General features: G+C 51.9%; 53 protein-coding genes, 3 pseudogenes and 1 other annotated feature (2 of these 57 running past the window's edge). Of the genes and pseudogenes, 38 read left to right on the top strand and 18 right to left on the bottom strand.

Annotated features, from left to right (window positions below; translation table 11 throughout):
- Nucleotides 1-537: the 5' portion of a tetratricopeptide repeat protein gene (locus tag KNP68_RS08010; RefSeq protein ID WP_251131479.1), read on the bottom strand. 348 nt of this gene lie to the left of the window's left edge; only the first 537 of its 885 coding nucleotides appear in the window; it begins with the start codon at nucleotides 535-537; its stop codon lies off the left edge, out of view.
- Between the two features lie 125 nt (nucleotides 538-662).
- Between KNP68_RS08010 and KNP68_RS08005 the strand changes: the two genes are divergently transcribed.
- Entirely contained in the window at nucleotides 663-890 is a 228-nt protein-coding gene (locus KNP68_RS08005) for a DUF3221 domain-containing protein (protein ID WP_214714170.1), read from the top strand.
- Nucleotides 891-909: 19 nt separating this feature from the next.
- Nucleotides 910-1,074, top strand: coding sequence for a hypothetical protein (locus KNP68_RS08000; protein WP_165569432.1), 165 nt, complete (start codon nucleotides 910-912; stop codon nucleotides 1,072-1,074).
- Nucleotides 1,075-1,087: 13 nt separating this feature from the next.
- On the opposite strand, the gene KNP68_RS07995 is transcribed toward KNP68_RS08000, so the two are convergent.
- Complete coding sequence (locus tag KNP68_RS07995) at nucleotides 1,088-2,329, bottom strand: hypothetical protein (protein WP_214799292.1); 1,242 nt, start codon at nucleotides 2,327-2,329, stop codon at nucleotides 1,088-1,090.
- Nucleotides 2,330-2,599: 270 nt separating this feature from the next.
- On the opposite strand from KNP68_RS07995, the gene KNP68_RS07990 reads away from it, so the two are divergent.
- The 7 genes and pseudogenes from KNP68_RS07990 to KNP68_RS07960 all read left to right on the top strand — a co-directional run bounded on the left by KNP68_RS07990 (nucleotide 2,600) and on the right by KNP68_RS07960 (nucleotide 7,413).
- Nucleotides 2,600-3,160: an AAA family ATPase gene (locus KNP68_RS07990; protein WP_131471779.1), complete on the top strand. Its 561-nt coding sequence runs from the start codon at nucleotides 2,600-2,602 to the stop codon at nucleotides 3,158-3,160.
- 1,404 nt (nucleotides 3,161-4,564) lie between these two features.
- Nucleotides 4,565-4,681 (top strand): annotated as a pseudogene (locus tag KNP68_RS07985) (UTRA domain-containing protein); the annotation flags it as partial.
- A 131-nt stretch (nucleotides 4,682-4,812) separates the two neighbouring features.
- Nucleotides 4,813-5,031, top strand: coding sequence for a DUF6440 family protein (locus KNP68_RS07980; RefSeq protein ID WP_214799290.1), 219 nt, complete (start codon nucleotides 4,813-4,815; stop codon nucleotides 5,029-5,031).
- Entirely contained in the window at nucleotides 5,031-5,564 is a 534-nt protein-coding gene (locus KNP68_RS07975; RefSeq protein ID WP_214799346.1) for a GNAT family N-acetyltransferase, read from the top strand. Before KNP68_RS07980 ends, KNP68_RS07975 begins: the two co-directional genes overlap by 1 nt.
- A 15-nt stretch (nucleotides 5,565-5,579) precedes the next feature.
- Nucleotides 5,580-6,284: an ABC transporter ATP-binding protein gene (locus KNP68_RS07970; RefSeq protein ID WP_214714166.1), complete on the top strand. Its 705-nt coding sequence runs from the start codon at nucleotides 5,580-5,582 to the stop codon at nucleotides 6,282-6,284.
- A complete protein-coding gene (locus KNP68_RS07965) occupies nucleotides 6,281-7,054 on the top strand; it encodes an ABC transporter permease (RefSeq protein WP_214799288.1) in 774 nt (257 codons plus the stop codon). The genes KNP68_RS07970 and KNP68_RS07965 overlap by 4 nt, the downstream gene beginning before the upstream one ends.
- The gene (locus KNP68_RS07960) at nucleotides 7,051-7,413 is read left to right on the top strand and encodes a VOC family protein (protein ID WP_214799286.1); all 363 of its coding nucleotides are present in this window, start codon (nucleotides 7,051-7,053) and stop codon (nucleotides 7,411-7,413) included. The genes KNP68_RS07965 and KNP68_RS07960 overlap by 4 nt, the downstream gene beginning before the upstream one ends.
- Nucleotides 7,414-7,449: 36 nt before the next feature.
- On the opposite strand, the gene KNP68_RS07955 is transcribed toward KNP68_RS07960, so the two are convergent.
- The 5 genes from KNP68_RS07955 to KNP68_RS07935 all read right to left on the bottom strand — a co-directional run bounded on the left by KNP68_RS07955 (nucleotide 7,450) and on the right by KNP68_RS07935 (nucleotide 9,622).
- Nucleotides 7,450-7,959: a hypothetical protein gene (locus KNP68_RS07955; RefSeq protein WP_214799284.1), complete on the bottom strand. Its 510-nt coding sequence runs from the start codon at nucleotides 7,957-7,959 to the stop codon at nucleotides 7,450-7,452.
- A gap of 135 nt (nucleotides 7,960-8,094) precedes the next feature.
- Nucleotides 8,095-8,442, bottom strand: a complete 348-nt coding sequence (locus tag KNP68_RS07950) for a nuclear transport factor 2 family protein (protein WP_131471793.1) — start codon at nucleotides 8,440-8,442, stop codon at nucleotides 8,095-8,097.
- Nucleotides 8,432-8,773, bottom strand: a complete 342-nt coding sequence (locus tag KNP68_RS07945; protein ID WP_131471796.1) for a DMT family transporter — start codon at nucleotides 8,771-8,773, stop codon at nucleotides 8,432-8,434. The genes KNP68_RS07950 and KNP68_RS07945 overlap by 11 nt, the downstream gene beginning before the upstream one ends.
- Before the next feature lie 11 nt (nucleotides 8,774-8,784).
- Nucleotides 8,785-9,093, bottom strand: coding sequence for a DMT family transporter (locus KNP68_RS07940; RefSeq protein ID WP_131471798.1), 309 nt, complete (start codon nucleotides 9,091-9,093; stop codon nucleotides 8,785-8,787).
- 1 nt (nucleotide 9,094) lies between these two features.
- Nucleotides 9,095-9,622, bottom strand: coding sequence for a TetR/AcrR family transcriptional regulator (locus KNP68_RS07935; protein ID WP_131471800.1), 528 nt, complete (start codon nucleotides 9,620-9,622; stop codon nucleotides 9,095-9,097).
- A 111-nt stretch (nucleotides 9,623-9,733) separates the two neighbouring features.
- Here KNP68_RS07935 and KNP68_RS07930 point away from each other — a divergent pair, with 111 nt between their 5' ends.
- The 8 genes from KNP68_RS07930 to KNP68_RS07895 all read left to right on the top strand — a co-directional run bounded on the left by KNP68_RS07930 (nucleotide 9,734) and on the right by KNP68_RS07895 (nucleotide 16,762).
- Nucleotides 9,734-10,306, top strand: coding sequence for a zinc dependent phospholipase C family protein (locus KNP68_RS07930; RefSeq protein ID WP_165569433.1), 573 nt, complete (start codon nucleotides 9,734-9,736; stop codon nucleotides 10,304-10,306).
- Entirely contained in the window at nucleotides 10,303-10,593 is a 291-nt protein-coding gene (locus tag KNP68_RS07925) for a hypothetical protein (protein WP_029594892.1), read from the top strand. Before KNP68_RS07930 ends, KNP68_RS07925 begins: the two co-directional genes overlap by 4 nt.
- 293 nt (nucleotides 10,594-10,886) lie before the next feature.
- Nucleotides 10,887-11,888 carry a siderophore ABC transporter substrate-binding protein gene (locus tag KNP68_RS07920; protein WP_207391693.1) on the top strand — a complete coding sequence of 334 codons (1,002 nt, stop codon included), beginning with the start codon at nucleotides 10,887-10,889 and terminating at the stop codon, nucleotides 11,886-11,888.
- A gap of 24 nt (nucleotides 11,889-11,912) precedes the next feature.
- Nucleotides 11,913-12,905 carry an ABC transporter permease gene (locus tag KNP68_RS07915; protein WP_251130824.1) on the top strand — a complete coding sequence of 331 codons (993 nt, stop codon included), beginning with the start codon at nucleotides 11,913-11,915 and terminating at the stop codon, nucleotides 12,903-12,905.
- The gene (locus KNP68_RS07910; RefSeq protein WP_214714164.1) at nucleotides 12,902-13,978 is read left to right on the top strand and encodes an iron chelate uptake ABC transporter family permease subunit; all 1,077 of its coding nucleotides are present in this window, start codon (nucleotides 12,902-12,904) and stop codon (nucleotides 13,976-13,978) included. Before KNP68_RS07915 ends, KNP68_RS07910 begins: the two co-directional genes overlap by 4 nt.
- Nucleotides 13,975-14,727 (top strand): iron ABC transporter ATP-binding protein, encoded by a 753-nt coding sequence (locus tag KNP68_RS07905; RefSeq protein WP_021066414.1) that lies wholly within the window; start codon nucleotides 13,975-13,977, stop codon nucleotides 14,725-14,727. The genes KNP68_RS07910 and KNP68_RS07905 overlap by 4 nt, the downstream gene beginning before the upstream one ends.
- A 17-nt stretch (nucleotides 14,728-14,744) precedes the next feature.
- The gene (locus KNP68_RS07900; protein ID WP_214714162.1) at nucleotides 14,745-15,443 is read left to right on the top strand and encodes a ferredoxin--NADP reductase; all 699 of its coding nucleotides are present in this window, start codon (nucleotides 14,745-14,747) and stop codon (nucleotides 15,441-15,443) included.
- Between the two features lie 101 nt (nucleotides 15,444-15,544).
- Nucleotides 15,545-16,762, top strand: a complete 1,218-nt coding sequence (locus KNP68_RS07895) for a hypothetical protein (protein WP_214714160.1) — start codon at nucleotides 15,545-15,547, stop codon at nucleotides 16,760-16,762.
- 8 nt (nucleotides 16,763-16,770) lie between these two features.
- Here the strand turns inward: KNP68_RS07895 and KNP68_RS07890 are convergent, their stop codons facing one another.
- The 3 genes from KNP68_RS07890 to KNP68_RS07880 form a co-directional block, all read right to left on the bottom strand.
- The gene (locus KNP68_RS07890; RefSeq protein WP_029594898.1) at nucleotides 16,771-17,349 is read right to left on the bottom strand and encodes an anthranilate synthase component II; all 579 of its coding nucleotides are present in this window, start codon (nucleotides 17,347-17,349) and stop codon (nucleotides 16,771-16,773) included.
- Nucleotides 17,346-18,677, bottom strand: a complete 1,332-nt coding sequence (gene trpE / locus KNP68_RS07885) for an anthranilate synthase component I (RefSeq protein WP_029594899.1) — start codon at nucleotides 18,675-18,677, stop codon at nucleotides 17,346-17,348. Before trpE ends, KNP68_RS07890 begins: the two co-directional genes overlap by 4 nt.
- Nucleotides 18,678-18,733: 56 nt before the next feature.
- Nucleotides 18,734-18,957: a binding site (T-box leader), on the bottom strand.
- A gap of 73 nt (nucleotides 18,958-19,030) precedes the next feature.
- Complete coding sequence (locus KNP68_RS07880) at nucleotides 19,031-19,312, bottom strand: hypothetical protein (RefSeq protein WP_051627691.1); 282 nt, start codon at nucleotides 19,310-19,312, stop codon at nucleotides 19,031-19,033.
- A 180-nt stretch (nucleotides 19,313-19,492) separates the two neighbouring features.
- On the opposite strand from KNP68_RS07880, the gene KNP68_RS07875 reads away from it, so the two are divergent.
- The 3 genes from KNP68_RS07875 (at nucleotide 19,493) to KNP68_RS07865 (ending at nucleotide 24,518) form a co-directional block, all read left to right on the top strand.
- Nucleotides 19,493-19,867, top strand: coding sequence for a nuclear transport factor 2 family protein (locus KNP68_RS07875; protein ID WP_029594901.1), 375 nt, complete (start codon nucleotides 19,493-19,495; stop codon nucleotides 19,865-19,867).
- 153 nt (nucleotides 19,868-20,020) lie between these two features.
- Nucleotides 20,021-21,343: an Ig-like domain-containing protein gene (locus KNP68_RS07870; protein ID WP_021066423.1), complete on the top strand. Its 1,323-nt coding sequence runs from the start codon at nucleotides 20,021-20,023 to the stop codon at nucleotides 21,341-21,343.
- 763 nt (nucleotides 21,344-22,106) lie between these two features.
- Complete coding sequence (locus KNP68_RS07865; protein WP_144060661.1) at nucleotides 22,107-24,518, top strand: Ig-like domain-containing domain; 2,412 nt, start codon at nucleotides 22,107-22,109, stop codon at nucleotides 24,516-24,518.
- Between the two features lie 275 nt (nucleotides 24,519-24,793).
- On the opposite strand, the gene KNP68_RS07860 is transcribed toward KNP68_RS07865, so the two are convergent.
- The gene (locus tag KNP68_RS07860; RefSeq protein ID WP_214714156.1) at nucleotides 24,794-26,620 is read right to left on the bottom strand and encodes a hypothetical protein; all 1,827 of its coding nucleotides are present in this window, start codon (nucleotides 26,618-26,620) and stop codon (nucleotides 24,794-24,796) included.
- Nucleotides 26,621-26,769: 149 nt separating this feature from the next.
- Nucleotides 26,770-26,888: pseudogene (locus KNP68_RS15360) on the bottom strand (transposase); the annotation flags it as partial.
- Between the two features lie 226 nt (nucleotides 26,889-27,114).
- Here KNP68_RS15360 and KNP68_RS07855 point away from each other — a divergent pair.
- The 15 genes and pseudogenes from KNP68_RS07855 to KNP68_RS07785 all read left to right on the top strand — a co-directional run bounded on the left by KNP68_RS07855 (nucleotide 27,115) and on the right by KNP68_RS07785 (nucleotide 48,599).
- Complete coding sequence (locus KNP68_RS07855; protein ID WP_214714154.1) at nucleotides 27,115-27,615, top strand: hypothetical protein; 501 nt, start codon at nucleotides 27,115-27,117, stop codon at nucleotides 27,613-27,615.
- 73 nt (nucleotides 27,616-27,688) lie between these two features.
- Nucleotides 27,689-29,641 carry an asparagine synthetase B family protein gene (locus KNP68_RS07850; RefSeq protein WP_214714152.1) on the top strand — a complete coding sequence of 651 codons (1,953 nt, stop codon included), beginning with the start codon at nucleotides 27,689-27,691 and terminating at the stop codon, nucleotides 29,639-29,641.
- Nucleotides 29,642-29,904: 263 nt separating this feature from the next.
- A complete protein-coding gene (locus KNP68_RS07845; RefSeq protein ID WP_214799281.1) occupies nucleotides 29,905-31,980 on the top strand; it encodes a bifunctional metallophosphatase/5'-nucleotidase in 2,076 nt (691 codons plus the stop codon).
- Nucleotides 31,981-32,179: 199 nt separating this feature from the next.
- Nucleotides 32,180-34,864, top strand: coding sequence for a glycosyltransferase (locus KNP68_RS07840; RefSeq protein WP_214799279.1), 2,685 nt, complete (start codon nucleotides 32,180-32,182; stop codon nucleotides 34,862-34,864).
- Between the two features lie 9 nt (nucleotides 34,865-34,873).
- Complete coding sequence (locus KNP68_RS07835) at nucleotides 34,874-35,200, top strand: hypothetical protein (protein WP_214799278.1); 327 nt, start codon at nucleotides 34,874-34,876, stop codon at nucleotides 35,198-35,200.
- A gap of 82 nt (nucleotides 35,201-35,282) precedes the next feature.
- On the top strand, nucleotides 35,283-38,354 hold the full coding sequence (locus tag KNP68_RS07830) for a CgeB family protein (protein WP_214799275.1): 3,072 nt from the start codon (nucleotides 35,283-35,285) through the stop codon (nucleotides 38,352-38,354).
- On the top strand, nucleotides 38,351-40,525 hold the full coding sequence (locus KNP68_RS07825; RefSeq protein ID WP_214799273.1) for a glycosyltransferase: 2,175 nt from the start codon (nucleotides 38,351-38,353) through the stop codon (nucleotides 40,523-40,525). Before KNP68_RS07830 ends, KNP68_RS07825 begins: the two co-directional genes overlap by 4 nt.
- A 141-nt stretch (nucleotides 40,526-40,666) precedes the next feature.
- The gene (locus tag KNP68_RS07820) at nucleotides 40,667-41,956 is read left to right on the top strand and encodes a nucleotide sugar dehydrogenase (RefSeq protein WP_021066432.1); all 1,290 of its coding nucleotides are present in this window, start codon (nucleotides 40,667-40,669) and stop codon (nucleotides 41,954-41,956) included.
- 16 nt (nucleotides 41,957-41,972) lie between these two features.
- Nucleotides 41,973-42,770 carry an ABC transporter permease gene (locus KNP68_RS07815; RefSeq protein WP_021066433.1) on the top strand — a complete coding sequence of 266 codons (798 nt, stop codon included), beginning with the start codon at nucleotides 41,973-41,975 and terminating at the stop codon, nucleotides 42,768-42,770.
- 7 nt (nucleotides 42,771-42,777) lie between these two features.
- Nucleotides 42,778-43,554: pseudogene (tagH, locus tag KNP68_RS07810) on the top strand (teichoic acids export ABC transporter ATP-binding subunit TagH); the annotation flags it as partial.
- Between the two features lie 80 nt (nucleotides 43,555-43,634).
- A complete protein-coding gene (gene wecB, locus KNP68_RS07805) occupies nucleotides 43,635-44,741 on the top strand; it encodes a non-hydrolyzing UDP-N-acetylglucosamine 2-epimerase (protein ID WP_021066435.1) in 1,107 nt (368 codons plus the stop codon).
- Between the two features lie 77 nt (nucleotides 44,742-44,818).
- On the top strand, nucleotides 44,819-45,298 hold the full coding sequence (locus KNP68_RS07800) for a hypothetical protein (RefSeq protein ID WP_021066436.1): 480 nt from the start codon (nucleotides 44,819-44,821) through the stop codon (nucleotides 45,296-45,298).
- 24 nt (nucleotides 45,299-45,322) lie between these two features.
- Nucleotides 45,323-46,756, top strand: coding sequence for an MBOAT family O-acyltransferase (locus KNP68_RS07795; protein WP_214756250.1), 1,434 nt, complete (start codon nucleotides 45,323-45,325; stop codon nucleotides 46,754-46,756).
- A gap of 18 nt (nucleotides 46,757-46,774) precedes the next feature.
- Nucleotides 46,775-48,016, top strand: a complete 1,242-nt coding sequence (locus KNP68_RS07790) for a DHHW family protein (protein ID WP_214799271.1) — start codon at nucleotides 46,775-46,777, stop codon at nucleotides 48,014-48,016.
- 79 nt (nucleotides 48,017-48,095) lie between these two features.
- A complete protein-coding gene (locus KNP68_RS07785; protein ID WP_214756252.1) occupies nucleotides 48,096-48,599 on the top strand; it encodes a YdcF family protein in 504 nt (167 codons plus the stop codon).
- Nucleotides 48,600-48,634: 35 nt separating this feature from the next.
- Here the strand turns inward: KNP68_RS07785 and chrA are convergent, their stop codons facing one another.
- Both chrA and KNP68_RS07775 read right to left on the bottom strand, forming a co-directional pair.
- Nucleotides 48,635-49,819 (bottom strand): chromate efflux transporter, encoded by a 1,185-nt coding sequence (gene chrA, locus KNP68_RS07780; protein WP_214756253.1) that lies wholly within the window; start codon nucleotides 49,817-49,819, stop codon nucleotides 48,635-48,637.
- Between the two features lie 5 nt (nucleotides 49,820-49,824).
- Nucleotides 49,825-50,133: a PadR family transcriptional regulator gene (locus KNP68_RS07775; RefSeq protein WP_021066441.1), complete on the bottom strand. Its 309-nt coding sequence runs from the start codon at nucleotides 50,131-50,133 to the stop codon at nucleotides 49,825-49,827.
- Between the two features lie 202 nt (nucleotides 50,134-50,335).
- Here KNP68_RS07775 and KNP68_RS07770 point away from each other — a divergent pair, with 202 nt between their 5' ends.
- Nucleotides 50,336-53,020 carry an HD domain-containing phosphohydrolase gene (locus KNP68_RS07770; protein WP_353048042.1) on the top strand — a complete coding sequence of 895 codons (2,685 nt, stop codon included), beginning with the start codon at nucleotides 50,336-50,338 and terminating at the stop codon, nucleotides 53,018-53,020.
- Between the two features lie 42 nt (nucleotides 53,021-53,062).
- Here the strand turns inward: KNP68_RS07770 and KNP68_RS07765 are convergent, their stop codons facing one another.
- From KNP68_RS07765 to KNP68_RS07755, 3 genes are read right to left on the bottom strand one after another with little or no spacing between them, the layout of a single operon-like run.
- Complete coding sequence (locus tag KNP68_RS07765) at nucleotides 53,063-54,163, bottom strand: ABC transporter permease (RefSeq protein WP_214799269.1); 1,101 nt, start codon at nucleotides 54,161-54,163, stop codon at nucleotides 53,063-53,065.
- A complete protein-coding gene (locus tag KNP68_RS07760; RefSeq protein ID WP_242678982.1) occupies nucleotides 54,150-55,289 on the bottom strand; it encodes an ABC transporter permease in 1,140 nt (379 codons plus the stop codon). Before KNP68_RS07760 ends, KNP68_RS07765 begins: the two co-directional genes overlap by 14 nt.
- A 5-nt stretch (nucleotides 55,290-55,294) precedes the next feature.
- Nucleotides 55,295-56,227 (bottom strand): ABC transporter ATP-binding protein, encoded by a 933-nt coding sequence (locus KNP68_RS07755; RefSeq protein WP_214799267.1) that lies wholly within the window; start codon nucleotides 56,225-56,227, stop codon nucleotides 55,295-55,297.
- Nucleotides 56,228-56,373: 146 nt separating this feature from the next.
- Here KNP68_RS07755 and KNP68_RS07750 point away from each other — a divergent pair, with 146 nt between their 5' ends.
- Nucleotides 56,374-56,772, top strand: a complete 399-nt coding sequence (locus KNP68_RS07750) for a hypothetical protein (protein ID WP_214799265.1) — start codon at nucleotides 56,374-56,376, stop codon at nucleotides 56,770-56,772.
- A 55-nt stretch (nucleotides 56,773-56,827) separates the two neighbouring features.
- Nucleotides 56,828-57,025 (top strand): CsbD family protein, encoded by a 198-nt coding sequence (locus tag KNP68_RS07745; RefSeq protein ID WP_021066447.1) that lies wholly within the window; start codon nucleotides 56,828-56,830, stop codon nucleotides 57,023-57,025.
- 41 nt (nucleotides 57,026-57,066) lie between these two features.
- Here the strand turns inward: KNP68_RS07745 and KNP68_RS07740 are convergent, their stop codons facing one another.
- Nucleotides 57,067-57,671: the 3' portion of a CAP domain-containing protein gene (locus KNP68_RS07740; RefSeq protein ID WP_214714126.1), read on the bottom strand. Its footprint extends 316 nt past the window's final position; only the last 605 of its 921 coding nucleotides appear in the window; its start codon lies off the right edge, out of view; its stop codon occupies nucleotides 57,067-57,069.

Raw genomic sequence — 57,671 nt, 5'->3', positions numbered from 1 at the left:
GATGGCCACCTTGAGGAGCTCATCGTTCATCTCGAGTGGAATCTCATCATATACTTGGAAGAATTCGAGCAACATCGGCACCGTCTCTTCGTTGAATCCGGCGAGTCGGACGTAATGCATCAAGTGGAGACCAGCCTCCCCATAAAACTTACGATTGAAGTAATGGACGGCGATGGTGCGTTGGACGATCGGCACGTTCGGATAGCGTTCGACGGCCCGAAGGAAATGCTGCTCGGCCTCGAACAAGAAATTCGTATCGTCGCTCAAGATGCCATGGAGACAGTGGATCATGTAATGGTCGCCTTTTGCGCTCGCGGCTTCGAGCACGTCACGGGCCCGGCCGAACTCGCCTTCACGGATGAGCGGATACGCCCGCATCGCCGGAAAAAACGGGTCGTCCGGAAAGTTCGTCTCGCCGCGGACGACGAGCGATTCGATCGCTTCGGCGTTATAGTCGTCAATCATTTCTTCAAGGAGCATCATCTCGAGGAAGGTGCGTTGAAAGTCTGGATGGTGTAAATCGATGGTGTGTTTCATGAGGGTCCCTCCCGGCGTAAATGAGTGTTGCTTCATTATACCGAGCAATCGAGCGAACGAGTAGAGTTATTTCAAAAAATGGGAAAAGAATAGGGAAGGATTTCCGAGGAAATGGAGGAATGGAGATGGTCACGTTCACAGGTTATATCGTCGAGCTCGAACCGACGCGGATGCGGGTCGCGCCGAATCTAGATGCCGAGCCGTTCGATGGCATCGTGTTTCACTGGGAAGAGCCGCTTCGAGAGGATGAGACACCGCTCGCCGTCGGGCAACAGGTGCGCGTCGAGCACGATGAGAAGATGACCCGCTCGCTGCCGCCACAGGCGATGGCGCATCGAATTGATGTGCTATGATGAGACCGAGGTGAAACAAATGGGACAGTCGAATTTTTTGTGGATGGGTGTCGTCATCGCCATCAGTGCGCTGATTGTCTGGTTGTTGCAGGACGTGATGCCATTTTGGATGTTGTCGATTATCCTGCTCCTATTCGGGGCCGCGGTCGGCAACTTGCAGCGACGCTCTCGAAATGACACGTAAAAAAAGCACGTCATCATTCCGATGGCGTGCTTTCTTCATCTTCAGTTTCAACTGCAGCCGGCTCGTCTGTGGCTTCTTCGGTCGCGTCATCGGCAATCGGTTTCTCCTTGACGACGGGCGGCGTCTCTTTCTTGTCAGGTTTAGCGGTGGCTTTCGGCTTGTCTTTTTTCTTGACCGGTGCCGCCTCCGCTTCTTTTTCTTGAACTGCCGGCTGTTCCGGCTCGACCGGTTCGGCCGGTTCGGTCACGGGGACGTCAGGCTCGGTCGGTTGCTCCGTGACGGGAGGAGCCTCCGATTCTTCAGCAGGTTGTTCCGGTTCGGCTGGAGGCTCTTCCTCGACCGGTGCCGGTTCTTCAACTGGAGGCTCGGTCGGTTCCGGTGTGTCTGGTGCTGCCTCGGCTTCCGGTGCTGGTGTCGGTTCGGGCGCGGGTTCCGGTTCAGGCGCCGGAGCTGGTTCGACCGGATCCTCACGTTTCGGTACCGGTGTAATCGGTGCGACCGGTGCGAGTTCAGCGGCCGGGGCACTGCGTTTTGTCGTCGGTGGCGGGGCCGGTGTATCCGACTCGATGAACGACAGTACGTCTTGTTCGAACAAGGCGACCGGGAGCGTCTTCGTCACCAAGTGAAGGCCGAGCACCCGTCCATTGGCAGTGACAATCGGGCTGCCGATGGCGCGGTTCGGTAAATCGAATTCGCGGCGATAGCTGTCTTCTTCGAACGTGAGCGTTCCTTCAATCTGTTCGTCCGGTGCGAGTGTCAATACCGATTCGTCTGGTCCGACAATCGCGTGACTGAACGAGAACGGGGTCACTTTTACTTTTTCGATGCGGATGACGGCGATGGCGTCAGTCCGGCCGATGACTGTTCCATTCACCGTCTTGTCACCATGTTTCATCGTGACGCGGGTGATGCCGGCGACGTTATGGGCCGCCGTCAATACATCTTGCGGGCTAATCAAAAACCCGGTACCCGTGCCGACAGTATAGAGGCTATCTTGCAACGTCTCGAGGTCGACGGTGGTGGCACCATCGGCTGAGACCGTGTCTTTCGTGATGTTCAAATCGACTTTGTCGGCGAGTGAATCACTCGAGCGCGGGCTGTCGGTAAGATAGGCGTTCGTTAAAAACGAGACGAATGCGATGAGTGCAATGACGATGGGGACAGCAATCCATTTCAAGCGACGTGGGCGATGGCCACACGCCGGACAAATAGTGGTTTTCGAGCGGGTCTTCGCTCCGCAGCGTGGACAAGTCACGGGATGACACCTTCCTTCATACACATAGATGATATGCCTATTCCTCAAATGAGGATGGGGTAAACAATAATTGACCAGGTTTAGAAAGAGAAATGGGGAATTGGATGATGGGTACTTTCTTGAGATGACTAGGATGACTCTAAATTTATGAATATGAGGTGAATTCCCTTGATTATGAGATGTAGCCATTGCGGATATGAACAAGTTCCTATTGGACGAGTCGAGCGATATGATATGGTATTGAAAATGACAGTAGGGGTGGGATTAGACATGAAGTTCGTCGTATTATTTGGTCCACAAGCCGTCGGCAAAATGACGGTCGGGCAAGAACTCGCCAGTATTACCGACTTAAAGCTGTTCCATAACCATATGACGATTGATCTCGTCAGTCCGTTCTTCAGTTACGGGACACCGGAAGGGCGTCGGCTCGTCCAGCTGTTCCGCCATGAGCTGTTCGGCGCGGTCGCGAAAAGTGATTTGGACGGGATGATCTTCACGTTCGTCTGGGCGTTCGATTTAGAAGAGGACTGGGCGTATATCAAACAAGTGACCGACTTGTTCGAGTCGAACGGGGCCGACATCTATTATGTCGAGCTCGAAGCGGACATCGAAGAGCGCCTCATTCGCAACCAAACGGAGAACCGGTTGACCCATAAGCCGACGAAGCGGGACATCGCCTGGTCGGAAGGTGAGTTGAAGCAGACGGCGACGCTATACCGATTGAACTCACAGGACGGGGAACTCGACGTCGACAACTACTTGCGCATCAACAACACATATCTTGATGCGGCGACGGTCGCTGAACGAATCAAACAACATTTCCAGCTATGACGAAAACGAGTCTATTAGGAAAGACGAGTGAGAATCATTGCCATGAATAGAATGATTTTCACTTTTCTTTCTTTTTTTCGGCTTAACCTCAAAAAATCTCTTTTTATCAAAAAACGGCGAAACTACGCCCGTTTCTAAGCGGTTTGGACGAGGACCCGGCGTAAGTGGGTAAGGAAGCGCCACGACCTTTTTTTGGGTATAAATACTTAGAAAGTGTAGATGTGGGTAGTTCAACGCAATTACCGAATTTAAGACTAGGTAGTTTGCTATTCTGATGGTAATAGGAATGGATTAAACACATATTCATGAATTAGGATTCGATTGTTATTTATAAAAAAGAGGAGGGTTCACGTTTACATATTTTGTTGTGGAATTTCCAACGATATCAGAAATATATAAAAATAATGTGTTAAATAACCGTTTCGAAATTGGGCGTAACATCTACAACAGCCTTGCCAATATAACCCTCAAGCGTTACAAGGAAATGATTAAAACCCAACGTTATCGACAGGCACTAGAGCTGCATAAGACTAATAAACGTGAAGCGAATGAAGCCTTTAAAGAATTGTGTGAGGAATATCGTCTTTCAGAATATGAGTTCCACAAAGATGTTAAGCCTATGCAACACCACTTTAAAAAAATATCGACTCCAACACTTCTCAGAAGATTGCTACTCGATTATGGAAAGCTTTTGATGAGTTATTGTATGGTAATGGGAAACAAATTCACTTCAAGAAATTCGGTGAATTTAATTCCTTAGAAGGAAAGACGAATAAAGCAGGCATCCGATACAAGGATGGGTATTTGTTATGGAATGGTTTATCACTTCAAGTCATTTATGATCAAAACAATTCTTACGAACTCGAGGCTTTTCAAAATGAAGAGAAATGTATCAGCCGTTTTGAAGAATTCCTTTCGAAACATCACATTGAGATTAAACGTTGTAAAAAAATGAATATTATCTAATAAGTAATAACAGGATGTTGACATGCGTCCTATGCCATCACAAAACCCTGCTCAGAGGTTTGATAGTGAAAGTCTAATGGAAAAGGGTTAGTCTCCTATACTTTAGAGTGTCGTTGGAAGCCATTGTACTTTAGACCCTTACCACCTAGTGGTTAGAGTGTCAGAATAAAGGAAGAAGGATTCCATAAATCTACGGCAGGATGTCGCAAGAGAGAATTTTAGATAGTAATTCCAAAAAAAGTATTGTCTAGAATCAGTAGCAAATATTATGCAGAGACGAGAAAATTTCTAAGAGTATGAGTTGTGAGAGTAATTTGGTGTCAGTCGGACGGCTTAACAAGTGCACTCAATCAGATGACGGCGAAGGGTACTCATCCCTCAGTGAGAACTTGGCGCGTTTGATATTTAGGGGAAAACCGACAGATATAATCGTATACGCCGTGTTTCTATATCGAGACGGTGACCGAGGACGCCTCTGGACGTACGATTGAATATTCACGGTCCTACTTTAGAGGGGATAAGACGAGCTTCGTCATCGAGCGGAGCTATTCATGAACACGCCACAATCGGGCGTGTTTTTTTGTATGAATTAAAGGGGTTTCACATCCGGCAGTTATGGATGCGTCTCATTCATTGAAACGAGAAGATCTATTGCGTACAGTTAGAAGTAGAAAGGTGGGGGTAGGATGTTATTCAAAAAGAAAATAGCAGAAGCAGCGGCAGGATCGAAACGGTTTCACGTCAAGTTGACGGAACAACTGCCGGAACTCGGTCAAATCACCATTCTCGTCGATACGGCCACTGGCGTGAACTATATCCAGACGTGGGTCGGGACAGGTGGCGGCATCACTCCGCTACTCGATGCGAATGGTGAGGTTGTGATCGAGGAAGGGTACCGATCGTGATGTCACTCAGCACCAATCGGCTGACGTTACGACGGGTTACAGCGGACAATGCGCCACACCTGTTGGCATATTTATCGAAACCTGAGGTCGTCCGCCATATGGGACTCGACCCGTTCACGTCGTTAGAGGATTCGTTAGAAGAGATTGCCTGGTACGATTCGATTCTCGAGGAAGGGACAGGTGTCCGCTGGGGAATCACGTTGACCGGGCAAGACGAGGTCATCGGCAGTTGCGGATTTTTGAACGTGTCAGCGAAGCACCAGCGAGCCGAAATTGGGTTTGAGCTCAGCTCGGATTATTGGGGAAGAGGCATTGCCGGTGAGGCGCTCCGTGCGGTCGTTCGTCATGGGTTCACACAACTCGGGTTCCATCGCATCGAGGCGCTCGTCGAGCCGGCGAATACCGCGTCACAACAGCTCCTCGAGCGGGTCGGATTTACGCGAGAAGGGTTGATGCGAGGGTATGAGTTCACACGTGGTAAGTACGACGATTTATATATGTATTCATTGCTTGAGACAGACAGCATGACATGATGGAGGACGACACCGATGCAGATTATCGAATTCAAAAACGTGAGTCATGGAGACATTTTACATAATGTGACGGGATATTTCCGGCAAGGACGCATCACGACGTTCGTCGGTCCGAGCGGTGCCGGCAAGACGACGTGCCTGAAGCACATCAACGGCCTGTTATCACCGGACGCCGGTGCGATTTATTTCAAAGGGGAGAATATCGATTCGATCGACGTCATCGAACTGCGCCAACGAATCGGCATGGCGTTCCAAAGCGCGCCGATGATTGACGGGACGGTGTACGACAACATGAACCTGCCCAAAGCCATCTTCGGCGAGACGCTCGAACGGGAACGGGCGGCGGACCTGTTGCAGAAAGTCGACTTGGGCGGGATCTCGCTCGACCAACCGATCAAGACGTTGTCGGGCGGGGAACGGAGTCGTGTCGCCATTGCCCGGACGCTCGTCAACAAGCCGGACGTGCTGTTATTGGACGAGATTACGGCGAGCCTCGACTATCGGACCGTGAAAGAGATTGAGCGGTTGATTGTGAGACTGCAAAAAGACTTCGGGGTCACCGTCGTCTGGATCACGCACGACTTGGATCAAGCCCGACGTGTCAGTGATGACATGTGGTTTTTGCGAAACGGGGAATTGATTGAATTCGGCGACGCGACGTTCATCGATGAGTCCGATAACCCGATGATCGGTCGTTTCGTGAGGGGGGAAGAGCTATGACGTTCATCGAACTGATGACTTCATTGATTTTTGTCGCCATCCCGCTCGGTTTGGCGTTGTTCTTGAAACTCGGGCTCGAACGCGACATCTTGATTGCGACGGTGCGGTCGATTGTTCAGTTGCTCATCATCGGCTACATTTTGACGTTCGTCTTCGAGAGCGACAGTCCGGTGTTCATGTTGCTCATGATTCTGTTGATGATTGGGGCGGCGACGCAGAACATTATCAAGAAGGGGGACGGCATCCCCGGCATCACATGGATGATTCTGCTCACGCTCGTCACGGTCGAGACGTTGACGATGGGCCTTATGCTCGGACTCGGCATCATCTCGTTCGAGCCGGAGAAAGTCATCCCGATCAGCGGCATGGTCATCGGGAACTGTATGGTGTTGTCGCTCCTGTTTTTGAACAAGTTCAAAGACGAGGTCGAGCGGAGCGATGAAGTGATTGAGCTCATCTTGTCGTTCGGCGGCACACCGAAAGCAGCGATCGAGCGCAGTTTGAAGAGCGCCATCCGCACAAGCATGATCCCGACCGTCGAGGCGCAAAAGACGATGGGACTCGTCCAACTCCCGGGTATGATGAGCGGACTCATCATCGGCGGGGCCGACCCGATGGAGGCCGTGCTCTATCAATTGCTCATCTTGTTCCTCATCTTGACGACCGCATCCATCTCGGCGGTCATGGTCGGCTATCTCGCGTATCCGCGCCTGTTCAACCAAAAACTTCAGTTCGTCGGGTTGACGTATCGAAAGGGGAAAACGACATGATTCAAGGCATCCATCACGTGCAAATCACGATCCCGAAAGGGGAGGAAGCCCGTGCCCGTGCGTTTTATTGCGGCGTGCTCGGTCTTCCAGAAATCGAGAAGCCGGTGTCACTTCAAGGACGGGGCGGGTTTTGGCTCGAGGTCGGCGACCGTAGCGTCCACGTCGGGACCGAGGACGGGGTTGACCGGCTGTCGACGAAAGGACACGTCGCCTACGCCGTGACCGATTTGGCGGAATGGGGACAGAAGCTCGAGGTGGAAGGGATTGAGCGGCTCACGGGTATCCCGATTCCTGGATTCGACCGGTTCGAGTTCCGCGACCCGTTCGGCAATCGAGTCGAGATGATTCAAGCCCTCTGAATGGAGAGTGCCCGCTGTGGGTGCTCTTTTTTTCGTTCAAGAGATCCCGAACAGTTCGATGACAGCTTTCCAATTGGAAGGATAGGCGTTGCTACCCCCATGCTGATGCAACAGTTTGCCGTGACGGTTCACAGTGAAGTTCCATTGTGTCCCGTCCATCGTGAAGTACCCTTTTTCCTCGAATACTTCAGGCCAGCGATGTGAGACGAGCGACACGAATCGTTCATGGACGCGGAAGGCATCGGTTTTGTCATACCAACCGGACCTCGGAATCGCTGTGGTCAAGTCGAACTCTTCACGCCAGATGATTTCTCGCTTGACCGCGCCATCTTCAAAAAATGTGAAGGTGGACTCGTTATGGACGCCGAAGCCGCCGACCGTGAACGTGACGGTGATGGTTGGTCGTTTTTTACGGATGGCATCGAGCGGGATGGTCGGCTCGAACGTCAATTTCGCTTCCAGGGATGCCTTGATGGCCAGCTGTTCGTCTACGGAACGCCTCGGACGTACGGATTGAAGCCATTGCTTTTTTGTTTGTTGATCCATGTTCATCTTCCTTTCATCTCATCGGATGGGTTGATTATAAGCAAAATGAACATGATGGGTGTGTACAAAAATGAATCAGGTACGACGAAAGGGAGTGTCGATTGGGACACTCCCTTTTTAGGTGACGATTTAGTGTCAAGAAGGCGGAACGATTGTCCCTTGATGGAAACGCATCTTCCATTGGCCATCAACGTTCACCCAAATCGAGCTGCGCAAGGCGATGCGTCCGGTGGAGTGGTCTTCGGTCCGATACGTGGCCAGGACGACGTCGTCTTGAACGGTCTCCAGTGAGAAGTCGGATAAGGTGATGTGAATCTCGCCGAGGTCCATCGTGGCGGCAGATGCCGTCCGATATAACATGCGTCCGGAACTGCCGATTTCAAAAAAATCATCCGTGAGTAGACGGCGCAAATGCTCAGGCGATGTGCGCACGTCGGTCGTCAATAATGCCCGTTCCTGTCGTTCGATTAAGTCAGCCAGCATGTGGTTGCTCCTCCTGTTTTCCAAGATTCATGACGATGACGCCGAGCACGATGACGATCAGGCCGATGCTGTTCAAGCTCGACAGCACTTCCCCGTACACGAACACCCCGATCAGCCCGGTCGCGACCGTGCCGAGCCCGGCCCAGACGCTGTAGGCAATGCTGAGCGGGATGGTCTTCAAGACGATGCCCATCAACGTGAACGAGATGGTGAAGCTGATTAAGAGAACAAGACTCGGGAACAGATTGGTAAATCCGTCCGACAGCTTCAACATCGACGTCCCGAGCACTTCGAATGCAATCGATACGAGTAAGATTCCATAGGATTTCATGATTTCCCTCCTCATAATTTCATCAAGACGAGCCCGATGATGACAAGCCCGATGCCCATGACGGTCTGAATCCGGACTTGTTCCTTGAAGACGAGGAAGCCGATCAGCGCCGTCGCTGCCGTGCCGACCCCGCTCCAAAACGCATAGGCGAAACTGAGTGGGATGGAAAGAAGGGCGAGCGACAACAAGTAAAATGCCGTCACGTAACCGAAGGCGACACCAATGATGGGCAGGCGGCTCGTTGTCGTCGCGTTCAGCTTCAACATGCTCGAACCGAACAGTTCAGAGACGATGGCACCAACGAGATAGACGAAGCCCATGTTACGATTCTCCTTTTGACAGCGCGTCGCACTTTTGTCGGATGATGCGGGCAGCCCGATCTTTGAACGCAGCGCTATAGCCATATGTCAACGCGAACCAAAACCCGTCACAGAGCAGTCGAAGCTCGAGCACGCGATCAGCGTCAGGACCATCCGCGGCGAACTGTTTATCCCAACGTTTGGCGGCGTCGTTCCAAAGCTTTCCGCTCGCATCTTCTTGTGATGAGATGAAGACGGCAATCAAGTCGGCATCACCATCGCTATAATCGAGCGTCGCGAGGGCGTAGGCGCATGTGAACGGATAAGGACCATCTAACCCGGTTTGATGATGGACGATCCGATTTTCAAATTCATCGAGCGCCATTCTATTCATCTGCTGCAACAGGTTGGCCTTGCTTTCAAAGTGGTATAAGACGCCCCCTTTCGTGATACCGGCGCGTTTGGCTAAGTGGTCCATCGACAGTTGTTGAATGCCCTCGGTTTGAATGATTTGTGCGGCGGTCCGCAGTAACAATTGTTTTTTACTCATGTGTGTCCTCCTCACTATACTGAACGGTCAGTATAGTGAGCGTATCAGACTAGAGTTGGGTTGTCGAGATGAATACATGAATGGGATAATTAGGAAAAGGGGGGAGAGATGATGGGTTCACATTTGATGCATCTCGTCATCGGGAATGAGGTGTTGGCGCATTTGACAGATGTCGATCGCACGACTTTTTTGTTGGGAAATCTTGCGCCCGATGCGACGACGTCTAAACAAAACACCCACTATTACGCGGGACGGCATGAGGATATGACAAGACGGCTCGACCTTGATCAATATTGGGTGGACAGTGTGGACGAGAATCAATCGTTTCGCCTCGGCTATTATTGCCATCTCGTCGCGGACGAGATTTGGTTGCAGGGTTTTTATAAAGCCTGGCTCAAGCAAGTCATCACGAAAGACCCAGAAAAGCAGGCGATGTATTATACCGATTTTGATTCATATAACGCTCGTTTAGTGCAGCGATTGGACGCCTTCGATTTCGACGTGTTAACCAATGCCGCACAAGGCGAGCTGCTGGCACTCATCCTCAAAATCAAGCAAGATGCGAAGGCGAAAGAGGAAGGGACGTATACGATGTTTTTGCCACTTCAGTTCGATGGCTACGTCGAGACGTGCATCCTTCGATGTCGACAGATGGTCCAACAGAAGAGTGGGGTGATTATATGATTCAACGACGTTATGCACCGCTTTACGTAACGTTTGGACTTTCTATTTTGACAATCGTGGCGCTGTTCACTGTGAACGGCCGCTTTTTCCCGGATTTGAACTTGATTACGGCCATATGGGTCTACATTGTTCTAGATGTCGCCCTGATTGCCACATTGATTTGGGGCCTGTTCTCAAAAGACAAGACGGTGCGTGTGTTCAGTCTCGTCGGGAATCTTGGATTGATTGTGCCGCTATCGATTTGGATTTTTTTGTTGGTGCTCGCTAACGGGATTTCGGAAGCGTAATCGGACAAATGAGAGTGACCGAATGAACTCTATTTGCTTAGAAAGTGGACAGGCGTTCCGCTTTCTTTTTTTATCGGCATTAAATAGAAAGAATAATATTTCCATTTCCAATTTGAAAATTTGGCATTGCGCAACCTATTTTTGTTTGTTATGCTTCTCAATGAAAACGACAATGATAATCATTATCAGTGAGAAAGCATCAGTATTCCTTACATAGAGCAGAAACGTGGACTAGTCGCGGACTCACTGAGAAGGTCGTCATTCAAAAACAGATACATAGGGAGATGGAAAGAATGGGGAAATGGAAAGCAGCAGTCATGCTCACATCACTCGTCTTCACGCTAGCCGCATGCGGTAGCACGGACGAAACGAAAGACGAAGGAAGTGCGGAAGCCGAGACGGCACCGAAGACAGTTGAAATCACAGACGCACATGGAACAATCGACGTACCGGTCAATCCGGAGAAGGTCGTCGCGCTCGACAACCGAACGTTCGAGACGCTCTCGGATTGGGGGATCGACTTAGTCGCGGCGCCAATTGGATTGATTCCAGCGGACTTGCCTTATAAAAACGATAAAGACATCGTAGACGTCGGGATGCACAATGAGCCGAACTTAGAAGCGATCGCCGGCGTGGATCCGGATGTCGTCATCGTCGGACAACGATTCGCCGACTACTACGAAGACATTAAAAAATTAGTCCCAGAAGCGGCCGTCATCAACTTGGACATCGAACTTCCCGAAGATGCGGGCACGCCAGGAGAAATCTTGGTCGAAGGCTTTGAGACGACGACACGTTCACTCGGCCAAATCTTTGAAAAAGAAACGGAAGCAGATGAGCTCATCGCGAGCTTTGAAGCATCGATCGACAGTGTGAAAGATGCATACGATAGTGAAGACAAGGTGATGTCAGTCATCGTCTCAGGCGGCGATATCGGCTTCTCGGCACCAAATACGGGGCGTGTCTTCGGACCGATGTATGACATCTTTGACTGGACACCTGCCCTCGAAGTAGCGAAAACGACAGGTGACCACCAAGGGGATGAGGTATCGGTTGAAGCGATTGCTGAGAGTGACCCGGACTGGTTGCTCGTCCTCGACCGTGATGCGGCCATTTCAAGCATGGAAGACGCTGTACCTGCAGCAGACGTGATCGATAACGCACCGGCACTCCAAAAAACGAAAGCCGTGACAGACGAAAAAATCGTGTATGCGCCGAACGATACGTACATCAACGAGTCGATTCAAACTTATTCTGAACTATTCAACGACATCGCAGCCGCGCTTTCGAAATAAGGGAGTCACGTTGTGCAAAAACCAATGACAGCAAGGGTTGAGACATTGTCTCAGCCCTCCTTTTCTAACATATGGACGAAGTCCTTTATCGTAGCAATGCTTGTGGTGTTCATATTGGCGGGCCTTTCGCTCGTGACCGGCGTCTATGACATTCGTCAAGAAGGTGGGTCGGACATGTTTTGGATCACTCGCGTCCCGCGTACGATTGCAATCATGTTGACCGGTGCCGCCATGGCGATGTCGGGACTGGTCATGCAACTGATCACGCAAAACCGTCTCGTCGAACCGACGACGACCGGTACACTCGAATGGGCGGGGCTCGGCCTGCTCGCTGTGTATCTGCTCGTCCCGGCTCCGACGCTCATGATGCGGATGACGGGGGCGATCGTCTTTTCATTCATCGGAACGATGGTCTTCTTCTGGTTTCTGCGCTCGGTCAAACTTCGCTCGTCGTTGATTGTCCCGATTATTGGACTCATGCTCGGGGCGGTCGTCTCGGCCGTGTCAACGTTTCTCGGTCTATTCTTTCAAGCAAGCCAGACGATCGAAGGTTGGTTCGTCGGGTCGTTCGCATCGGTGCAGGTCGGACGTTATGAATACTTGTGGCTCATCATCCTCGTCACGTTCTTCATTTTCATCCTTGCGAATCGCTTGACGCTCGCTGGACTCGGAGAAGACATCGCGACGAGCCTCGGCGTCAACTACAACCGCCTCATCTTGATTGCGACGGGACTGATTGCACTCGCGGTCGGGGTCGTGGCGACGGTCATCGGCAATCTGCCGTTTCTCGGGCTAATCGTTCCGAACATCGTTTCGATGTTTCGCGGGGATGACCTGCGCAGCAACTTGCCATGGGTATGCGTCATCGGGATGGGAACGGTCCTCGTCAGCGACTTGGTTTCGCGGACGATCATCATGCCGTTCGAATTGCCGGTATCACTCATTCTCGGGACGGTCGGATCAATCGTGTTCATCGCGATTCTCATGAGACAACGGAAGACGGGAGAGGTACGATGAGCACACTTATTGAAAATAAGACGAAGCCACGGGTAGCGTATGATGTCGATGGTCGATCCGTGCATACAGAAGAACGGTGTGCGACGGCGTTCCGTTCGAAACGAGAACAGCGCCGCTACTGGCTATTCCTTGCCTTCTTCATCATCGGCGGATTACTCTGTGCGTTCGGGTTACTCGTCTATAACAATCCGGTCCCGTTCGACTCGCCGTCGTTCGTCCCGGTCGTCGAGCGTCGGATTGTCGCCGTCATCACGATGGCGATTGCCGCGCTCTGTCAAAGCATGGCGACAGTTGCGTTTCATTCGGTGACGAACAACCGGATTATCACGCCATCGTTACTCGGGTTCGACGCACTCTACTCGACGATTCAGACGAGCATGATCTTCTTCTTCGGGGCAGGGGCGTTAATCGGTTTTTCGGGAACCGGTGCCTTTTTGACTCAGGTGGGCCTCATGGTGCTCATGAGTCTGCTCTTGTATGGCTGGCTCTTGTCAGGGAAATATGGCAATCTGCAACTCATGCTTCTCATCGGCATTATCATCGGGACCGGCTTGAACTCGGTGTCTTCGTTCATGCGCCGCATGCTCGCGCCGTCCGAGTTCGACGTTCTGCAGGCCCGTCTGTTCGGTTCGGTGATGCATGCCGATGCCGCCTACTTCCCGATTGTCATCCCGATTGTGATTGTCGTCGGGATCTTATTGTATAGCTTCTCCAATCGCTTGAACGTCGTCGCACTCGGGAAAGACGTGGCGACATCGTTCGGGGTGAACCATCGCCGGAGCGTCATCTTTACGCTCGTCTTAATCTCGCTCCTCATGTCGGTATCGACGGCGCTGATTGGACCGTTGACGTTCTTCGGATTCTTAGTGGCGACGCTCAGCTATCAAGTGGCAGCGACGTACGATCATAAGTACGTGTTTCCGCTGGCGTTCGCGCTTGGTTTCTTCGTTCTGACGAGCGCGTATTTCTTTATGTATCACATTCTCAATACACCGAGTGTCGTGTCCGTCATCATCGAACTGTTCGGCGGCGTGATTTTCTTAGCGGTGATTTTACGGAAGAGGTCATTATGATTCAACTTGAACAAGTACAAAAAACATATACGGATGACGTCCAAATCGGACCGATCAATCTCGACATCCCGAAAGCTGGATTCACGTCGTTGATTGGACCGAACGGGGCTGGGAAATCGACGACGCTCATGATGATTGGCCGTTTACTCGACTTGGATGAAGGTCAAATCCATGTCGCCGGCCTGGACGTGTCGAGCGCGAAATCGAAAGACTTGGCGAAAATCGTCACGATCTTACGGCAAGAGAACCATTTCGTGACGCGTCTCACCGTCCGTCAGCTCGCGGGCTTCGGACGCTTCCCGTACTCAAAAGGGCGGTTGACGCAAGAGGATGAACGGATTATCTCGAAATATATCGACTTCCTCGACTTGACGTCGCTCGAGCATCGCTATCTCGATGAATTGTCGGGTGGACAGCGCCAACGGGCGTACGTCGCGATGGTGCTCTGTCAGGAGACGGAATACGTGCTCCTCGATGAGCCACTCAATAACCTCGATATCGCTCGATCGGTCCAGATGATGGAGTACTTGCGCCACGTCGCTGACGAGTTCGGACGGACAATCGTCACGGTGCTCCATGACATCAACTTCGCAGCGAAATATTCGGACCGCATCTGTGCGATGAAAGACGGGAACATCGCCGCCTTCGGTACGGTCGAGGAGATTATGGATGCAGACATCCTATCTGACATATTCGAGACGAAACTGGAGATTATTCAAGGGCCATATGGGCCAATCGCAGTCTATTAAAGAAAGGGTGGGATTCGATGCAGATTTACTGGACACCGATTCAACAAGTCGTGGAGGAATCAAAAGACACCTACACGTTCAAACTTGAACTGCCGGCTGGCTTCACATGGGAAGAAGGGGCGCACACACACTTCGCGCTCGAGGGATTTAACAAGGAAGATCGACCGAACCGGACGTTGATTCGCCATATGTCGATCTCGACGTTGCCGCATGAAGGCGCAATCGGTATCACGACCCGGGTCAAACCGGAATGCTCGACGTTTAAATCAATCTTGCGTGACATGAACATCGGGGACAAGGTCGCCATCTTCAAGACGCATTCGAACGTTCCGTTGAAACGGGAGGGGAAGAACGTCTATCTGTTGTCGTCGGGTGTCGGCATTGCGACGTTCCGTCCGCTCGTGCTCGCGTATTTGGCGAATGGGGAAGGCGTGCCGCACCTTCATTCGTTGAACGTCGATTCCTCACAGGATTATCTGTTCAGCGATGTATTCGCGTCAACAGCCGCCTTCACGGCCGAGTTCGTCGACAGTCGTCCGGATTATTATCAGCGTGTCGAAACGCTCACCGCAGACAAAGATGGGTTGTTTTATGTGGTCGGTAGCGATGATTTCTTGCATGAGACGATTGCGACGTTGCGTCAAAACGGTGTCACGTCGGACCAAATCATGCTCGACAAGCATGATTTTCAATTTGAAGATTTCTTGAAAGCCTGACGCTCAGACCGAGGACACGTTCCTCGGTCTTTCTATGCATTATCGTACCTGAAGCGTTCATTTCCCTTTATACTAGATACAATGATTAAGGGGGAACTCACATGGAATACTTGTACATATTGCTTGGTATTGCATTCGTAGCGGTCACTATCCTCGTTTGGAAGAAGCGTCAGCAATTGACTGAAGAACCCGTCCCGCTCGACGCAGAAGTTATTCAAATTGAACCATCTAGCGCAGCGCATGAATTGGTCAAAGATGAGCAATCGGCAACCGTTTTGCCAATCGTATTGGATGACGTCTCAAATAAAGAAGAGATTACGGTCGGGTCAGACACGGTACAATTATTGAAACGGGTGGTTCAATCCGTCGGCGTCCCGGTTGCGATGCAATCGCTCGGTAAAAAACCTACGTACGAACTCGTCTTCTCACCTGAAGTGGAGGGCGCTTTGAAAAAAGGTGTCTATTCCTTAAGGAAATCAAAAGAAGACGGGTATTGGCGAGCCTTCGCGGTGGACGGGAAAAATGCAATTAAAGCGCAAGCGAATTTGAAACAAGTGAACCCACTCCAAGTGCGGCGAATCGCCTTAGACTTAGCGACGACCGTCGTCGCCCAGGAACATTTACGCGAAATCAAACAGGCACTAGACAAGATTGAGACGATTGTTAGCAAGTTGGTCACGATGAAACTGAACGAGTATCACGGACAAGCCCGTAGTTCGTTCAACTATTTGGACCGGGTGTACGTGTTCTTGAAAACAGATACTGTCGACAGCAAAATCACCCATCAACTTGAAAACAACTATAAGACGGACATCGATACGGTCTATGCGTTGCTCAAACATATCGATGGCCCACTCGGGAAGTTGTATGACCTGAAGAAACGGGCGCTCGTGTTCAAAGAAGCGACTAAAATTAAGGCAATGAAAGATGTCATCGGTGAGTTTCAAGAGTACGAAGAGCTCGTCTATATGTTCCTTCTTAGTCTACAAGGCGAAATTCATGCGATGCGCATGTTAGGTGATCCCGAAGAAACGATTGAACAAGCGACAAAACAAGTGAACGCTATTGGCCAAGAATTTGAAGCGAAACGACAATCGTTTCACCAAGGCTTGCAAAGCTTTGAACAAGAGTTCAAAGTGCGCTTCGCTTTGGCGAGCCGTGAACGAAATCAAATCCAGCTAATCGCGAGCGAACATGCGGCGGTGAAAGACCGGTCCGCGGCTCGAACGATTAACCTCGATTTCAAGGCAGAAGTCGAACCGAGAAAATTATTCCTCGTCTCGGACGGGGATGACGTCAAAGTGTTGGCGAATCGATGAATTAGTACTCAGACGGAGGACACGTTCCTCGGTCTTTTTGTATGGCAAATCTCAACGAAGCGCTCGAACAGGTCGCGTCCGTCCGGTGTGCCAATCGACTCGGGATGGTACTGGACGCCATACGTCGGGTGTTCGGGATGCTCGAGTGCCATGATGACACCGTCCGTCGTGCGAGCGGTTACGATGAGGTCCGTCTCTTGGACGACGAGCGAATGATAGCGCATGACCTCGCTCGGATTCCCATCGAACAAGACGCTCGGTATTGTCTCGATCACGGACGTCTTCCCATGCATGACCTGCTCGGCCCGTCCGACCGTCCCCCCGAACGCTTCGGCGATGACTTGATGACCGAGACAGACGCCGAGGATGGGGATGGTGCCAGACAAAGAGCGGACGACGTCGAGCGACACACCGGCATCCAGTGGGCCACCTGGACCCGGAGAGATGATGATGCCAGCCGGATTGAGGTCGCGGATCGCGTCGATTGTCAGTTCATCATTACGGATGACCGTCACGTCGCTGAACCGGGCGACATCTTGATACACGTTGTACGTGAACGAGTCGTAGTTATCGATAAGTAGAATCATGCGAACACCTCCAAAAGGGATTTGGCTTTATGCAACGTCTCTTCATATTCTGACACCGGGTCCGAGTCGTAGACGATACCGGCGCCCGCTTGGACGTAGGCCGTATCTCCTTGAACGACCATCGTCCGGATGGCGAGAGCGAAATCATAGCCGCCCCGGACGTCGAGATACCCGACGGCCCCGGCATATACTTCGCGTTTCACCGTCTCCAATTCGTCAATCAGCTGCATCGCCCGAATCTTCGGGGCGCCGGAGACGGTACCGGCCGGGAGACAGGCACGTAACGCATCAATCGGATTCAAGTTGTCACGCAGTTCGCCCTCGACCTCGGAGACGAGATGCATGACGTTTTTGAAGCGCTCGACTTCCATCTGTTTCGGAATCGTGACCGAGCCGACTTTTGCGACCCGGCCGATGTCGTTGCGACCGAGGTCGAGCAGCATCCGATGCTCGGCGAGTTCTTTCTCGTCTTTCACGAGGTCAGCAGCGTGACGAACGTCTTCTTCGACCGTTTTGCCACGGGGGCGCGTGCCGGCGATCGGGTTTGTCGAGACGCGATTTCCCTCGACGCGAACGAGACTCTCCGGGGACGCCCCGAGGACGATCGCCTCGCCTAGGTCGATATAGAATAAGTACGGACTCGGGTTCTGTTTCCGGAGCGTCCGATAGAAGTGGAACGGGTCGCCGGTGAACGTCGCGTCGATGCGTTGGGACAAGACGAGTTGGAACACCTCACCGGCGAGGATGGCTTCTTTCGCCTGCAAGACGCGTTCGACGAATTCATCTTTCCCGGTCAACACCCGTTCACTCGTGCGGACGACAGGGGCGAGCTCGTGTGTCTTCGCCGTCTCGAGTGCCAGTTTGATGTGGTGGAGTCGCTTCTCAGCATCATCATCCCCGGTATCGATCACGATGACCTGCTCCTCGACGTGATCATAGAGAACGACCGTCTCATATCGTTGGAACAAGGCATCTGGCAAACCGCGAGTCTCGCTAGGTGTATTCGGAATCGGTTCATAGACGCGTTGCATGTCATAGCCGATATAGCCGACGGCACCGCCGATGAACGGATAGGGGGCATCCGGCGTGTCTCGCGAAACTAGTTCCGATAACAAGGCGAGCGGGTCGTCCGTGTGCATCGTGCCGGATGCGTCGGTCAATTCGTTGCCTTTGGCGCGAATCGTCTCGACCGGATTGGAGGCGATAATCGAGTAACGGCCATGCTTGCCTTCGGCGCGGCTCTCGAGCAGTACTTTCCGATCTCCCTCTAATCGATGAAAGATGGCCACCGGTGTCAGTTCGTCGCCGTTGATGATGAGTTGTTTCATGTGATCTCCTCCTTAAAAATAAAAAAAGTCCCCCGCCCGACATGTCTAAAAAAGACATGAAGGACGGGGGACCCGTGGTGCCACCTTCGTTGGGGGAGTTCCCCCCCACTCATCGCGAACAATCATTCGCTATCCTCGGTAACGGGAGGACCCGTCAGAGCCTACGTATCGGTCTGAACGCTCAAAAGCCCATTCACGTGAGACACGTCACCGGTTCGCATCGACCACCGGCTTTCTGGAGACGAATCTTCACGCTACTCTTCTTTCTCATCGCGAGTTCGTATGAATGTTATCGTTACTTTAACGGGCTGAAGCAAGAATGTCAATATTGAAACTGTCAGAATGATTAGGGCTCAGGAATGTTTTTCTGTCTGGCGCTCAGTTTTCCGTTTACTGAGAAACGTATAGGCTACGAGAAACGAGGGAATCGGGAAAAGCCAATTCCAAGACGATGGAGAAGTGAGCGTCCCGTAGTACGCGAGGCCCATCGTCATTTCAATTGCGAGATTGAGCACCAACGTGATGAGCGGGGCGATATAAGACTTTTCGAATCGTAATGCAATAAGGACACCGGTCCCGATGGTGAGGATAGGGACGATGACGAGTTGCCAGATGAACGGGTCGATCAAATCCATAAGCATAGTCCTCTCGAAATGGGATTAACTGTATATTGATAAGTATACAGGGAATAGAGGATAAGAAAAAGAATACTACCGATGTGGTTACATTCAATCGAACAATGAAGATGACCATTACAAGTGAGACGACTCGAGCATACGAGTATGTTATGATGGACGCGAAAGGTAGGTACATCAATGGAAACAATCAACTTAAAACAACTTTCTGACGAACGGGCCGAACTTCAAGTCAAGGGCGACCTGGACGCGATGCGCGGCATCATGCATGACGAGTTTCGTTACGTCGACTCGAGCGGACGTCAGTTCGATAAAGAAACATTTTTAGACCAGTTCGTTGACCCGGCGTCTGTCCAGTGGATTACGCAGGAGACCGTCACGTTCGACGAGACGGTGGCTGGTGAGATCGCGCTCGTGCAACTGTTGCTCGAGGAGCGTTTCATTCTCGGGACGAACGCTTACGAAGGCCGGTTCTGGGTGTTGCATGTCTATGTGAAACAAGAAGACACGTGGCTCTGGCAAGGCGGCCAGTCAACAATGATTCATGAGGTGTGAGAACCGTGAACTGCTTTGGGAAACTAAAGCAGTTTTTTTGTGAAATCATTTACCTGATTTATTAAAAATCCGTCATTGTATGAAGTCGAATTATTACAATAGAATTTGGTATTCGACCAATTAACTGTAAAACCTACATAATGGAGGAAAGTCATGAATCATTCATCGTATTTGAAATTGTTCTTAGCCGGTTCACTCATCGTCTCGCCACTCTTGCCGCTCCAAGCGCAAGCAGAAGGATCAACAGAAGAACCACCAGTCGTCGAGACGGTCGACGTCACAGCACCGCTCGCACCTGTCGTCTCGACGCCACTCCATACGTCGAAGTCACTTGTAATTGAAGGAGAGGCTGGCACGACAGCATTGATCGGCATCAACAGCAAAGTGTACACGCGTGTCGTCACGGAAGCGGGGACGGCTCAATTCAACATGAGCCCGCAATCGGTCGGCAAACGGATCTCGGTCAGCTTGCGTGATGCCGCGGGCAACGTCAGTGAGACGACGGAAGTCGTTGTCGCCGTCGATCCGGCCGCACGTCCGGCGACGCCGAAAATCGGAACGGTCAATAACTCGGCTCGTCAAATCGTCGTGACAGGAACGCCTGGCGCGAAAGTGACACTCCAAGTCGGTGCAGCTTCGTACACGGCGCGCTATGACGCGAAAGGCGTCTATCGCCGTGCGACGGTCGCCCTTCCAATCGGAACGGTCATCCGTGCGACAACGGTCGACGCGAAAGGCGCGACAAGCGTCACGCGTTCGACGAAAGTCATTAAAGACGGTGTGGCTCCAGCACGCCCGCGTGTCGCGCAGAGCGTGACGACGACATCGACATCGATCACAGGGACGGCCGAGGCGTATGCGACAGTCTATGCCCAAATCGGAACGAAACTTTACAAAGCGCCGGTCATGTCGACTGGAAAATTCGCGATTAAAATCCCAAAACAAAAACGAGGGCAAGCGATCTCGTTGTATGCGATTGACGGCGCTGGCAATAAAGGCGGCACGCTCAAACTCGGCGTCCAACATGCGCTCTATAACAAGTTCTATCGTTTCCCAGGTCCGGTGACGGTCCACCGTGAAGTGCTCGATAGCTATGGGGAGTTCCGTTATGCGGAGACGTTCGCGCCGGTCTTCTACGGTTCACCGTCGAAAGCGAGCATGCAGTTCTTCCTCAACATCGAATCGGAAGATGGTTTCCTTGAAATGGACACGCTCCGCCTGAAAGTCGGCAGCAAGTCGTATAAAGTGAACCTTGATCAAGACGACATCGAGTACATTGAATACGAGGATGGAACGGTCGCGGAATACGTTGAGTTCAAACCGGATGCGAAGCTCGTCCAATTCGTGAAAGCGAATGTTCGTCCCGAGAACCGAATCGTTGTGACGGTGGAAGGCAGTGAGGACGTCATCGAATGGCCACTCTATGCTGCGGAGAAACGTGCATTCATGGAATCACTCAGTTTCGTCGGTTATTAATCCCCATCAGTTTTAATCGCCCTTCATAGGAGAAGGGCGATTTTTTTTGTTCTCAAAAATAAGGAGCATCGGTGTTGTGTACAACAACAATCCCCGTAATCCAATATCCATTTACTGGATAAAATCAAACACTTCTGCGAAAAGCCCTTCATTTTTTTGTGTATCGTCCATTGGACTCACCTTCAAAAGTCCTATTCGAAAAGTGTAATGATTTATTTATGAATCCAATAAAGCATGAACTGGTAACGAAATGGTTTATTAAAAAACGTTATCCACATAATTATATGGTATTTAATGGTTAATATTTATCTTCTATTGTAAAATCCAAAAAAATAATTGGTAATTATATTTTATTAGGTGTATTTATAAAAATCTAACCTGATGACGGAAGTCTGATCTTGAGTTTATTTATTGATAGCGCTTACTTTGTTGATTTAATGCGATTTTTGTTACACTGGTAATTAATCGAACGCAGAATGTTTATTCTAAATAAAATCATGAAAATGCATTATCATTTCCCTTTTTCGCTAAAAATTCGCTTGTTTCAACTGGAAACGTTATGTATATTATGGATGTAAGCAATCTGGGACGATGCATAGGCTAAAAGTCAATGTATGGTTTTAGATACCTGTTTTTGTATGACTCGAGTCCTATCGATGCTATACATAACTCGGGCAGTAAGGGTGTCTGAGGAGTGATCGAGAGGACCGAGAAAGTCGAAGACGCAGAAATCGCATTTTACCAAAGGGAGGATTTAAACAAGATGGCAAACAAAAAACAATTTGTCACAGCAGCGGCAGCGTTTGCAGTGACAGCGGCAGCAGTCGCACCAGCAATGTCGGCTTCAGCAGCAATGCCCGTCGTCAAGCTAGGTTCAGATTATGTACGCCAAGGCAATTTGGATGCAGCGCTTGACAAGAAGTATCACGGATCAGAGATCCACTGGTACAAGTCTTCAGTCAACATGAACAAATTGGGAGTCTTCCAAACGGCGGTTGGTTTCGTCAAAGGGAAAGGCATCAAAGTCGAGAAACGCATTCGCGTCTTGAACTATGCCCAAGAAGTGGTCGGACCGAAAGAAATGCTCGTCTTCGAAAAAGGGGAAGCCGTTTCAGGAATCCGCACACAGCCGGTCAAGTTCGCAGATCGCGTCTATATGAAACCAGGTTCATGGTCTGGTATCGACACATCGAAAGTCGGCGAGTTCATGGCGACTTTCACGTACACGAACAAAGCGTACGGAACGGTCTCAAAATCGTTCAAGTATAAAGTTGTTGAATCAGCTCCGATGGTGTCGAGCGTCAAGTTGCTCAATGCGAAGGAACTTGAAATCAACTTCTCGAAACCGGTAGACGCGAGCACACTCCTTTATAACGGCATGCTCAAAGATGGAACGGTCGAAATCGATCACATTCCAGACGCGCAACGCCTCAAAGGACTTCGCGGCACACTCTCGAAAGACGGCAAAACGCTCGTCGTTCGCGCCGAGAAGACATTCGATGGCCGCTACGCTGTGCTTGCTAGCTCGAAGATTGAAGGACTCGACGGTAAAGCGCTCGTACCGTTCAAAGAAATCTACACGTTCGAAGACAACGTACGCCCGGTCCTTAACGACCCTGAGTACCTTGAAAACAACCGCGTGAAGTTCACGTTCTCCGAGCCGGTCAACGTTGACTCGGAAGATGAGCTCGAGAAGAAACTCGAATTGAAAGATGCTTCTGGCGCTGGCTACAAAGTAGACGTCGACAAACTCTCATGGGACGGCAAATCGTTCATCCTTGACTTGTCAGATGCGCAATTCGTCGCAGGCAAAGACTACAAGTTGACGCTCGTCGGTCTCCGTGACTTCGCTGGCAACTTCATCTCGCCAAACCCAGTGACGAAGATCGTTCAGAAGAAAGTCATCGACGCGGTCAACCCTTCAGTCGTCGGCATGTCTTCGTCGAAACCAGGCTACCTCACAGTCACATTCTCTGAGGCTGTCTACGTGGACCGTTACAACCACGTCGCGAAAATCACGCTCACAAACGGCGAAATCGAAGCTGACCTTGATGACAACGCATGGCTCGATGAGTCAGGCAAAGTCCTCACTGTCCGCGACCACTCGTTCATCGGTCAAATCGACGTGAAAGTTTCTCACTTCCGCGACCTTGCTGGCAACTACGGCGCTGCGTCAACGAAATTGGTTAACTTCACGAACGATGAGATGGCTCCGACTGTGACAGATGCGAAAGTGGAAGTCATCGACGGCAAGAACCACCTCGTCCTCACGTTCTCTGAAGAACTCAAGCATGGTGCTTACAGCGACGGTAAGATGTACGGTTCGTACATCACGCCGAACGGTGTCGAGAAGAAAGTGGCGGCATGGACTGACGCCTCGTATTACTCGAAGAACCAAATCAAGACGCCAATCTCGGATCTTGAGCTTGGAAACTACTCAGTTAAACTTCCGGCTAACCTCGTGAAGGATGTCGTCGGCAACGAGAGCCTTGAGCAATCAATCAAGTTCTCAATTGTCTCGAGCCCAATCGAGAAAGAGAAGCCAACGTTCGATGGCTACTACTTCCAAGAGAAGGACAACAGCACGCTTTACCTCAAGTTCAGCGAGAAGCTCGACCCATCGTCACTCAACTTGGGCAACTTCTTGATTGAAGGCAAGGCAATCGCCGAGAAAGCTGTCTTCACGGATGAAGATCGCGACGTCATCAAGTTGACGCTCAAAGAAGGCGCGATTCAAACGACTGGTAAATATGCGTTCGTGATCCAAAACATCAAGGATGTAGTGGGCAACGTCATGGATACAGTCTCGTTGAACGAGAAGTTCGCGGAGAACGACCTTCCAGGCTTGACGTCTGCGGTCCTCACGTCGAACAACGTATCGGGCGACTACGCGGTCATCACGCTCACGTTCGATGAGTCAATCGCGAAGTACTCAATCGAAGATGGCTACGAAGACTTCAAAGTCCTCGTTGGCGACAAAGATCTCTCGAAATCTGCGACAGTCACAGAAATCATGGGATCGCAGTCGAACCAAGTCCAAATCACGATTGACCGTGTGTTGACTCCGGCCGAGACAGCTCAAACGCTCACGCTCAAACCAGGCGCTGCGTTCGAAGTCCTCGACCTCGAGAACAACAAACACCCATTGTTCACTTCGGTGAACATCGCTAAGTAATTAGCGTTGACCTTCATTGACCCTCCCTTAGGGTTAAATAGAGCAAGGCCTTCGGGCTGAGCCATCTTGAAACCGGTAGCGTTTGACGCTATCGGTTTTACTATGTCTAGTTCATCATCGTAATGTGTGGTTGACCTCGGATTTTGAGAACAACTCCGTTAAAGTAAAACCGTCCGATTATACGATGATTGCGGGGCAGTTCTCGAACGCCTGAGTCACGATTATCAGCCAACCGAAATAAGACAAGGTCATCCCGCGCGCGAGATGACCTTGTCTTATTTTTGTTTTGCGTCTTGATAGCCGAATGCTTTGATGGTCAAAGTATCGTTCAATTTTCCGTCGAGTTGCGATAAGATAATTGTCTGTTTTGGGTCCCAGCCGGCGAGGTCGACTGCGTCCGAACTGAGTCGGCCATCTGCCCAGTAGTTTTTATTGACTTGTAACGTGTATCCATACACGCGCTTGAGCCATTGGTTGTCGTTTGAGCGGATCGCTAAATATGAATTGGAACCGCGCAACCCTTTTACGACTTTGACTTCGAATGCAGGCGGTACTTGATTGTAAGAGTCGAGCGTCTTATCGCCAATACGAACGAGCTCTTCCCTATTGAAATGGTTATGCTCGTCGTACGAATAGCGTCCCATCTCAATAACATACGTGAAGCCATTAATTTTCTTGCCATCAATCGAGACAACACGGAACGTTCCGGGACCGTGAGGGTGATTATAGATAAAGTAGCGACCCTGTTTTTCCAGTCGCGCAAACTCGCTGACAGATTGTTCTGGACCTTTGAACGAGATTGTGATGAGGCCGGATTTTCCAATTAGAGCATTCACGATACGCTTATGATAAATCGGATTAGCCCAAGAATTATACTGGATGTTCTTCATCTGAATTTGGATTCGATTCGATGGATTGTTCAATGTAACAAACGGTTCACTGAACTGATTGAATTCAAGCGTGCGATCGACCGCACTGACTACAAACGAGATGTCGGATTTTGTCGTGAAGAACAACTTGTTTGGTCCGGCTGTCTCGTTCAATTTAAATGCTTTCACGTAGTCATTCATATGATTTGATTTATGTTCGATGTTCATTTGTTTAAGTAGCTGAGTGAGTTTAGCGGCAGTCACATTTTGTAATGCTGTAGCAATCGCCCTTTCGTCTGCGCCCATTCGTTTACCTTGTATCACAAGGTTTGGTTTAGTGACACCAAGTAACCCGTTCGGTCCATCGAGGATATGCGTTTTCGTTGGAGCGGATACAGCTCTGACTTTAAAGGTTGATGTGCCGCGCAATACGACGTCTGCATGTTTAACGTTTAAGAAACCAATCTCTCCATTGTATGTAATAGGTAAATCATAAGAGAGTTGAGCCTGATGGATGTCCCAACGATTGATTGTTCCTTTCCCCCGAAGCGTAAATCGCGTGTTTGAGTGGAATTGGTGAATCGTACCATTCAACGTGACGTTCCATTGTGACGTCTGTTTGTAGGGCTCGAACCCCCACCCTTCTAGGATCACTTGCCGGAGTGGGGCGGCTGTCGTAATTGTAACGGGTCCTCCGGGCAACTTTAAACTCTGAATTCGTGCAGCGGCATTCCGATCAATGATAATTGGAGTCTTGACCTGCACGAATTGGCCGAGTGCCAATCGTTCGAATCCCACGATTGTGTTGTTTTGTATGATTGGCTTTGCGAGCGTGCTTCGTAGCGCCACAGCGTTCTGTTTGAAGAAAGGGAGCAACGCCGGAGCGATTTTCGCGCTTTTTCCGTTGACACTGGCAATCTCAGTCCCTTTATATGTCATGACCTGATGATAGCTATCATGATTTTTGATTGGGATTTCAAGGGGCAGGATACTCTTGAACGGGACGTATCCTTTCGTCTTGCCGACTTGGACGTTGGCCCATCCGTTTTGTGTCGAGATGAGTGAGACGTTCGTGTTCATTTTGAGAGTTTGGATTGTTTTCGCTTTAGAACTTGCGGACACCTTCAATGGAGTTGACTCGAGCGTCTTATATGGAAACGACGACGCCTCGACGTTTCCCGTAATCAATGTGACGAGAGCGATGACGAAAACCATGAACCATTTTTTATACATAAGAATTCTCCTCCTTTAACAAAACCATTATATAGAAATGAGAGATTCTTTATTTCTAATGTTTATTAAAAATGGAAAATGAATTCTTGTTAACAGTGTAAAAGTTAGTTCATCACAATAAACCGTAGTTGACACTAGTTCGACCGATTTCAAATCTGAAGACTGTAGAAGAAACGTTCTAGGTTCCGGTAGCTATATGCACGCCGTTTGATGAGCTTGATCTTATTGTTTGTCCTTTCATCTTCCTGTTTGATAGTCGTGAAAGGATCGTTCGTCTCCCCGCAATCGGACAGACGACGTGCAGGTCACGCATACGTTTTGATGATGGACGAGACATAGTAGAACCGATATCACAGAACTCTATTGGTTTTACTATGTATGAAGCTTCAATAAATACATATTAATCCCAATTTATTATGGAAATTTAAAACAAGTACGGTATGATTATATTGTTCTATTTTTTTAGTGGATACTTTATAATTTGGAGGGGAATTATGAGTCGAACACAACGAAAACAGAGGCAAAAGTTTCAACTTCTCATCAGGACGTTCGTCCTGGTCTGTCTGGTATTAGTGGGGGTCATTTACGAACAAAACCAGGAAGCCGAGGCGGACGGGATGTTGCATCCGTCCACATCGGGGAGTGAGTTGAGATTCAGCGGCATGGCGTTGCGGCTTGATCCGCAAGGACTATACATACATGCGAACGGGAGTCATAAACCGCTCGGCTTCACCCAAGCCTATATTGAACCGACGCGGGGCTACATCGTTGTCCGGCGCGATCGGGCCGATTCGGTCGTCTCCATTATCGCCGAACCGGATGAGACGCTCACGAAACGGGGCATCACGATCGGGGCGTCCGGGGGTGGGACGGTGACGCATTTGTTTGTCTATCAGAACGGCGTCCAACTTAACATGGCTGATCCCGTGGATTATGCCAAGACGGCTGGCGTCTTCTCCAATATTTGGATGACCATTATCAGTCAGAGTCGATGAGTCGCCGGCACGACCGGTGCTCGTCTTTTTTTGGAATCGAGGAACGAATTTTCTATAGAATGAGGGAAAAACGATGCAAGCTTATCAACGTGGATTTTTAATGACCGCCACACGGCTAAACCGTGAAGAATGGGAAACAATCACTTTGCCGAATGGCGATTTCTTCTATTATGACCCGCTCAGTCCGGTCGACTTGATTCAAGAAGGCGACCGTTGGCTGCTCGCTTTCGGGGACATCCTCGACATCCGAGCGCGACAGCGTGACCGGATAGGGGTGCTCGAACGATTGAACGGGCAAGACGTGGATACCTTCCATGAAACGCTTGACTTCATGGGTGGCCGCTACGTGTTGATTCGGGGTGATGAAACATCGGTTCGCCTCTATCATGATGCCACCGGGATGCGAGGTGTCTACTTCACGACGGAAGCACCGCTCCGAGCGGCGTCGCATCTCGAACTGTTACAAGAAGACGTCCAGTCTGAGGCGCACCCGCTCTGTTCGGACGAGTTGCGACACCATAACCATTATCACTTGCCAGGTCATTTCACGATTTATAAGTCGATTCGAATTCTCGTCCCGAACCATTTCGTGGACGAGACGAACCGGATGACACGCTATTATCCACGGCGTCCGCTCGATGCGTTGCCGGTCGAGGCGGCCATCGAACCACTTCGGACGTGGTTCGACAATCAGCTCCATCAACTACTCGAGTCGGACGAACGCATGATTTTCTCGCTCACGGCCGGGATTGACAGTCGTTTGTCGTTGGCGCTCCTCAAACCGTTCCTCGCGAACATCGAGACGTTCACGTATCAGAACGTGACGGAAGGCCATCACGTCGAGTCGCTCGATATCGATGTCGAAGTTGCGTCGATGATGGCGCGTGATCTCCAGTTTCGTCATCGCGTCATCCCGGTCGATGACCGGGCGTTCGAACGCGCCGAGGAGACGCGGTCGTTCCGGACGATGTTGCGCCAAAGTGTGACGTCACGTCACGGTCATGCCCACGCGTACGAATATATGAAACTGTACAAAGACCGGCCGACGCGTCACTTGCGCTCAAACATCCTTGAAATCGGCCGGGCATTTTATCGGAAGAATCGAACGCTGCCGGCCGAGTTCACGGTCGAAGGGGCGATTCGTTGCTATTCATGGAAGTCGCGGGAAGACGAGCGTGTTGTCTCGCTTTGGACGTCCTACGTGGCCGCGGTCAATTTGACGACTGAGACGCTGCACGGCTACGACCCGTACGACTTGTTGTATTGGGAGTATCGGATGGGCGTCTGGCACCAGCAAGTACTCGCCGAGAGCGATGTCGCGTTCGAGACGTATATCCCGTTCAACGCGCGCGCCATCCTCGAGCTGTTCTTGATGCCAGATTATGGGGATCGGTTATACGCCAAACTGTTCTATGAAGTGATCGGGAACGAGTGGCCGGTGCTCGCGTTCTGGGGTGTGAACAAGCGGGACACGATGCGTGACTATATGCATCCGACGCTCGACCAAGGGTGGATGGCGCTCGATGGGGTCATCACGAGCGGCCGTTTGGACAAGACGACGATCCCGTTGACCGTCCGGCGCTTGACGACGAACGTGTCATACCACCTCGAGGCGAACACGATGCAAAAAGGCGACCATATGGCGTATTCACAAATCCTGACGACGAAACCGGGACAGACGTATCGTTTGAATTTGAACGTGCTCAACCCGTTCGAGAAGCGGTCGTCGCTTGGCTTGGGGCGGATGCGCTATGAGATTTGGGTCGACGCCGTTCTCTATTTATCTGAAGACATCGCCGCCTGGGGCGGACCGAACCAAGTTTGGGTCGAGTTCGATGCCACGGATGACGCGACGGAACTCATGGTCCGGACGGTTGCCCTTCGTGATTGTGGGCCAAACAAGTGGGGCGCGGCCTCGAAGATGCAGCTCGAGGCGCTCCGTCTCCAAGAAATCGAGCACGGGCATTTGAAGGCAGGGGCGTCGAGTCCGTTCACCCAGCTTCATGAACTGATTGAAACCGAATAAGGTCTTTTTGCCTATCGTATTTTAATTTCCATGGAATCCCTCGATGTTGCAATCGGGGGATTTTTTGGAAAAGATACACGGAATTAACGAAAAATTAATTGTATTTACTAGTGGAATTGGATATGTTTAGAGAGGAAAGTGGTCTCTGAAACGATAGGTCTGAAGACGGAATAGGGAGCAAGGCCGATTATCATCCGTCGGACATTGTAAGCGCTATCATTCGTTTTAGTTCTGCTTCACCACATTTGAAAGGGGAAAATCAAATGCTCACACGTAAAACGAACAAGTTGTACGCTTCACTCGCTGTGGCGGCTATCACCGCTTCATCGATCGTTCCGGCAGCGACAGCTGACGCGGCACCAAAAGTTAAGACGGTCAAACTGAAAGCCGACTTCGTCCGCGGAGGCGACCTCGACGCCACGCTCGACAAGACATATCAAGGTGCCAAAATCCATTGGTACAAATCATCGGTGAAGTTGAACAAACTCGGTACATATCAAACGGCGAAAGGGATCGTGGTCGGCAAGGGGATTAAAGTCGAGAAGCGTGTCCGCGTCTTGAACTATCCGGTTGCCATCGAACCGGGAGAAGCACTCTCGTTCAAACAAGGGGAGAACGTGCCGAGCGCACTTCGTCTCGATGTTCGCTTCGCGAACGGTACGGTCGAGCGTCTCGTCCGTGTTCACGGCATCGATACATCTAAAATCGGTTCGTTCACGGCGCATGCGAAATTTACGAGCAATGGCCGCACAATCGAAGCTGAACTTCCATATTCGGTCGGTGGGAACACGGTATCGTTCATGCACACGAACGACACGCACGCTTCACTCGACTTGGCACCAAAACGCGCGACAGCTGTGAAACAAGTCCGCGCCGAGAAGCCGAACGCACTCTTGATTGACGCTGGGGACGTTTTCTCAGGTTCGCTTTACTTCAACAAGTTTGAAGGAATGGCTGACTTGAAACTCATGAACTACATGAAGTACGACTTGATGACACTCGGGAACCACGAGTTCGATCTCGGTGGCGACGAAGACGGCAACGCCGAACTTGCCAAGTTCATCCGCTACGCGAACTTCCCGTTCGTCAGCTCGAACCTCGACTTCTCAGCAGACACAGACTTGAACCCGCTCTTCCGTGACGCGGTGACAGACAAGCCGTATAACGGTCGTCTGTATGAAGGTGTCATTAAAGAAGTTGACGGCGTCAAAGTCGGATTCTTCGGTCTCACGACAGAAGAGACGGCCGAAATCGCAAGCCCTGGCGACGTTCAGTTCCAAGATTACATCGCGGAAGCGAAAGCGGCTGTCGCGGCGTTCGAAGCAGCTGGCGTCAACCAAATCGTCGCCGTCACGCACTTAGGCTACGATGACAACCCGGCGGTCGACAACGATCAAATCCTCGCGGAAGAAGTCGTGGGCATCGACGTCATCATCGGCGGACACTCGCACTCGCTTCTCACGAAGCCGGTCGTCAAAAACGCCGAGACGGACAACCCAACGTTGATCGTCCAAGCGTACCAGTACAGCCAATACCTCGGCACACTGGACGTCACGTTCGACAACGATGGCAAAGTCGTTGCCCACGAAGGTGCAGTCATTGACGTATCGAAACTTGAAGCGGACGCGAAAGCGACACAGCTCCTCGCGCCGTTCAAAGAAGAAGTAGATGAGTTGAAAAACCAACCGACTGGCGCTACAGCTAAAGTGGCACTCACGAACCCACGTACGAGCGACGTCGGCAACACGACGGGCGAGAGCGTCCGTAAGAACGAGACGCCACTTGGAAACCTGATTACGGACGGCATGCTCGCGAAAGCGAAGACGTTCAACGCAGATGTCATCGGCGCGATTCAAAACGGCGGCGGCATCCGTGCGGCGATCGATGCTGGAGATATCACGTTGGGAGATGTGCTCACGACGCTTCCGTTCGGGAACACGCTCGCAATCGCTGACCTCACAGGGACAGAGATTTACCAAACGTTCGAGCGCAGTGTCGGACCGCTTCCGAACGAAAATGGCGGCTTCCTTCACGTCGCTGGCTTGAAAGTGACGTACGATAGCTCGAAACCGTCAGGCTCACGTGTGACATCAATCGAGTACATGAAAGATGGCGCACTAGCACTTGTGGAAAATGGACCAACGAAATATAAAGTTGCGACGAACGCCTTCACAGCGAAAGGCGGCGACGGCTTCGCGGAACTCGGTGTGGCTTACACAGAAGGCCGCGTCCAAGACCTCGGTCTTTCGGACTGGGAAAACTTGCGTGACCACGTGGCAAGCCTTAAAACGGTGGAGCCAAAAGTGGAAGGTCGTATCGTCGATACAGCAGCCAAGTAAGCAGTCAAACTCTCCTGATGCGTCAGGGGAGTTTTTTTGTTATGTGATCAAAAAGTCGGGTATTACAAAAGAGGGGAACGGCAAGTCGTCTGATTGTCATCTGACTGAAATTGCTTGCCTATCTGATATTTGATACTATGACAGAGGGTGTAGGTGTGAAGCCTACGATACGACATGATGAAAGAATGAGGCGAATTGAATGGATGTAAGACGATTATTGTCCGACGTTCAAGTGCACGCGAAATGGGTACGTGCGGAACGGGAACGGATTTCACAAAAAGAACCGCTAGATGAAGGTGATGTCATTCTCATCAATGATTTGCCATCTTTGACGAAGAAAATGCAGCTCCCGTATTGGGACGACGAGAAGCTCGAGACGTATACCACCGGTCTCAAACAAGAATGGGACGCGGCGACCGAGCGTTTCCCGAACGACTTACCGGAATATCCGACATCGAACGGGACTGCTTATTATATGAAGAAACTCATCGATGTGGCGTTCGTCGGACCGGTCGAACGGGCCGAAGTATGGAACAACGTCTGCAACGTTCATACGTTCAAAACGGTCACCGAGTTTTTAGAGCTTATCAATGCAGGCGTGAACATCGAGTTCCTCATGATTAGCCCGATTTTGCCAGGGGACGAGGCGACAAGTTTTGAGCATATGGCGACACCGCGCTCGCATTCACGTCAATGGCTCGAAAATTTGATTAAGCAAGCCAACTATCGCGATATCCCGGTCGTCTTTCATACGGAGGCCGACACGAATCATTACGCGCGCTACGCATCCCTCGCAGCGAAGTGTGACGTCGTCTTCACGGCCAATGAAGAGCGGGTTCAAGATTACACTGAACTGTGCAAACATGATCGCGTCTTCGTCATTAAACCGTTCGTCAACCAATTGCTTCACAATCCCATCGGAATGACACGTGCCCGTTTGAACGACGTGCTCGTCACGAATGAGTTCCCGATGCGGAAACCGTTCATGGAGGATGTCGACAAATTGATGGATGGCGTCTTAGAGACAGATCACCGTCTCCATGTAATTAAATCTGACCGTGACAAAAATGAGGAGATTGACGAAGCGTACCTTCAGTATCTCGTCGCGAGCGAGACAGGTATGGACCGCTTGAAGAAGTCGGTCGATTGGGTCCTGCACGTCAATGAAGTGAAGAACAGCCCGACGCATAGCGCGCAGGAAATTTACGATGCGCAGGCACGCGGTAACCTCGTGTTGACGAACTATAACATTGCCGTCAACAACGATTTCCCGAATGTGTTCATCGCGACGGGCCGTCTCGATGCGAAACAGATTTTGAACATGTTCAAGACAGAGGACGAGAAGTACCGCCAACAATTAGCGGGCGTCCGCACGATTATGGCCGGGCATACGATGCATGATCGTTTCGAAGAGATGCTGTTCGCGCTCGGACTCGAGACGGAAGCACTCGGGTCACGTCCGATCCTCGTTGTTGGCTCAGGTGACGAGTCGCACCTTCAAGCCATGGTCGCTGACCAAACGTATGACAACATTCGTTTCCGTATGGCGGACGCCGTGACGGAGACTGATTTGCAGGAAGCGGCGTTCGTCGCATTCTTTGACTCGGCCTATACGTACGAGGCCTACTATTTAGAAGATTTGATTAATGCCTTCAAATATACGGACGTGTCGTTCGTGACGAAAGCGGCCTATTACGACGACGAGACGCTCGTCCCGGGTCCGGAACACGATTACGTGACGGACGTGACCGATGTCCATCGTTCCGTGTTCCTTGCGGAGCAATTGTCGCTCAAAGAAGTTGCGACACGGACACTGAAGAGCCGGACGTTGCCGGGTTATGCCGTCGACCGGTTTGAACTCGTCAAAAGTGAGGTCGTCTTCGAACCGAACGCACCGCGCGATTACAAACTGTCTGTCGTCGTACCGGTGTATAACAACGGCCGCTACTTGTACAACAAGTGCTTCTTCAGCTTGAAACGGAGCACGATGTTTGATGATATGGAGATTTGGCTCGTGGATGACGGTTCGACCGACAATGAGACGAGCCGTTACGTTGAGCGCCTGGCACGTGAACACGCGAACGTCTACACGTACTCTTTCGCAGACGGTGGTAGCGGCAGCGCCTCACGGCCTCGTAACAAAGGTGTCGAGCTGGCGACGACTCCATATATCGCCTTCCTCGACCCGGACAACGAGGCGGTCAACGATGGCTATCACGAGCTGTATCAATTGATGACGCGCGAACCCGGACTCGACCTCGCCGTCGGTAGCATGTTGAAGCTATCGAACCGCGAAGCGATGATTGAACTCGAAGGGCTTGAGAAAGGCGGTATCCGCATGATTGAAGACCCGCGTGCCTATCTGCTCGAGCACAACTTCAAAGTGCAAAGCATCCAGGCGATGGTCATCCGCCGTGACTTCATCGTCGACAACGGGTTGAAACAAGTCATCGGGGCGGTCGGACAAGACTCGCTCTTCTTCCAAGAGATGTTCCTCACGGCTGAACGTGTCGCGCTCGTCGACTTGACGATTCACGACTATTACGCGGCTGTGGCGGGATCGACCGTTAACACGATCACGCGTCGTTACTTCGAGAAATGTGTATTACGTGAGACGGCTCGAGCGAAGGCGTTTGAGCGCGAAGGGGTTCTCGATATCTATCGCGAGACCCGCTTCGAACGGTTCTTTGAGCTGTGGTATCTTCAGTTCATCCGCCGGTCGCGGGACGAGGATTTCTTCGGTAATGCTGAACTACTATATGCCATCTACGAGCAGTTCAAACCGCTCGAACCGAAGAGTCCACGCTTCAAACAGTTCATCGATCTGTATGAGAGCGGCCAAAAAAATGAATTGAAACGTCTGTATTTCGACGTATTCCGTTGAGGTGACAACATGAGTGAACAATTGAAACAAGAAAAGAACCTTCTTGAAATGCAACTTGCTGAACAAATCGAGGAGAATAAACGACTTCAACGTGAATACCGCATCAGAGGTCAACAATATCAACGTCTATTGCATCGATACGCCGAACTGCTCTATACAGTGGAATGGATTTCGAAAGAAGCCGCGAAAGCCGATTCACGTTATCAGCAGATGAATCGAAAATATAAGCAAGTCCAGCGTAAATATCAAGGGTTGACGCAATCAAAAGCCGGTAAAATACTTCTAAAAGTACGAGCCGTCCGTAGCCGTATCGGAAAAATCGTCAATTCGAAATGACCACCTGGGAGCGACATGTGATATGTCGCTTCCTTATTAGTGAAATCAAGGGGAACATCCCCGCAGTTTGGAGGAAAGACATATGGGTTGGCAAACGAAAGCACGTCGGGCGGCGCATCTAGGTTTACAGCGTTCACGTCGCGTCGGGAAACGCATCATCAATAAGACGCGCAATCGCGTGATTTCCCGCAAAGGAGGACCGATTGTCCCGAATTGGTACACGTCCTCGAATGCGGTTCACTTAGAAGGGGCAGACGTCATCGTCTCCCGACCAGAAGCGGTCGCGTTGGCATACCGGGCGGATGGGAAGGAAGAGGCGATCGACCTCAAGCAAATGTTCTCGAAATCAACGCGCCAGCTACATGTCCAATTTCGTGCGAAAGCGACAGGGGACGTCGTTCCTGTCGTGAAAGTCTCGCTCTATCAACGGAATAAGCACTCGCGTGACGTGTTCGTCTATAACCAGGCCCCGAGTGAAATCGTTTTGCTCGCGAACGAGACACGTGTCCGCTTCGCTGTCGAAACGGAAGGGAAAGGTTCATATAGCGTCATCGAGTTGAATGTGAACGGCGTCTCGCTTTGGGACGTGGAAGGCATGGCTTACCATATGCAAGATAGCGATTTCGACTATCGTATCGATTTGACGCCGAAACAGCTCGAATTGATTTCGGCCATCAATCGTGTCGTCGATTTCGAAGAAGATAAGCTCGTACTTAACGGCGTCGGGGGTCAATACGTCCACTTCGGGGTCGGCGAGTCCGCTCTTCCGCACGTGAACACGAAACGCGCCATCGACTTCCCGCTCGGCGATATGGACGACGACGTCTATCGTTTCTATTTAAAAGGGACGGTGAAGGGCACAGCGAACGCCTCGTTGTTCGTCGTCACGTATACGGCCGATGGACAAGATCAAATGATCGAGGTCCCGCTCGGTTTGAGCGGCATCATCCGTCTGACACCGAGCCATACGACGGTCCGTTATTTCGTCCGCTTGTCCGGCCACGGTGAACTGCATGGTTTGAAACTCGGTATGGTTCGCGAGAAGAGCGTCCGCCGGGAAGAGATTCTGTCGCTTAAACCATCGATGTGGACAGTGCCGACACCGGATACGATCAAACTGAAACACAAACAAGACCAACTTGTCGTCAAACTGAAGACGGGGGAGGGCAATCGTCGTTACATCTCCTACGCGGAGACGAACAATAGCTTCAAGCTGTTGCCGGTCGACTTCTTGTTCGACGTCAAATCGAACAGCCGTTACCGGGTCACGCTCGACGGCGAGATGGGCGAAGGGACGAACGTTGTCCTCTATATCATCACGTATTCGACGGAAGGCCGTTTGAACATGCAGCAAGTCCAGCTCGGGTCAGAAAAGATTTTCGAGTTCGAGAAAGAGGCACGCCGTCTCCGCTTCGCGCTTCGCGTCGACGGTGATGGAGAAGCGGTCATCGACCGGATCCGTGTGACCGAAGAGATTATTAGCGACCGCACGCGGAGCCCGGAATGGCTCGATGTGCGCGAGGCCCGTCTCTTCCGTGCCGTGCCGCGGGAGTTGCACGAATTGAAAGTCGCGGCCATCTTCGATGAGTTCACGACAGCCTCGTACCGCCCGGAATGTGACTTGATCACGTTCACGCCAGATAACTGGCCGGCCGTCCTCGCCGATGAACAACCGGACTTCTTGATGGTCGAGTCGGCATGGAAAGGGAACGCTGGTGCGTGGGAGAAAAAAGTCGTCAAATACGGAACGAACACGTGGGAAGAGCTTGATGGTCTGCTTGAATGGTGCCGTCACAACAATATCCCGACCGTGTTCTGGAACAAGGAAGACCCGATTCACTACGATCGCTTCATCGAGACGGCAAAACGGTTCGACTACGTCTATACGACGGACGAAAACCGGGTCGAGGACTATATCCGTGACTGCGGACACGACCGTGTCGGTGCGCTCCCGTTCGCCGCACAACCGAAAGAACACAACCCGATTCGCTTGCCGGGGACGCGTGAACCATACGCCTCGTTCGCGGGCTCGTATTACGCGAACCGTCACGAGTCGCGTCGTCAAGACATGGACCGTTTGTTCGCCGCGGCGGACCGTTACGGCCTTGTCATCTATGACCGCAACTATGAGATGAACCAACGTGGTGAGACGGACCAGCTTCAATTCCCGGAACAGTTCCGTGACTCGATTCGCGGCAGCCTGAAATATAACCAAATCGCGAAAGCGTACAAAGGCTTCAAAGTCATGCTGAACGTCAACTCGGTCAACGACTCACCGACGATGTTCTCGCGTCGCGTGTTCGAAGGGCTCGCTTGTGCGACGCCGGTCGTCAGCACGCGCTCGATCGGTGTCAAACAGATGCTCGGCGATTATGTTTTCCTCGATGAAGGTGACGCCATGCTCGATGAGACGTTCAAGAAGCTGTTGACCGATGACGCGTTCTATGAGGACGTCGCCATGCGCGGGATGCGTCACGTGTTGACGTATCATACGTACACGCAACGTCTCGCCCAAGTCGTCGGGGCAATCGGTATCCCGTATCGTGTCGACCACGCCCGTGTGGCCATGGTCGCCATCGTCCGCTCGAAAGAGGAGATGGAGCGGGTCGTATCGATTTATGAAACGCAAGACTACAAGCATACACACCTCGTCGTGTTCCTCGATAAGTTCGACGGCTATATCGACGTCTATAACGAGTACAACACCGAGACGATTTCGACGTTCATGCTCAGTTATTTAACGCAATATAACGCCTTGTCTGAGATTTTGGACGGCTTTGAATGGATGGCGTTCGTGAACCGGGACGACTATTACGGCCCGTCGTACGTGTCCGACTATATTTTGGCGGCGCGTTATGCCGAAGCCAACATCTTGACGAAAGGCGACCACTATACGTTTGATGGGACGCTCGAGAAACAAGATGTGGATGCGAGCTATCGCTACGTGTTCGACGCCGTGCCGACGCGTTCGCTCGTCAAACCGGCGGCGCTCCGCTTCTACAGCATCCAAGAGGCACTCGACGTACTGACGAACGATGCGTCGCTACAAGAGTTGGCCCAGTCCGGCGAGCGGATCTTCAGCATCGATCCGTATCAATACGTGAAAGGCGGAGCCGATCTCTCCGACGAGATGGCCCAGGAGGTAACGTTATGACGAAAGCACCGCTTCGCGTCCTCGTCTATGGGGACGTGAACTTGAATTTGATTGACGGGTCGGCCATCTGGCTGACGTCCGTCGTCCATATGTTGAAACAAGACCCGTCGATTCACGTCGACGTCCTATTGAAACGCTCGATCGTCAAACCGGAAGTGACGGCGTCGATCCGGGAGTTGCCGAACGTGCGCTTCCTCGACGTGTTCAGTGAGACGTCGCCGAAGAAGGACGAGCCGTACTATGAGAAGAAAGTGCTCGAACCGTCTGAAGCGGCTCAGCTCATCCATGAGCTCATGATGAGCAGTTCGTACGACTTGGCCTTCATCCGCGGCTTCCAACTCGCCTACAACTTGTCGGCGTATGAGGACACGATGGCGAAGACGTGGACGTATATCACCGACTTTACTCACGACCATACGCAGGCGTCGGACGAGGAGTTGGCCCGCTTGAAGCAAATCGCCTCACGCTCGGCCCGCATGCTCTGCCAGACGTCGGCGATGAAGGATTATTTTGAGACGTTCCTCCCGACGGAGCGGCCGTTCCTGATTTTAAATCCGATGATCCCGAACGTGAAAGAGGCGAAGCCGTCGTTCACGAAACCGAACGATCGTCTCGTCTATACGGGCAAGTTCGCCCCGCTCTGGTATTCGAGCGAGATTTTGACCGCGTTCGCGAAACTGCGTCCGGTCCATCCGGCGGCCGAGCTTCACGTCGCCGGCGACAAGTTCAATCAAGACCCGAACAACCCGAACTTCCGCAAAGACGTGACACATCGACTCGGTCACGATCCAGGCGTGACATGGCTGAAAGGAATCCCGCGTCGCGACGTCGAGACGTTAATCGAGTCGAGTGCGGTCGGAGTATCTTGGCGCCATCCGGAACTCGATGCTTCGCTCGAACTGTCGACGAAGCTGCTCGAGTATGGTGCGCTCGGAAAGCCGGTGCTGCTCAACCGTAATCCGATGCATGAGCTCATCCTCGGGGCGGACTATCCGTTGTTCGTCAATTCAGAGTCAGAGTTCATCGACAAGGCGCGTCTCGCGCTCACGGACGCCACCATCTACCGTGAGGCCGCCAAGCGTCTGTATGACATGGCCCAGTATTATACGTTCACGAACACGCATGCGCGCCTCCGTGACGAGCTGTGGGCGATGAAGAAGTTGACGATCGTCTTCGCGGGCCACGACTTGAAGTTCTTGAAGCTGTTCATGCAGAAGTTCTCGGAGAACCCGCGCTTCAACGTGCTCGTCGACCAATGGGACGGCCATAAGATTCACAACGTCAATCACAGTAAGGCGTGCCTCGAGCAGGCCGATATCATCTTCTGTGAATGGGGACTCGGCAACGCCGTCTGGTACTCGGAACACAAGTTGCCGCATCAGAAGCTGATCGTGCGGATTCACCGTCAAGAGAAAGAGACACCGTTCCCACGTCAGTACAACTTGCATAATATCGACAAAATCATCCTCGTCTCGCCGTATATGCTCGAAGAGATGTACCGTCTGTTCCGCATTCCGCGCCACAAGATGACGATGATTTATAACGCCGTCGACGGGAAACGTTTGGCTCAGCCGAAAGTGAAACAAGATTTGACGTTCCACCTCGGTATGATCGGCGTCAACCCGAAACTGAAGCGACTCGATTTGGCGCTCGATTTGCTCGAGCAGCTGTTGCAACAAGATCGTCGCTATAAACTCTTCATTAAAGGACATCATCCAAACGAGATTTATTGGATCAATAAACGGGAAGATGAAAGAGCGTATTACGACAAGTTGCTCGCCCGACTTGAAGAGCCGCAGTTCCAGTCGAGCGTCCAGTTCGATGGACACGGCGATGATGTCGCCGAATGGCTACAAAAGATTGGCTTCGTCCTCTCGATGAGCGATCTCGAGAGCTTCCATTTGGCACCGGCCGAAGCGATGACGTCGGGCACGTATCCGCTCATCCGTCACTGGACGGGGAGCGAGACGATTTATCCGGACGCGTTATTATTGGAAGATGTGTCCGACGCCGTCGGCATCATCCGTTCGTACGCCGACGATTCCGATCGTCTGCTCGAAGCGGCAAAACCGCTTCAAACCTATGCATTTGAGCACTTCGCGGTCGAAACACTTGCTAAAAAGCTAGAACAGCTTATACTAGAGGCGTTGTCCGAAACTGAAAAACATTGATTTGTCATTAAAATGTAATTGCCCGGCTGATTTGTTCAAGAGTATAATGAGTATTGTTTTATTGTCGAAACTGAAATAAAATGATGGACATGCTCGCATCGAGAAATCGCAGGGCACACACACACTTGGAGGTTACTACAAATGAAAGTATGTACAGTAGGTCTTGGGTATATTGGTTTGCCGACATCGGCAGTCTTCGCTAAATACGGCGTCGACGTCGTTGGGGTAGACATCTCTCAAAACGTCGTAGATAAATTGAACCGTGGTGAAATCCACATTGAAGAGCCAGGTCTCGGCGAAGTCGTCGCAGACGTCGTCGCGCAAGGCAAGTTCCGTGCGTCACTCTCACCGGAGAAAGCGGACGCATTCATCATCGCTGTCCCGACACCAAACAATGATGACGAGCACAAGTCGTGCGACCTCACATACGTCTTGGACGCGACACGTAAAGTCCTTCCATTCGTCGAGAAAGGCAACGTCATCATCGTCGAGTCGACGATTGCTCCACGTACGATGGACGATTTCGTCAAGCCACTCGTCGAAGAAGCTGGATTCGTCGTCGGCGAAGACATCTTCCTCGTTCATTGCCCAGAGCGTGTCCTTCCTGGACAAATCTTGCATGAGCTCGTGCACAACAACCGCATCGTCGGCGGCATCACGCCTGCTTGTGCGGAAGCTGGCGCACGCGTCTACGGCACATTCGTCGAAGGCGAAATCGTCAAGACGGACGCGAAGACGGCTGAAATGTCTAAACTCATGGAGAACACGTTCCGTGACGTCAACATCGCCCTCGCGAACGAACTCGCTAAAGTTTGTAACGACCTCGATATCAACGTCCTCGACGTCATCGAAATGGCAAACAAACACCCGCGCGTCAACTTGCATAGCCCAGGTCCTGGCGTCGGTGGTCACTGCCTCGCGGTCGACCCATACTTCATCGTCGCGAAGTCACCTGACCTCGCTCAAATCATCAACTTGTCGCGTGAGACGAACGTCTCCATGCCAGCCTACGTGGCCGACAACGTCGAGAAGCTCGTTGCGGGCATCGAAGACGCGAAAGTCGCTGTCTTCGGCGTGACGTACAAAGGAAACGTCGACGACATGCGTGAAAGCCCAGCTGTCGACATCTGTGAGCTCTTGCTCGACCGTGGCGTGAACATCTCGGTTCATGACGGTCACGTCGAGAAGTCGACATCGAGCCGTTTCGACCTCGTCTCGAAAGAAGAAGCGATCGCAGGCGCGGACCTCGTCCTCGTCCTCGTCGACCACAACGAGTTCAAGACACTCGATTTCGCTGAACTCAGCGGAGCGATGCGTCGTCCGATGATTTTTGATACGCGCAACATCGTGAAGCCAGCTGGCGAAGATGTGGCAGTCGTTAACTACGGCAACTTGTACAAATTTACAAAGGAAACGAATCTCGTACGTTGATTCAAGGTGAATTCACATGTTTAAATCCGCGAAAGCTATTCTTTCAGAACTGCAGTCGAGTAAGTATCTGATCATGCGTCTCGCGACGTATGAGACGAAGAGCAACTATTCAATGCAGTACCTCGGATTTTTATGGGAATTCGTCACGCCATTGCTGCAAATCGCAGTCTATTGGTTTGTATTTGGATTTGGTATTCGAAGCGGCAGGCCGATTGATGGCGTGCCGTTTCTGCCATGGCTCGTTGCAGGGATTGTCGTCTGGTTCTTTATTGCCGCGGCAATCACTTCTACGGCTCGGTCTGTCTATTCGAAGATTGGGTTAGTTTCCAAAATGAGCTTTCCAATCTCAACGATTCCTGCTTACGTCCTGTTATCGTTGTTTTATCGCCATGCCATTTTAGTGGCGGTATCCTACGTGTTAATGTGGGCGTTCGGCTATCCGATGGGGCTCCATTCGCTTTGGTTCATATACTTGGCGATCAGTGCTCTTGCCTTACTTTACTCGCTAGCGTTAATCACGTCCGCACTGACGACCATCGTGCGCGACTTACAAAACTTACTGCAATCGCTCATGCGAATGCTCATGTACTTGACGCCGATTTTTTGGGTTCCGACCGGCCGTCTCGCAGAGGTTCTTCAAATCAACCCGTTGTACTATTTGATTGAAGGGTATCGTTCGATGTTCCTCGGGACCGATTGGCTCGCGAACAACTGGGCGTATGGTCTCTACTATTGGGCGATCGTGCTCGTCCTCTTCTTTGTCGGTTCGATGATCCATATGCGCTTCCGTCGATATTTCATCGATTACATTTGAGGAGGCTATCATGTACCAAGTTAAATTTGAGAACGTGTCAAAACGTTATACGTTATACAACAAGCCGACCGACAAATTGAAGGAGATTTTCCTCAATAAAACGAACGGCAAGCAATTCTACGCACTCCGGAACGTCACGTTTGAAGTGCCGCCGGGCGAAGTCGTCGGCATCATCGGCATCAACGGGTCAGGGAAATCGACGATGTCGAACTTGCTCGCGGATGTCATGCCGCCAACCCATGGTCAAATCGAGCTGAAAGGCAAGACGGCGCTCATCGCGATCTCGTCTGGCCTGAACGGGAACTTGACCGGGATGGAGAATATCGAATTAAAAGGGCTCATGCTCGGGATGACGAAACATGAGATTGCCGAGTTGACGCCAGAAATCATTGATTTCGCCGATATCGGTGACTTCATTTATCAACCCGTCAAGACGTATTCGAGCGGGATGAAATCACGCCTCGGATTTGCGATTTCGATTAACATCGATCCGGACATCCTCGTCATCGATGAGGCGCTCTCGGTCGGGGACCAAACGTTCACCGACAAGTGTCTCGCCAAGATGAACGAGTTCAAGGATCAAGGCAAGACGATTTTCTTCATCAGCCACTCCGTGTCCCAAGTCCGACAGTTCTGTACGCTCGGACTTTGGCTCGAGTTCGGCGAGGTCCGCGAATACGGACCGGTCGAAGAAGTCGCGCGTGAATATAACAAGTTTTTAAAATGGTTCCGTAACTTATCAAAAGATCAGCAAGACGCGTTTAAAGCGGATAAGTTGAAACGCCGGACAACCGTTGTCGAATCTACAGAGCTCGGCGAGACGTATATCTTGCCGCCGCTCACAGAAGAGGAGTTAGCGAATCGATGAAAAAAGTAATGACTGTCTTCGGGACACGCCCAGAAGCGATTAAAATGGCACCACTCGTTCTTGAGTTAAAGAAACGTGAAGGGGTCGAACCAATCGTCGTCGTCACGGCGCAGCACCGTCAAATGCTTGACCAAGTGCTCGAGTTGTTCGAAATCAAGCCAGACTACGATTTAGATATCATGAAAGACAAGCAAACGTTGTATGACGTGACGTCACGCGTCCTCAAAGGAATGGGAGAAGTCATCGCTGAAACGAAGCCGGACATCGTCCTCGTCCATGGTGACACGACGACGACGTTCGCGGCCTCGCTCGCGGCGTTCTACAACCAAACTGCGGTCGGGCACGTCGAAGCCGGTCTTCGCACGTACAACAAGTACTCGCCATTCCCAGAAGAGATGAACCGTCAGCTCACAGGCGTCATGGCCGACCTTCACTTCGCACCGACGGAAACGTCGAAAGAGAATTTGCTTCGTGAAGGCAAGCCGGAAGACAAAATCTTCGTCACCGGCAACACGGCAATCGACGCACTCAAAACGACGGTCCGTGAGGACTACTCGAACGAGTTGCTCGATTCAATCCGTGAATCGGGACGCCGTCTCGTCTTGCTCACGGCCCACCGCCGCGAGAACCTCGGCGAGCCGATGCGCAACATGTTCCGCGCTGTGCGCCGTTTGATTGAGAAGTACGACGATATCGAAGTCGTCTATCCGGTCCACATGAACCCGGTCGTGCGCGAACTCGCCAACGAGATTTTGCACGATATCGACCGTGTCCACTTGATCGAACCGCTCGACGTCTTTGACTTCCACAACTATGCATCGATTTCGCACTTGATCCTCACGGACTCGGGCGGCGTGCAAGAAGAAGCACCGTCACTTGGTGTTCCAGTCCTCGTCCTTCGTGACACGACGGAACGTCCGGAAGGCGTGGCCGCTGGTACGTTGAAACTCGCTGGTGTAGAGGAAGAAGTCATCTTTGGTCTTGCCGATGAGCTTCTCTCGGACGCAACGGCTTACGAGAAGATGTCGAAAGCCTCGAACCCATACGGTGACGGGGAAGCGTCACGTCGCATCGTCGACGCCATTTTGGCAACAGACTTCTAATAATTTAATGTAAAAGAATAAGAGTTGTCTCGTACATGTGTACGGCAACTCTTTTCTTATAAAACGGAGGAAACGATATGGCAGTCAAAAGAATCCGCCCTGCGATTTATCATTATTATCCGCGCGGTTACCAAAAGGATCACTTACGGATGCGCGAAGAAGGGTATAAGACAGAGGTTACTTTCATGCCGGAGAGTGAGTCCGACTCGATTTACGTGCAACTGTTCGATTTGAAATTCGAGATTCCGCCGTCGCAAATGTTTTTGCCGGACGCGCAGATGGACCCTTGCCAAACGATTGGCCTCGATACGCATATTCACGTGCTCAGTGACAAGACCGTGAAGCTCGAGATGTATTTCATGCAGTATACGAAGAAAGAACGCGTCTCGAATAAACGCTTCAAGTTGACGCTCAATCCGGGCGACAACCACATCGAGGAGTCGATTCCTCAAGTCGAAGGGGCAGAGTACTTCAAACTCTCTTACAAATATGTGATTGAGACGACGGAGCCTCAGACGATTCGACTCGATGATCTATACCTCTCGTTTGAGGAGTAATCTTGTAGGAAGGGACTAACTGATATGCTATTTAGTTCAACCGTCTTTTTATTTTATTTCTTGCCGATTGTACTCGGCCTGTACTTTATCTCACCGCGTCCCATTAAAAACACGATTTTGCTCGTCGCGAGTCTGTTTTTTTACGCCTGGGGTGAACCGCGATTTGTATTGATTATGCTTGCGTCGATCGCAATGAACTATGTCTTCGGACTGCTCGTCGACCGCGACCGTCATCATGAAAAGAAAATCAAGCTATGGATGACACTCATGGTGCTCGGGAACCTCGGGATGCTTGGAGTGTTCAAATATGCGAGCTTCTTCGTCGAGAACGTCAACAGCGTGCTCGGTTTCTCGTTGAACGACCCGGAAATCCCGCTCCCGCTCGGTATCTCGTTCTTCACGTTCCAAGCGATGAGTTACGTCATCGACGTGTATCGCAAGGATGGGCAAGTCCAACGCAACATCTTTGACTTGGCCTTGTACGTCTCGTTCTTCCCGCAATTGATTGCCGGACCGATCGTCCGCTATCAAACGGTCGCCGATGAGATCGTCGATCGTCGTGAGACGATTGATGACTTCGTGTCTGGGATTCAGCGCTTCGTCATCGGTCTCGGGAAGAAAATGATTTTAGCGAACAGCGCTGGCTACGTCGCCGATCAGATTTTCGGCATGCCGGCCGGAGAGATGTCGACGACACTCGCCTGGATCGGGATTATCGCCTATTCGCTCCAAATTTACTTCGATTTCTCAGGGTATTCAGATATGGCCATCGGGCTAGGGCGTATGTTCGGGTTCCACTTCTTAGAGAACTTTAACTACCCGTATATCTCTCGTTCTGTTTCGGAGTTTTGGCGCAGATGGCATATGTCACTCGGTAGCTGGTTCCGTGACTACGTCTATATCCCGCTCGGCGGAAATCGCCAAGGCGAATGGAAGACGTACCGCAACTTGGCTGTCGTCTGGTTCTTGACTGGGATTTGGCACGGGGCGAGCTGGACGTTTATCGCCTGGGGTGTATACTATGGGGTATTCATCATGCTCGAACGTGCATTCCTTGGGAAATGGTTGAAGGCGATGCCGTCTTGGCTGTCGCTGTCATTCACACTGTTCGTCGTCATCATCGGTTGGGTCTTCTTCCGAGCTGACGATTTCCCGTATGCGATTGCTTACTTGCAGACGATGTTCGGCCTTCACGGCGGACCGCTGTTCGATCAACAAGCGCTCTACTACTTGGTCCAATATGGGGTCGTGCTCTTGATCGCCATTATTGCGGCCACACCGATTCCACGTATCGTCGTCGGGAAGTTCTTGAGTCAAGAACTCGATGACACGAAAACGACGGCGACCCGCCGAATCGTCGGGCTCGTCCGGGTGAGCGGTGTGCTCGTGCTCTTCTTCTTGTCGATTTCGTATATCGTATCGAGCACGTTCAACCCGTTCATCTACTTCCGCTTCTAAAGAGAAAGGAGCAATATGATGCAGAAGCCATTAGATTCTAGAAAACCTAGCCCACGGCCGATTGAGAAAAAGCCGAAAGGGCTCGAACAATCCTGGTTCGCCGATTTTCTGTTGCTCGGTGTCTTTCTAGGCGTGCTCTTTCTCGGACTGGCCACGTATTGGTTCGGTCAGGATCGGGAAGTATCGGTACTAGAAGGGCGTCAGCTCGCGCAACAGCCGGACGTCTCGGTCAGTGCCGTGCGGGATGGTTCTTATATGGAAGAGTTCGAAAGCTACTCGAGCGACCAAGTGTTTCAACGTGACCGTTGGATGGGTCTGCAGGCAGGCTTCCAAAAGAACGTCTTCCAACAAAAAATCAACAACGGGGTACTCGCCCTCGACAACGGGGTGCTCATCGGTCCGGATGAGCCTGTACGCGGGTTCGATAACATGAAGCGTCTGTTCCCTGAGTTCGGGGCAACGATGCAAGAACAGGATGTCCCGGTCTACTTCGCGTCCGCGCCGAGTAAGCCGGTCCATGCGGCGCAAAACGAGATGATTCCGGACTACGTTATCAGTGGCGACTTAGAGAGCCGAGGCAATCTCCATGACGCGGTCGAAGGAGCCGACTTTGAGCTCATCGACCTCGGAGAGACGCTCTTTGAGCAGCCGATGGAAGACATCTATTTCTATAACGATCACCACTGGAACGTGCAAGGCGCATTCCTCGGGTATCAGCAAATCATCGAACGGCTCCAACAGGACTATGAGGACGTGCCAAAATTAGAGGCGTCCGACATGGAGACGTTCAAAATCGAACAGCCTTACTACGGCTCATACGCTCGTGAGATTTCACTCCCGTACGTCGAGAAGCTCGATTACTTGGAGTGGATGGAACCGAAAGACGGTTTCACGACCGAGGTATGTCGGAACGGGGATGATTGCGGTCATTCGGTCATCGCCCGCGAAGAAGCGGAAGAGACGAACCGATTCGCCGATTTCTATAAAGTGTTCATGAAAGACAACTACGCACAGTTGCGCATCGAGCAGAAAGATCCGGTCAACGACTTGCATGTGCTCGTCTTGAAGGATTCATATGCGAACCCGGTGCTCGGCTTCCTCGGAGAGTCATTCGGAACGGTCTCGGCGATTGACGTCCGCTACGCGGAAGGCAAAGTCGATATCACGGACTACGTCGAAGAGAACGATGTCGACCTCGTCTTGTTCATGCATAACGACCGTATCTCCGGGATGTCTGGGGATTATGAAGATAGCTTTTAACAAACTGCCAATCATCCATGTGATGATTGGCTTTTTTTGATGAGAAGTCGTTATACTAACAAGTAGGCAGGTGAGAGAGATGAAACGACGAACCGCCGACGGGACGTATCGGTACGTCCTCGTCCTCGGCGCCAAAGTGAATGGCATCCAACCATCGAGCGCCTTGCGCTATCGGATTGAGGCGGCCGCTGACTATGCAAAGCGGTATCCGCACGTCGAACTGATTGCTAGCGGAGGACAAGGACCTGATGAAGGGATGGCGGAAGCAGACGTCATTGCCCGGGAATTAATGGCCCGAGGGATTGACGAGACCCGCATCCATATCGAGGCGGAGTCGACGTCGACGGTGGAGAATTTTCAGTTGAGCCGCTCGATTTGGGACGGCGCGCCCGGGCTGACGATCGTTACGAACGACTTTCACGTCAGACGGGCCCGACTCGTCGGGCGGCTATATTTTGGACTCTCGACCGACGCGCTCTATGCGAAGACGCCGACGGCCACGAAACTGAAATACGTCGTCCGCGAACAGCTGGCGTACGTGAAACTGTTCATCAACTATATGCGCTGGAAATGGCGAGCATGACAAAAGGGACTTCATCGAGAAGTCCCTTTTTCGTGTTATAGCGTACCGATGATCATCCCACCGATGACTCCGACGATGACGAGCGCCCAAGGCGGCATCTTCCAATACGCGATCATGGCGAACAAGAAGGCGGCGAAGACGAAATCGACCGCACCGTTGACGGTACTTGTGAAAATCGGCTGATAGAACGCCGCAATCAAAATCCCGACGACGGCGGCGTTAACTCCGATGAGTGCGCCCGCGACTTTCGGGTTGCGACGGAGCGCATCCCAAAACGGCAAGGCACCGAGAATCAACAGGAACGCTGGCAAGAAGATGGCGACCGTCGCGAGCAGTCCGCCCGGCACACCATTGATGACCGTCCCGAGGTAAGACGCGAACGTGAAGAGCGGTCCCGGTACGGCTTGGGCGGCCCCGTAACCAGCAAGGAACGCCTCTTCGCTCAAGAAACCGGTCGGTACGAGCTCACGCTCGAGCAGCGGCAAGACGACGTGACCGCCACCGAAGACGAGTGCACCGGCCCGGTAAAAGCTGTCGAACAGGGCAATCGATTGACTTTCAATCGTCTCACGCAAAATCGGCAAGATGACGAGCAACGCACCGAACAGACCGAGCAGCGTCGCCCCGAGTCGTTTCGAGAGCGGGAACGACGCCGATTTGACGTCCAAGTTGTTCGGTTTGAACAGCAAGAATCCGGCCAGACCGGCGAGCAAGATGACGAGCACCTGGCTATAGGCGGTTTGCCATAACAACACGCCGGCGAGCGCGAAGAACGCGATTGTGCGAGTCTTCGCATCGGGCGTCAATTTGCCGGCCATGCCGAGAATGGCGTGGGCGACGATGGCGACGGCGACGACTTTCAAGCCGTAGAGCCAGCCGGCATCGGAGACGTCGAGTCCTGAGACGAGCAAGGCGAACAAGATGAGGGCGATGACGGACGGTGATGTGAAGCCGATGAACGACGTGATCCCGCCGAGAATCCCGCCTCGGACGATACCAATCCCGATCCCGACCTGACTACTGGCCGGACCGGGCAAGAACTGACAGAGGGCGACGAGGTCGGCGTAGGCACGTTCGTCCATCCATTTGCGGCGACGGACGTACTCCTCATGGAAATAACCGAGGTGGGCGACCGGTCCGCCGAACGATGTCAGTCCGAGTCGGGTCGAGACGAATAAAATCTCTAGTAACGTCTTAAACGTTACACGTTGTTTAGACATGTGATTCACTCCTTAATCTCTTTAAATAGTTCATACGCTTTTTGACGGGCTTCCGCCAAGACGACGAGACCTTTTTCGGTCGTCGTATAGTTCTTCCGGATATGGCCTCCGACGAGCTCATTGGTCCGGACGAGCAGGCCATCCTGCTCCATCGTGTGTAAAATTGGGTAGAGCGTGCCGGCACTGATCGAGTAGCCGTGCTCTCGAAGTTCTTCGACCATCCACGCGCCATATACCGGATGTTCGGCAGCATGATGCAAGATGTGAATATGAATAAAGCCGAGGAACAGCTTGCGAAGGACGCGGTCTTCCACATACATCATCTCCTTGAAATCGATTTTCGATATCGGATGTCGAAATCAGTGTAACAACCTAAGCAAATTTATGCAACCGTCGAACGTGTACCTTTACAAAAACTTCATGTAACCGATTCACAAGAATCGATTCGGCAAATATAGGGAATTCATAAAAAATGAGGTAAACTGAATAATAGAAGTAAGCAGAGGAGGAACCGACGTGGCAGACCTAAACCAAACCAAATTCCAATCCTTGTTGCGCCATATGCCCCAAGGCTACGTCGAATTTAAAGTGCTCTACGATGAGGCGGGGGAGCCCGTCGATTACGAGTTCCACGAAGTGAACGAGGCGTTCGAGCGCATCATGAAGGCGAAGCGTGAACACTTTCTCGGGGGGCGCATCACCGACAAGTTGAAAGACTTTGAGTACAGCGAGCGGGAGTGGATCGTCCAAGTCGCACGGGCCGTGGATAGTGGGGAAGCGATCACGTTCGAACATTTCTCACGCCGCAACAAGGCTTGGTATGAGTTGTCCGTGTTCAGTGAACGTCCGGGGTACGTGTCGACGTTGTTCCATGACATTACGCCACACGTCCAAGAGAACAATGCACTGAAGCAACTCGTCAACGTGTCACACCGGTTCGTCACGACCGGGCGCGAACTGTTGATGAACCAACATTTTCTCGATCAGATTCGTGGTTTCACCGGGGCCAAGGCCGTGACACTCAATCTAGTCGATGACGATGGCAATACGTACTCGACCGTTGCCTTGTCGGGCATCGATGAGCTGCTCGAACGCAGTCTCGACGTACTCGGCTTCCATCCGGTCGGACGAAAATGGCCGATGAGTCCAAAACGATTGAAGTTGTTAGAAGCGCCGAGCCCGATTATCTTCGACGATATTTTACCGCTTGTCGAAGGTGTGCTGCCGAAGCGGCTCATCAAAAATATTTTGCGCATCTTTGACCTCGGTCAAGTCATCTTATTCAAAATCGAGAAGGATGGCGTATTTTATGGAGATTTGACGATCGTCATGCAAGGAAATAAACAAGCGAGCCGGCTCGGTCTCGTTGAGTTGTACATCGTGCACATCCTTGAACAGATGACGAAAGCAGACCGGCAAATCGGAGATGCGAAAGAATCGATGTTCGAAGGGTTTGCGACTGTCGATTTGGAATGCATCATGTCTTATAAAAATCATGAGATTTTCCATTTGAACGTGGCTTGGGAGCGCGTGCTCGGGTTTCCACTCGAAGAGCTAGAGAATATGGACTTCACGAGCCTCGTCCATCCCGATGACGTCGAGAAGACGAATGAAGCGTTCGCCATGCTTGAGGAAGGGCAAGACATCTTCCGCTTTATCAACCGATACCGGACCGTCGACGGGGACTATCGCTCAATCGAATGGCATTCAAAGGCACAAGGCAATTATATATATGCCGTCGCCAAAGACGTGACGGAGCGGGTCCAGCTCGAGGAAGAACTCGCCGAGCGGGACCGTTTGCTCACGAAACTATCGGATCAAGTCCCTGGTGCCATCTATCAGTTTGAGCGCCGACCGGACGGCAGTTTCCATTTTCCGTTCTTTAGCCGAGGATTCGAAGTGTTGACCGGGATCACATTCGAGGAGATGAAGGACGACCCGGAGCTCGTGTTCTCGAAGATTCATCCCGATGACTACCCGAACGTGATGGCGAGCATCGAGGCGTCGTATGAGAATTTGACGATTTGGGACGCGGAGTTCCGAGTCATCACACCAGACGGGGGGACGACGTGGATTTTAGGATCGTCGCGTCCAGAGAAGCTCGGTGAAGGTCACGTCCTCTGGCACGGCTATATCGGCGATGTGACCGAGAAGAAAAAGTATGAGATGGAAATCGAATACTTGAGTTACCACGATCAATTGACCGGGGTAAAAAATCGTCGATATTTCGATGAGGCACTGATCACATACGACGAACCATGCTATTATCCGCTCGCTTTGATTGTCGTTGATATTAACGGATTAAAGTTGACGAACGATGCGTTTGGTCATCTTGTCGGGGACCGTTTGTTGATTGAAGCGACGATGACGCTCAAGCGTGAGATTCGTGGCAAGGATACGGTCGCTCGAATCGGAGGTGATGAGTTCGTCATCATCATGCCGAACACGTCGCGCGACGAGGCAATTCTTCTATCAGAACGTTTGAGTCAGTTGTTTCACGATAAAGCGATTGAAGGCTTGCCGATCTCGGCATCGTTCGGGGAAGCGGTGAAAGTCGACGACTCGCTCTCCATTTCCGAAGTGTTCAACTTGGCCGAAAATCGAATGTACCACCATAAGGTTTCCGAGAAACAGAGCCGGCGACATTACTCGATTCAACTCATCATGCGGACGCTTTATGAGAAGATTCCGCGCGAGGAGGCCCATTCACAGCGCGTCGCCGAATTGTCACGACAACTGGGGCAAGCGATGAACTTCACGAGCGCCGAAGTGAACGAGCTCGTTACGGCCGCAACGCTTCACGATATCGGCAAGGTCGCGATTAGCAATGAGATTTTAGACAAGCCTGGGATGTTGACTGAGGCCGAATGGCGTGAAATTAAACGTCATCCCGAAGTGAGTTATAACATCTTGAGCACGGTGCCGGAGTATGGGCCACTATCCGAGATTGTACTCGCCCATCATGAGCGGTGGGACGGGAAAGGATATCCGAAAGGGATCAGCGGCGAGCAGATTCCGCTCGCGGCACGAATTATCTCGATTGCCGACACGTTCGACGTGATGGTGACGGGACGCCCGTACCGGAAAGCGAAGACGCTTGATGAGGCGCTCGCGGTCATCGAAGAAGAAGCGGGCCAGCAGTTCGACCCTGAACTCGTCGAGGTGTTCTTCAAGAAAGTCGTGCCGACGTTGCAGCGGTGATTGAAGCATTAGAAAAAGGAGAGCCATCGCGGCTCTCCTTTTTCATGTGAGCGGTCGCTTCTTCAACGCCCAGGCGATGACGAGGAAGACGACGAGCGCCATCCCGAGCAATATGAGGACCGAGTTGAGCGGGAGACGGTCCTCATACATCTGGGCGACCCCGTAGTTGAACCAATACGTCGGCAAGAAGCGCCCGACGGCTTGGAGCGTCTCCGGAAGCCACGTCAGACTGATGAAGGCGCCTCCGGTGATGGCCGCTGCCATCGTCACGGACGTCTGCCAAATGTTCGCTTTCTCCCGATTCGTCGCGAGGATGGCGATGAGCGACCCGATGGCGAGACAGACGAACAAATAGACGATGAACAACAACGTCAGGACAGGCAGGTGAGCCAGAATATCTTGTCGATAGAGCACGGCACTGAAGGCGAGCAACATGAGCACGTAGAGCAACCCGACCGCACAGAACGATACGAACAACGAACCGATGTAACGCCGCGGTGTGACCGGGGCGGCGAACAGGCGGGAATAGATTTTCTCGTCCCGGTCGTCGGCGACGAACAACGGGATGAACTGGAGAAAGGCCGACATCATGACGAACGACAGTAGACCGAGGAACGCCTGCGTTCGCGCCGTCGTCGCCACGCTCTGTTGAAACGGCTCGCTCGAGAGCGTATAGCCGTTCTCCGTCTCAAGATCGGCCAGTTCGTTGAAACGCTCTTCGTCAAAATCACTTGCAATCAGTAACTGCCGTTCACGAGACAGGTGCGAGTTGAGCGCTTGCTCGATCAACGCGGCGTCACTTCCTTCGGTCGCGCTGAACGAGAGACGCGGCGTCTCGCCATTCAAGAGCGCCTCGGTGAATCCGTCCGGAATCGTCAGGACGACGTCTTGTCCTTGCAGTAACGCTTCATCGGTCTCGTCCGTCTCGAGCGGTGTCACCGAACCGAACCGTCCCGCTTCTTCAATCACACGATTGGCGAGTGTCCCGCCATCCCGGTCGAGGATGCCGATGGAGGCGTTCAACGCCGACGTCGAGCTGAGGAACGATAGAATCAAGGCGAAACCGAATACGGAGACGAACGTGAACACCCATAGCCCTTTTTTCCGCAGCATGCGCTTGGCGACATGTCTAAATAGCACCACGACGGTTCACCCCTTTCCAAAGCAAGAGACTGAGGACAGCGAACACGAGGAGATGCAAGGAGAGCCAACCGAGGCTCTGCCAAAACACGGTCGTATCCCCACCGCGCAGAAGCACCTGGAGCATGCCTTCCCGCATAAAGATCGGCATGAAGACGTATTGGGCCCACGGTGCCACGCTCAGCGTCACTTGATCGAAACCAGGGACGTAACCGCCGGAAAGGATCATGATGATGGCGACGAACCCGTTGACGATCGCATCTTTCGTACCGCGCGAGAGACGGGGCAGACTCGATACGATAAAACCGAACGCGGTACCGTATAAGGCGAGGGCGAGCCAAGCGATAAACAAGAGCCCGAACTCGACATAATCGAGTGAGAAGCTGCGATAAACGAAGTGGCTGAACCAAAACACGAGCACGAGTTGCAGGAAGATGAGTGTGTATCGGCTCAAGCTGCGAGCCAGGCGATATTCGATCCGTTTGACGGGAGCGGCTTGAATCCGGAGATAACTCCCGGTCATCGGCTTCTCCTCACTGAGCATGCCGGTAATGTAGAATGCACCGAACAGTGCCGTCATGATGGAAATCGTGACGGTGAAATATTCGAGTGATGTCGGGGTCCGACCCGACAAATCGACGCTCTCGCTGTCGATGAACGTCGTGGGCTCGAACGGGGCGGAAACACCTGCCTCAGCGAGCATAATCTGCTGATTGGCGACGTCCGTATATTGCCTGAGAATGGCCTCGATGACGTCAAATTCGATTGTCGACGGTTCCTCGTACAGCAGACGGACGTCGGGACCGTCCAAATGGAGGATGACGTCGGCGTCGCCATCGTTCACGCCGGTTTCCGCAGCGGCGATACTATCGTACGGTACGAGATTGATGAATGCTTTGATGTCGTCGTCGGCGAGGAACGTCTCGAGAGGCACCCGGTAATCATCCGTCGACTGTTCGACGTAGGCGACGTCCGTGACCGGGAGCGAGAAGTTGCTATTGAAGATGGCCGACAGCATCGTTCCGAGCCCGAAGATGAGAATGATCGGGAAGATGAGCATCCAAAACAAGGTCGAGCGGTCCCGCAGTTGCTGTTTGACATCATATTTGATGAACGTCCATAGTTTCATCGTCATCACTCCCTAAGTGTCTTACCGGTCAGGGCCAGGAAGACGGTATTCAAGGATGGACGATCGACCGTGATCGAGGTGAAGCGAACCCGCTCGTCATGAAGGACGTCGAGCAGCGGGGCGAGCGGGGTGTCCTTCTCGAGCGACACGTCGAGGAACGGTTCCTCGTAATCGACTTTCTTTACCCGCTCGAGCGATTCGAGTCGTTCCAAGAGGCCCGGAGTGAGGGCGTCGACTTTGATGCGGGCCGTCTCGAGCGTCATGACTTGATCTTTCAGCTCATCTTGCGTGCCCTCGGCGATAATCCGTCCCTCATCGACGATGGCGACACGGTCGCAGAGCATCTCGACTTCCTCCATATAGTGGGACGTATAGATGATCGTCGCCCCGCGTCGATTCAACTCACGGATGTTCTCGAGGATGGTGTTGCGTGACTGCGGGTCGATGGCGACGGTCGGTTCATCCATGAAGATGAGTTCTGGTTCATGCACGATGCCGCAGGCGATGTTGAGACGACGAAGGAGCCCCCCGGACAGTTCCGGCGGACGTTTCTTTTGGTGTGGCGTGAGTTCAACGAAGTCGAGGGCGGCCACGGTCTTTTGTTTGGCCTCGGCTGGTTTGAACCCATACAGCTCGGCAAAAAATTGAATGTTCTCGAACACCGTCAGCTGGTCGTACACGGAGACATGTTGCGGGACGATACCGACGCGCCGTTTAATCGTCTGCTCGTCTTTTGGCATCGAGTGGTCGAAAATACGGATGGTACCGCTGTCGGCAGGATATAAGTTCAGCATGACAGAAATGGCGGTCGTCTTTCCGGCCCCATTCGGTCCGAGCAAGCCGAACAGTTCACCGGCCTCGACGTGAAGTGAAAAGTCGTTCAAGGCAATTGTCTCACCGAACCGTTTCGTGACATGGTCGAGCGCGATGATAGACACGTGGACGCAACTCCTTTCAAATCAGGAACGTGAAAAAGCATACAATGTTTTGTTCCCCTTTGCAGGAAATTCCGAACCCAATGACGAATGAATTATAATAGTCGAATTATTCAGACAATTAATGGAAGTTGAAGTGAGGGATCGCGATGAAAGGGTGGCAGTTCAACAAAGAAGAGTCGAGCGAGAAGTTTCCAGATGAGATGACGTGGGCGTTGTTTTGTACGGTCGAGCCGAAACGGATGGATACGACACTCCCGTTTTATTATGACGAGTCGGTGTTCCGTTTCTCGAACGGGACGGAGTCATTTTATTTTAAAATCTCCCCGAGCTACCACGAGTTCGAGGTGAACGTCAAGGACGCGTCGGGGGAGTTGTTGTACTATCAGCTGCTGCGAACGGTCGGGAAAGTCGAGGTGCTCGAGGATCGCCGCGATCACGGCGAACTGTTGATCGTCATGAACGAGGACCGGAACCGCACGGTGACGACGATTGAGTTGACCGTCCGACCACGTTTCCGGGTTCTTGTCAAAGAGCATTACGTTTGAATTTTCCTCAGAGTGGTACATGAATTAGACATGATACCACGAGGAGGAGATTCACATGAAAGACGGACTAAACAAAAAAGTTGATGGTTTGATCGATAAAGCGGCAGGCAAAGCGAAAGAAGCGGTTGGCAAAGCGACGGACAATCAATCGCTCAAGCGTGAAGGCCAGAAAGATCAAGTGAAGGGTACGGCCAAAGAGAAGACCGGCCAAGCCCAACAAAACCTCGAAAGCCTGAAAGACGAACGCCGCTAATACAAAACGGGAAGTCGCGACAATAGCGACTTCCCGTTTTTTCATTTGGTCAAAAAGACTTGGACATGAATCGTCGAGCCTTGCGCGTTCTTGGCCTTGCCGACACCGAGGTGCGTGAAGTTCCCGTTCAAGATGTTGGCGCGGTGGCCGCTCGAGTTCATCCAGGCGTTCACCGCTGCGCCTGGGTCGTTCGACCCCATATAGATGTTCTCACCCCAACCACGATAGCTGACATCGTAGGCATCGAGCGTGTCCCCTGGGCTCCCGTTCTCACGGAGCTGATGCGAGAACTGGCCCGTCTGTGCCATCTCGTCGGCCCGGACTTGGGCGACACGGTTCGCTTCGCCCGACGCTGCGAGCGCCGATAAGCCAGCCGTCTGACGCTCTTCGTTCGTCTCGGCCAAGACACCGCTCGCCGGGGCTTTGAACGTGATGTGTTTCGCCAAAATATACCCCGTCTTCGTGCCGATGTTCACTTTATACCAACGCGTCGTGCCTGTGTAACGATACGAGATCGTCTCAAGCTTCATTCCTTGGCGCAAGAACACGACGTTCGACGAGGTCGTGAGCGGACGCGACTTTAAGTAGACGCTCGATGGGGCGACGTACGTCGCCTTCGTGAACGCGACTTCGGCTGTCGACAGCT

The sequence above is a fragment of the Exiguobacterium sp. s50 genome (assembly GCF_018618175.1).
In the GTDB taxonomy this organism is placed as follows: Bacteria; Bacillota; Bacilli; order Exiguobacteriales; family Exiguobacteriaceae; genus Exiguobacterium; species Exiguobacterium chiriqhucha.
Note: the sequence above shows the minus strand (reverse complement) of the source record. Positions and strands in the feature narration are given on the sequence as shown.

Coding starts and splice junctions, on each gene's coding strand:
- KNP68_RS08005 (WP_214714170.1), top strand. CDS start 663: ATGGTCACGTTCACAGGTTATATCGTCGAGCTCGAACCGACGCGGATG.
- KNP68_RS08000 (WP_165569432.1), top strand. CDS start 910: ATGGGACAGTCGAATTTTTTGTGGATGGGTGTCGTCATCGCCATCAGT.
- KNP68_RS07990 (WP_131471779.1), top strand. CDS start 2,600: ATGAAGTTCGTCGTATTATTTGGTCCACAAGCCGTCGGCAAAATGACG.
- KNP68_RS07980 (WP_214799290.1), top strand. CDS start 4,813: ATGTTATTCAAAAAGAAAATAGCAGAAGCAGCGGCAGGATCGAAACGG.
- KNP68_RS07975 (WP_214799346.1), top strand. CDS start 5,031: ATGTCACTCAGCACCAATCGGCTGACGTTACGACGGGTTACAGCGGAC.
- KNP68_RS07970 (WP_214714166.1), top strand. CDS start 5,580: ATGCAGATTATCGAATTCAAAAACGTGAGTCATGGAGACATTTTACAT.
- KNP68_RS07965 (WP_214799288.1), top strand. CDS start 6,281: ATGACGTTCATCGAACTGATGACTTCATTGATTTTTGTCGCCATCCCG.
- KNP68_RS07960 (WP_214799286.1), top strand. CDS start 7,051: ATGATTCAAGGCATCCATCACGTGCAAATCACGATCCCGAAAGGGGAG.
- KNP68_RS07955 (WP_214799284.1), bottom strand. CDS start 7,959: ATGGATCAACAAACAAAAAAGCAATGGCTTCAATCCGTACGTCCGAGG.
- KNP68_RS07950 (WP_131471793.1), bottom strand. CDS start 8,442: ATGCTGGCTGACTTAATCGAACGACAGGAACGGGCATTATTGACGACC.
- KNP68_RS07945 (WP_131471796.1), bottom strand. CDS start 8,773: ATGAAATCCTATGGAATCTTACTCGTATCGATTGCATTCGAAGTGCTC.
- KNP68_RS07940 (WP_131471798.1), bottom strand. CDS start 9,093: ATGGGCTTCGTCTATCTCGTTGGTGCCATCGTCTCTGAACTGTTCGGT.
- KNP68_RS07935 (WP_131471800.1), bottom strand. CDS start 9,622: ATGAGTAAAAAACAATTGTTACTGCGGACCGCCGCACAAATCATTCAA.
- KNP68_RS07930 (WP_165569433.1), top strand. CDS start 9,734: ATGGGTTCACATTTGATGCATCTCGTCATCGGGAATGAGGTGTTGGCG.
- KNP68_RS07925 (WP_029594892.1), top strand. CDS start 10,303: ATGATTCAACGACGTTATGCACCGCTTTACGTAACGTTTGGACTTTCT.
- KNP68_RS07920 (WP_207391693.1), top strand. CDS start 10,887: ATGGGGAAATGGAAAGCAGCAGTCATGCTCACATCACTCGTCTTCACG.
- KNP68_RS07915 (WP_251130824.1), top strand. CDS start 11,913: ATGACAGCAAGGGTTGAGACATTGTCTCAGCCCTCCTTTTCTAACATA.
- KNP68_RS07910 (WP_214714164.1), top strand. CDS start 12,902: ATGAGCACACTTATTGAAAATAAGACGAAGCCACGGGTAGCGTATGAT.
- KNP68_RS07905 (WP_021066414.1), top strand. CDS start 13,975: ATGATTCAACTTGAACAAGTACAAAAAACATATACGGATGACGTCCAA.
- KNP68_RS07900 (WP_214714162.1), top strand. CDS start 14,745: ATGCAGATTTACTGGACACCGATTCAACAAGTCGTGGAGGAATCAAAA.
- KNP68_RS07895 (WP_214714160.1), top strand. CDS start 15,545: ATGGAATACTTGTACATATTGCTTGGTATTGCATTCGTAGCGGTCACT.
- KNP68_RS07890 (WP_029594898.1), bottom strand. CDS start 17,349: ATGATTCTACTTATCGATAACTACGACTCGTTCACGTACAACGTGTAT.
- trpE (WP_029594899.1), bottom strand. CDS start 18,677: ATGAAACAACTCATCATCAACGGCGACGAACTGACACCGGTGGCCATC.
- KNP68_RS07880 (WP_051627691.1), bottom strand. CDS start 19,312: ATGGATTTGATCGACCCGTTCATCTGGCAACTCGTCATCGTCCCTATC.
- KNP68_RS07875 (WP_029594901.1), top strand. CDS start 19,493: ATGGAAACAATCAACTTAAAACAACTTTCTGACGAACGGGCCGAACTT.
- KNP68_RS07870 (WP_021066423.1), top strand. CDS start 20,021: ATGAATCATTCATCGTATTTGAAATTGTTCTTAGCCGGTTCACTCATC.
- KNP68_RS07865 (WP_144060661.1), top strand. CDS start 22,107: ATGGCAAACAAAAAACAATTTGTCACAGCAGCGGCAGCGTTTGCAGTG.
- KNP68_RS07860 (WP_214714156.1), bottom strand. CDS start 26,620: ATGTATAAAAAATGGTTCATGGTTTTCGTCATCGCTCTCGTCACATTG.
- KNP68_RS07855 (WP_214714154.1), top strand. CDS start 27,115: ATGAGTCGAACACAACGAAAACAGAGGCAAAAGTTTCAACTTCTCATC.
- KNP68_RS07850 (WP_214714152.1), top strand. CDS start 27,689: ATGCAAGCTTATCAACGTGGATTTTTAATGACCGCCACACGGCTAAAC.
- KNP68_RS07845 (WP_214799281.1), top strand. CDS start 29,905: ATGCTCACACGTAAAACGAACAAGTTGTACGCTTCACTCGCTGTGGCG.
- KNP68_RS07840 (WP_214799279.1), top strand. CDS start 32,180: ATGGATGTAAGACGATTATTGTCCGACGTTCAAGTGCACGCGAAATGG.
- KNP68_RS07835 (WP_214799278.1), top strand. CDS start 34,874: ATGAGTGAACAATTGAAACAAGAAAAGAACCTTCTTGAAATGCAACTT.
- KNP68_RS07830 (WP_214799275.1), top strand. CDS start 35,283: ATGGGTTGGCAAACGAAAGCACGTCGGGCGGCGCATCTAGGTTTACAG.
- KNP68_RS07825 (WP_214799273.1), top strand. CDS start 38,351: ATGACGAAAGCACCGCTTCGCGTCCTCGTCTATGGGGACGTGAACTTG.
- KNP68_RS07820 (WP_021066432.1), top strand. CDS start 40,667: ATGAAAGTATGTACAGTAGGTCTTGGGTATATTGGTTTGCCGACATCG.
- KNP68_RS07815 (WP_021066433.1), top strand. CDS start 41,973: ATGTTTAAATCCGCGAAAGCTATTCTTTCAGAACTGCAGTCGAGTAAG.
- wecB (WP_021066435.1), top strand. CDS start 43,635: ATGAAAAAAGTAATGACTGTCTTCGGGACACGCCCAGAAGCGATTAAA.
- KNP68_RS07800 (WP_021066436.1), top strand. CDS start 44,819: ATGGCAGTCAAAAGAATCCGCCCTGCGATTTATCATTATTATCCGCGC.
- KNP68_RS07795 (WP_214756250.1), top strand. CDS start 45,323: ATGCTATTTAGTTCAACCGTCTTTTTATTTTATTTCTTGCCGATTGTA.
- KNP68_RS07790 (WP_214799271.1), top strand. CDS start 46,775: ATGCAGAAGCCATTAGATTCTAGAAAACCTAGCCCACGGCCGATTGAG.
- KNP68_RS07785 (WP_214756252.1), top strand. CDS start 48,096: ATGAAACGACGAACCGCCGACGGGACGTATCGGTACGTCCTCGTCCTC.
- chrA (WP_214756253.1), bottom strand. CDS start 49,819: ATGTCTAAACAACGTGTAACGTTTAAGACGTTACTAGAGATTTTATTC.
- KNP68_RS07760 (WP_242678982.1), bottom strand. CDS start 55,289: ATGAAACTATGGACGTTCATCAAATATGATGTCAAACAGCAACTGCGG.
- KNP68_RS07750 (WP_214799265.1), top strand. CDS start 56,374: ATGAAAGGGTGGCAGTTCAACAAAGAAGAGTCGAGCGAGAAGTTTCCA.
- KNP68_RS07745 (WP_021066447.1), top strand. CDS start 56,828: ATGAAAGACGGACTAAACAAAAAAGTTGATGGTTTGATCGATAAAGCG.